Here is a 57,671-nt window from a genome sequence, read left to right as displayed (position 1 = left end):
GCTGCAGCTCAGCAGCGGGTTAACGAGTGAGATGATTGCAGCCGTGGCTAAGATCATGTCAAATCTCGATCTAATTCAGGCAGCATCAAAGATTGAGGTTATCACGCGTTGTCAAACAACAATCGGTCAAAAAGGTGTGCTGGCGTCACGGGCGCAGCCGAATCATCCATCCGATCATTTGCAAGGAATGCGCGCATCGCTCTATGAAGCATTAAGTTATGGCGTTGGTGACGCGGTCATTGGCATTAATCCGGTTATTGATACAACGAACAACATTTATTCGCTGCTGTGTGAAACAAAAGAGATAATCGATCAATTTGTGATTCCGACACAGAACTGCGTGTTATCACATGTGACGAGTCAAATGCGGGCCATTGAAAAAGGGGCTCCTGCTGATTTGATTTTCCAAAGTTTAGCCGGTACACAGGCGGGGAATGAATCGTTTGGTATTTCTGTCCCGCTGCTGGAGGAAGCAACGGCACTTATTCACGAAAAAGGAACAGCTCTCGGTCCGAACAGATGGTATTTTGAAACAGGGCAAGGGTCTGAGCTGTCGTCTGAAGCGCATTTTGACATCGATCAAGTGACGCTGGAGGCGAGATGCTATGGATTGGCAAGACGGTATCGCCCGTTCATGGTTAATACGGTCGTTGGGTTTATCGGTCCAGAGTATTTATATGATAGTAAGCAAGTAATACGGGCCGGCTTAGAAGACCACTTTATGGGGAAAATGCACGGTCTGCCAATGGGAGTGGATGTATGCTATACGAATCATATGAATGCTGATCAAAATGACATGGATAATTTGAGTATGTTGTTGACAGCAGCTGGCGTGAACTTCGTGATTGGTGTTCCGATGGCGGATGATTGTATGTTGAATTATCAATCCTTAAGCTACCACGATATTGCTACATTGCGTGATGTACTGCGTGTAAGCCCTGCCCCGCAATTTAAGAGCTGGCTGGAAAAGCAGGGGCTTATGGAAAATGGGAAACTTACTAAAGCGGCGGGAGATCCGACCTTGTTTATGAGAAGAGCATAATGTGAAGGAGGAAGAGTATATGGAAAAGCAAGATATATTGGCAAGACTGAAGCAGTTTACGCCGGCCCGCATCGGTGTCGGGCGTACAGGAACAAGACCGTTAACGAAAGAGTACTTGTCGTTTCGGATTGACCATGCAGCAGCAGTTGACGCTGTATACGGAGAAGTATCAAATGAATTGCTGCAGCAATTCAACTTATTTACAGTTGAAACGCGTTTTGAAACGAAGGAGCGGTATTTAAAGCGCCCGGATCAAGGGAGACTCCTGTCTAAAGAAGCGGAGGCGGACATTCAAAGGAAGTGCATCGCAGCTCCTCAAGTGCAAGTTGTCGTATCGGATGGATTGAGCGCGAGCGCGATTCAAGAAAATATAATGGACGTGTATCCGGCATTGCTTGACTCGCTTGCTGCTTACGGTTTGCAGACGGGGACTCCGTTTTTTGTAAAGGGCGGGAGAGTCGGGTGCATGGATGCGATTGGTGAAATCCTACAGCCAGAAGCGTTTGTTCTCTTAATTGGAGAGCGGCCGGGGCTCGTTTGTGCCCATTCTTTAAGTGCCTACATGTGCTATAAACCGCGTAAAGGGACGAAAGAATCCGACCGCATGGTAATATCCAATATTCATAGGGGAGGAACACCTCCGATTGAGGCAGCTGCTCATATCGGCACTATGCTTCATGAAATGATCAAGCAAAAAACTAGCGGAGTAAATCTTGTAATTTAAGAGGAGGAATGAATGATATGAAGGAGACACATGAATTAAAGAAGCATTTAAAGCCGATTCATTTATGGGCTATTGCAGTCGGGATGGTTATTTCCGGCCAATATTTCGGATGGAACTACGGATTTGAGCAAGGAGGAATTATTGGTCTTGCGATTGCAGCTGTTATTGTAACAGCCTTTTATACAGCATTTATTTTCAGTTATTCAGAGTTGGCAACTTCTATTCCGAATGCCGGGGGGCCTTCTGCTTATGCAAGGCGGGCACTAGGGCCTTTTGCTGGATTTATGACAGGGGTGGCGTGTTTGCTGGAGTTTGTGTTCGCACCCCCGGCCATTGCTGTTTCAACAGGCGCGTACATCAACTTTTTAATTCCAAGCGTTTCTCCTGTGTATGCGACAGTCGGTGTGTTTATCTTTTTCATTTTAATTAACTTAATTGGCGTAAAGGAAGCGGCGATTATTGAACTTATCGCAACAATTGTCGCATTGATTGGTCTGGCTGTTTACTATGCTGCGGGCTTGCCCCATATGACAACAGACAACATTATTAATGAATATTCGTTCGTAAATGGCTGGACAGGCGTATTGGCGGCTATTCCATTTGGGATTTGGTTTTACTTGGCGATTGAAGGCGGCGCAATGGCGGCGGAGGAAGTGGAAAATCCGCGCAAAGATATCCCGAAAGGATTTATAAGCGGCATCTTAACACTTGCAGCTGCGACATTGCTTACACTGCTTGTAACGGCCGGTCTTGGCGGGGGAAAAGGGGAGCTGGCAGATTATCCGCTGCCGCAAGCTTTATCATCTGTGTACGGTGAAGGAAGCGTGATTCCGACTATTGTAGCTGTCATTGGTTTATTTGGATTGATCGCAAGCTTACACGGCATTATCATGGGATATTCACGCCAAACATATGCATTGGCGAGAGAAGGCTATTTTCCACGGGCTTTAGCTAAAGTAAATAAAAAAGGAGTGCCGGTTTGGAGCCTTCTAGTGCCGGGAGCTGTCGCTGTCATTTGTGCAGGCTCTGCTACATTTGCAAATGCGCTAATTATTTTGTCTGTCTTTGGAGCTGTTGTTATGTATTGCATTAGCATGGTCTCTCTCTTTATCTTGCGGAGAAAGGAACCGAATCTCGAAAGACCATTTAAAGTGACGTATCCAATTGTACCAGGCATTGCGCTTATACTTGGCTTAGTATGTTTGTACAGCATTGTAAGGTACAGTGTTTTTACAACGGCGCTTTCCATTTTTGGCATGACGGTACCGTTAACGTATGTAATTAGTTTTATTTTCATAAGCGCCATCTTATATTATGTATTGCACGGCGCAAAGCAAGTACAGTCCATTGCACAAAAGCCAGATTCCTCTGTCAAACTGTCAGAGTCAGGACAGTCCACTGTATCTAATTAAGAAACGTCCTTCTGGTATAGCCCAAAAGGAGAAGAGATTAATATAGAGTTATAGATAAAACCGTTGTCGTAACACGACAACGGTTTTATGATGGTGCCATATTGCAAAAAGAGCCATTAGTCTTTCAAGCTTTTAATCAATTGTTTTGCAGCAGAATCTGCTATAATGTTTTGGTGTAATCAATAAAACTAAAGGAGTTAATATCTGTGGCAAATTCACAATCTTTATGGACCAAAACGTTTATTATTATTATGCTGGCAAACGCATTTGCTTTTTTCGCGTTCGATATCCTGTTACCGACTCTCCCGTTGTTTTTATCAAAGCATGGAGGACTCGATGTATCACAAATCGGAGTCATTATAGGGAGCTTTACGTTTTCGGCCATTATTATCCGCCCGTTTACTGAATTTTTTACAGATAGATTTGGAAAAAAGAACGTGTTAATTGCTTCTATCCTTATCTGTTTAGTCTCTACCTTGAGCTATTATGTTGCTACAAGCTTTATACTAGCACTTTCCGTCCGCATTCTGCACGGTTTTGGTTTTGGTCTTGCTGTTACAATTCTTTCCACGTTGGCAGCTGAGATTATTCCGAAAGAGAGAAGAGGAGAAGGAATGGGGATGATCGGTAACGGAACCACTGTTGCTTTAGCGTTATCGCCATTCGCTGGTTTATGGTTATTTAACTCATTCCATCCGTTTATCTTATTTGTGACAGCAGGAGTAAGCTTGCTTATATTCCTGTCTTGTATTTTGTTTATTTCATTTCCTGAAAAAATTACGAGTGCCGTTCCAAAAGAAACCTCACTCTTGAATTCCTTGATTGAACCTTCCGCTATTTTCCCTTCCTTTTTAATGCTGTTGTTTGGTATTTGTATTGGCGGTGTTATTAGTTTTATGGCACTTTACGCAAAAGAGCTGAACATTGAGGGAGTGGCCTGGTTTTATTTTGTGAATACGGTCAGCGGGTTCTTAATTCGTTTCATTTCAGGAAAAGTATTCGATCAAAAGGGGCATGCTTGGGTGTTAATTCCAAGTGCTGTTTTAATCATTGGCGGGTTTATTCTATTGTACCAAGCTGCAGCTTTGAGTGATTTGCTAATTGCTGCTTGGCTGTACGGAATGGGTACAGGAGCATTATTCCCTTCCCTTCAGGCTTGGGCGCTGAATAATACAACACCTGAACGATTCACTAAAGTAACAGCTATGTTCTTCAATTCTTTTGATTTAGGAATTGGGGGAGGTTCTGTTGTTCTCGGTTTGGTTGCTGCAAAAACAGGCTATGGCTCAATTTATCTAATTTCAAGTTTTGTTATGATGTTTTTTCTTATTGTTTATAGTGCCGTTTTGCTAAAAAATAAGCAAAATTATATGCAGCTGCACAAAAGAACATAGATTAGCAGGAATTGCGGATTTTGTATTAAAGTGAGATAAGCACATTTTTTCTTATTTATGATTGAATAGCATATTAATTCCAGCAAAAAGAAGACAAATTTGTCTTCTTTTTGTTTGGAAGGGATATTTGTCAACAGTACCTATTTAGGATTGCTAGTTGAAGTAAGATTCCATATAGAAAGTAACTAAATGTGTTATGTGATCGATTTAACTTAACTATCGCACCATTCTGCCAAGACAGAATCTAAATGACGAAACGCCTCTGAGGATTTCTTTTTCGCTGCCTTTAGCCAAGCTTGATGATTGCTGTGCTGATGAATTCGGACAGCAATCAGTCTTCTCACTTCGTCCGGATTTGGACCGCCAGGAAGTGAACGAACGTTCACAAAATAATCGGGATCAAGTGATTGCTGCAATTTGATCTCATCCATTAGTAATTGTTTACCTATGATCTCATAAGCAGCTTTATTGACGAGAGCGAGCGTGATTTCATGCGCAGCGATACCCTGAGATATTGCGTCCTTTACGACCTTGCTTGCAATATGATGTGCCTTACGGAAGGAGAGAGTGTCTGTTCTCACTAGCGTATCCGCCAGTTCCGTGATAGTAGCAAAGCTAGCTTTAGCCCGTTCGCGCAGTATTTTTTTATTCACTTCAGCAGTCCCAATTACGCAGCCCAGAAGCCTGCACAATTTATCCAATAGATCTAGGCTTCTCCAAGCATACGGCTGCATATCATCCTCTGTATCAACAATATCACCAAAAGGCGTGTTGTGAATCATCGTCAATACCGTCTGGGTATTGCCTGCACAACTAGATAATAAAGAGCGCAAATGCTCTAGGGATACTGGATTGCGTTTTTGAGGCATGATGGAGCTCGTTTGCACGTAAGGATCTGAAACCCGCAGCACTGCGTACTCTTGAGTACTCCACAACAACAAATCCTGAACGAAACGCCCGAGGGTGATTGCGGTTATTTGAGTGACAGTCATGGCCTCGGCAATATAATCAGCTCCCGCAATGGCATCATAGGAGTTTTCAATCAATCCATCAAAGCCAAGTAACTCCACCATTCGCTTCCTATCGATATTGAACCCGGAAGTCGTAAGAGCAGCTGCTCCCATCGGACTTTGATTACAATGCTGGTATGCCATCATAAATCGCTGTACATCACGATTTAATGAATCGACAACAGCCATAATATAATGAGCCAACGTGGTAGGTTGAGCCTGCTGTGTGTGGGTATACCCAATCATTAGCGTATCCACATGTTCACTGGCAAATTGCAGTAACTGCTCTTTCAAAAATAATACTGAAGATAATGCGGTCTGCATTTTATTGCGCAGTGTCAATCGGAACATAGCAATACTCATATCGTTGCGGCTCCGGGCCATGTGCAGATTGCCAGCGATATCACCTGCTTTACCGAGCAGCTCATGTTCAACCTGAAAAAACAGATCCTCAACTTGGCCGGAGTAGCGGGAGGTACGAAGGGCTTGTAAATCCAGGCTTCTGATGGCTTCAGCAATTTGTTTTCCCTCATTAAAGGGAATTAGGTGCTGTTCAGTCAGCATAATGAGGTGAGCTTTATTAATCGCCATCATCGGTTCCAGTAAATGCTGTTTTGCTTCGTTGTATGCTGGTGCAAGAACAACCTCCATGTAGGTTCTTCCAGGGAATACATGGCCTTCATTCTGAAAGATTTGATCTTGCTGGTTCATACTGCTATTCCTTTCCTCCTCATTTAATGTTCCCATCATTTCTTCCCCCTTGGACTGTATATATTATACTTTTACCGTAATCTTTCTAATGGTTGCGCGTTTCCATGGACTGGATGATTGCGATGCACAGGCTGGACACATTTCACCGCATTCACAATTACACGTTGAATGTCTTTATTACAAATAAGTTGGATATTTCTCATGTCCCGGCCTGAAGTAAAACATTTTACTGTTTCCACGCGTATATGTGCAGCCGCTTCGGAACACTTCGCTACCTAACTATATTTCTTCTTCATTTATTTGTACTCAGTATATGAACCCTGAGTTGGTAAGGATATTCCTGATTTCTCCTTAATTTAAATAATGTGGTTATTTTCCTATACTAAAATGAATGTTTCTGCATTTGACATGTGGAGTGCTATTCACTAAAAGGTAAATATGTAACAGTACGTAATGAGTCTTTTCGCCTAGGAATGCTCTTTTTTGTAGTTGAATTATCTCGGGAAAATTAGAACCCACTATACCGAATGTGACGTTGGTATAGTGGGTTTCTTCTATATAACTATATAATTCTTCTTCATCTTCCAATGAATAGAATAAAGTTTTGGGTGCAGTGGCAATAGTATAGTTGGCTTTCATAATTAATGGCGCAATTAGGATTAAATGGAATTGGAATGTATACACTATTTTTATGTAAAAGGCGTCAGCGCTAACATCATGATTTCAGTACTGATGGAGATAAATAAGTATATTATTGGCATTGGAACAGTTGTACATAGCTGGTGCTGCTTCATCATGGAATAGGCCTAATTTTTTTAGAAGGGATGTTGTCATGAAAAAGTCTAGGTATCCGAGCGCGCAAGGTTTATATCTGCCTGAACATGAACATGAAGCTTGCGGAATCGGAATGGTCGCTAATATAAATGGAAAAAAATCACACGACATTGTTGAACATGCTATAACGATTTTATGTAATTTAGAACACAGGGGTGGACAGTCAGCAGACACTAGTACCGGAGATGGCGCAGGTATTCTCACTCAAATTCCACATTCTTTTTTTGAGAAACAATGTGAAAAGGAAAATATTGAACTCCCTGAGGAAGGGAGATATGGAATTGGTATGGTCTTTTTACCGCAAGATCCAGAAATTAGGAAAAGGACCCAAAAACAAATTGAAAATGTCATTGAAGAGGAAGGACAGACCTTTCTAGGCTGGAGGACCGTTCCAGTTAATGATTCTTTTGTCGGTGACATGGCAAAGAAATCAAAGCCGTTTATTCGTCAAATGTTTATCGCTCCTTCTCTTGACCTCAGTGATCAAAGTGATTTTGAAAGAAAGTTGTATGTAATCAGAAAGCGGTTAGAAAATGAAGTAGCTCCCACTGATAGTGAACATCGAGATGGTATGTATATTTGTAGTTTATCATCAAGAACAATTGTGTATAAAGGGATGTTAATTCCAGAGCAGCTCGATTCCTTTTATATTGACCTCAATCATCGTGATTTTAAGTCAGCATTAGCTCTTGTTCATTCGCGATTTAGTACGAATACATTTCCAAGCTGGGAAAGATCTCATCCAAATCGGTTTACAATCCACAATGGAGAATTCAATACCATAAAAGGAAACGTGAAATGGATGCAGGCTAGAGAGGCTTTGTGTGAATCGGAGTTATTTCGTGATAAGGATTTTCAGCATCTATTTCCGGTCATTGATACGGATGGCAGTGACTCTTCGATGTTTGATAATTGTTTTGAATTTCTGCATCTTTCAGGACGTTCACTAGCTCATACAGCAATGATGATGATTCCCGAGCCATGGGTTAATGATGCAACAATGGATGACGAAAAAAAAGCATTCTATGAATTTCATAGCTGTTTAATGGAACCGTGGGATGGACCAGCAGCCGTTGTATTTACTAATGGGAGGCAAATAGGGGCGTGCCTTGACCGAAATGGGCTGCGGCCTGCCCGGTATTATGTAACAAAAGACGGCATGATCGTTTTGGGGTCTGAAGTAGGTGCTTTGGATATTTTTGCTGAGGATATTGAATATAAAGACAGACTCCATCCCGGAAAAATGCTCTTGGTTGATTTAGAAAAGGGAGAAATTATTCCAGATGAGGAAATTAAAAGGAAAATATCGTCTGAGCAGCCGTATAAAGATTGGTTAGCTGAGCATTTAGTTCATATAGATGACCTGCCTGAAACGGGCAGTCATAAACAGGTTTTTGCCAAAGATGAACGAGTGAAACAACAACTTGCATTTGGGTATACAAACGAGGAGCTCAATAAAATATTGAAGCCTATGGTAACAGATGGGAAAGACCCCATTGGCTCTATGGGGTATGATTCGCCCCTTGCTGTTTTATCTAAAAAACCACAATTGCTTTATAACTATTTTAAACAGCTTTTTGCGCAAGTAACGAATCCGCCAATTGATGCGATTCGGGAGAAAATCATTACTTCGGTTGTAACAACAATCGGGCCGGAAAAAAACCTAATTAAGCCTGAGCCTGAGAGCTGTAAACAAATTCAGCTCCAGACCCCCATTTTGACGAGTAGCCAGCTGGAAAAGCTTCATCATTCTAGCTTTAAGAGTGAAACGCTATCGATGCTATTTTCTGTTGAAACAAAACCGCCTAATTTTGAAAAGATTTTAGACGACTTATTTATGAAAGCTGATACTGCCATTGAGAATGGAGCTTCTTTACTCGTTTTATCTGATCGTGGGGTCAATGCTGAAAATGCAGCATTACCGGCTCTTCTGGCGGTATCTGGTTTGCATCATCACCTTATTCGAAATGGAACACGAGCGAAGGTAAGCATCATCATTGATTCTGCAGAACCTAGAGAGGTTCATCATTTCGCGGCATTACTTGGTTTCGGGGCAGAAGCGATTCATCCTTATTTAGCATTTGAGTCACTGCTAGGATTAATTGAGATTGATGATATACGCGAAACCCGGGTCGAGGATGCGATTGAAATATACAGAAGGGCAGCAACAGATGGCATCCTGAAAGTATTATCGAAAATGGGGATTTCAACCATCCAAAGTTATCGTGGTGCACAAATCTTTGAGGCGATCGGAATTGATAAGGACGTAATCGATACATACTTTACTGGGACAGCGTCACGAATAGGCGGTATAGGGTTAGATATAATTGCTGAGGAAGTTATGATGAGACATAAAAGGGCATTTGATCCGGCAAGAGGCGCAGAGAGAACATTAGAATCCGGTGATGATTTTCAGTGGCGCTATGATGGGGAAGATCATCAATACAACCCTCGGACAATTCATCTGTTACAACAAGCTTGCCGAACAAATAATTATAATCTTTTTAAAGAATATTCAACATTACTGACAGATGCTAATCACAATCTTCAATCCATTCGTGGCATGCTATCTTTTAAAAAACGAGAAGCGATACCGCTGGATGAAGTGGAACCTATTGAAGAAATTTGTAAAAGGTTTAAAACTGGAGCGATGTCTTACGGCTCAATAAGCGGCGAAGCCCACGAAGCACTTGCAATTGCAATGAACAAAATTGGTGCAAAAAGTAATTCTGGCGAAGGGGGAGAAGACCCTGGCCGATTTACGCCTGATCCAAATGGACAGTTACGGCGCAGTGCTATTAAACAAGTTGCTTCTGGCCGATTCGGAGTTACGAGTCATTATCTTGTAAACGCCGATGAAATCCAAATTAAAGTGGCCCAAGGGGCTAAACCAGGAGAAGGGGGACATCTTCCAGGAAAAAAAGTATATCCATGGATTGCAGAGGTAAGAGGATCAACACCAGGTGTGGGATTGATTTCACCACCGCCGCACCACGATATTTATTCCATTGAAGATTTAGCCGAATTAATTCATAACTTAAAAAATGCAAATCCCGATGCAAGGATTAGTGTCAAGCTAGTATCAGAAGTTGGCGTGGGAACAATTGCAGCTGGTGTCGCTAAAGGAAGAGCAGATCTTGTTCTTATCAGTGGATATGACGGAGGAACTGGAGCAGCACCAAGGACGAGCCTGAAGCATGCTGGATTACCGTGGGAAATAGGATTAGCAGAAACACATCAAACATTGCTTTTGAATCGGTTGCGTGACCGAATTGTCGTAGAGACTGATGGGAAATTGATGACAGGCCGGGATGTTGTGATTGCTGCTTTGCTTGGGGCGGAGGAATATGGTTTTTCAACTGCACCATTAGTTGTATTAGGGTGTATCTTAATGCGTGTTTGTCACCTTGATACGTGTCCGGTAGGTGTTGCAACACAAAACCCAGAGCTGCGGAAGAAATTTACTGGCGAACCTGGGCATGTTGTTAACTTTATGAGGTTTATTGCGATGGAAGTGAGAGAGCTCATGGCAGAACTCGGGTTCCGGACAATAAATGAAATGATAGGACGGACGGATGTTTTAGAGGCGAATAAAGCCATTAACCATTGGAAAACAAAAGGGATTGATTTATCAGCTCTTCTTTATCAGCCAAAAGTACCCGAAAATGTTAGTCGGTATGCAACAGTTGAACAGGTTCATGGACTTGATAAAACATTAGACAAACAAGAATTAATTCCTTTATGTAAAGAAGCGATTGAAAACCAACAACCAGTAGAGGCGACCTTATCGATTCGGAACATTAATCGAGTTGCGGGGACAATGCTAGGCAGTGAAATTACAAAACGGTATGGTGCAAAGGGGCTGCCTGAGGATACCATCCGGCTAACTTTTAAAGGTTCCGCAGGGCAAAGCTTTGGTGCATTTATTCCACCTGGTTTAACAATGACGCTTGTTGGAGATGCGAATGATTTTATCGGAAAGGGATTATCAGGCGGGAAAATTATCGTTCACCCTTCTCGAAAGAGCACGTTTATCCCGGAAAAAAATATCATTGTTGGAAATGTTTCATTTTACGGGGCAACTGCAGGAGAAGCTTATATTAATGGAATTGCAGGAGAACGTTTTTGTGTGAGGAACAGTGGTGCAAATGTTGTCGTAGAAGGTGTCGGGGATCACGGTTGTGAGTACATGACAGGTGGAATAGTCATTGTATTGGGATCGACAGGAAAAAATTTCGCAGCTGGTATGTCGGGTGGAGTTGCGTATGTATTGGACGCCACAAAGGATTTTCGAGTGAAATGTAATCAGGAACAAGTGTATCTAGATTCGATTCAAGATAGGGCAGAACTCCAAACAGTCTATCAATTGATTGACAATCATGTTCGTTATACGAATAGTCCGTATGGGAAGAGAGTACTGGATAACTGGGAAGAGATGAGCGGGAGTTTTATACGGGTTATTCCGAAAGATTATTTAGAGATGAAAGAGAGAATTAAATACCTGCAAGAAAGCGGGCTGAGTGAACACAAAGCAGCACTCCTCGCATTTGAAGAAAGCAAAAAAGCAGTGAATTCGATAAAAGATGGAGGGTGAACGATGGGAAAACCAACTGGTTTTATGGATTATGAACGTCAATCAAGGCCTGAACGTGACCCTGTAACACGAACGGATGATTGGGATGTTTATACGTTACCTCTTGAAGAAAATGAATTGAAACAACAAGGTGCTCGTTGCATGGATTGCGGGATTCCAACTTGTCATACAGGTACACTAATAAACGGGATGACTTCTGGTTGTCCCGTCCATCATTTAATACCGGAGTGGAATGATTTAGTTTTTCAAGGCCAATGGGAAGAAGCGCTGAAACGAGAACATAAAATGAATAACTTTCCTGAATTTACAGGGTTGGCTTGTCCAGCCCCGTGTGAAGGAGCTTGCGTACTTGGAATTAATGAGCCGCCGGTTGCAATCCGATCAATAGAGCTAGAAATTATTAATAAAGGATTTAAGGAAGGATGGGTGAAATCGGAACCTCCTAAAACCCGAACTGATAAAAAAGTGGCAGTTGTTGGTTCTGGTCCAGCAGGCTTGGCTTGTGCTGCACAGCTTAATAAAGCAGGACACCTTGTTACTGTTTTTGAACGCCATGATCGTGTTGGAGGTCTTTTAACGTATGGGATACCTGAAATGAAACTTCCTTATTCTGTTGTTGAGAGAAGAGTAAATTTACTTAAAGAAGAGGGAATTGCGTTTATCACAAATACAGAAGTGGGCAAGGATTATCCAATTTCTTCGCTGCAATCAGAATTCGATGCGATCGTTCTTTGCAGCGGTGCAACAAAGCCTCGTGATTTAGATGTAGAAGGGAGAGAGCTAAAGGGGATCCATTATGCTATGGACTTTCTTCATGCAAACACAAAAAGTTTATTGGATTCTAATCTGGAGGACGGTCATTATATATCGGCAAAGGATAAAGATGTGATTGTTATCGGCGGTGGGGATACAGGTGTAGATTGTTTGGCTACTTCTATCAGACATAAATGCAAAAGCTTAACACAGTTTGATATTTATGAAAAAAAGGGTGAAGTTCGGGCTGATGATAATCCATGGCCGCAATGGCCGGTAATTCATCGGGTTGAATATGGTCAAAAGGAAGCGGCAGCTGTCTTCGGAGAAGATCCTCGAGCCTATGCTGTGATGACGAAAAAATTTGTAGGCGATGAAAGCGGTCATGTTAAAGAGGTTCATACCATTAATGTTGAAACCATAACTGATGAAAATGGCCAACAGATTCGAAAAGAGATTCCAGGTACAGAAAAAATCTGGCCCGCTCAGTTAGTGTTACTTGCGATCGGATTTAGTGGTCCAGAACAAGACCTCCTTCAAAAAATTAATGTTGAAACAGATGAACGTTCAAATGTAAAGGCTGAGTATGGAGAATATAAAACAAATATTGAAGGGGTTTTTGCTGCCGGTGATATACGTCGAGGTCAAAGTCTGATTGTCTGGGCTATAAATGAAGGTAGAGAGGCTGCAAGAGAATGTGATAGATATTTAATGGGTGAAACAAATTTACCTTAGAATAATACATGAAATAAGGAAAACTTCAATTTATAGTTCTTTTGGCTTTGCGTGCTTCTTGCTCAAAGCAGGAAGCGTGTAGAGCTGTACTCTCCTAAAACAGGTTTGTGCCTCTGAGACGCCTTATGTTAGAGCCAACGATTCTGCCTGGTAAATGGAGCAAGGCTCTTTATTAATCGAAAGGCACGCGGGTGGGCAATCTGCAGCCCGATAGTATAGGCATCATGTTCAATTCGCTGCCGATGAATGTTCCGCTGTTCTTCATCAGGAGCGTCAAGTAACAGCTCGGTATTGTACCACACATTGGTTCTACAGTGGGTTAGAATAAACTGAGAGAATGATTCGTCCCTGCGTCCCATTATATGGTCAATGGCGCGGATGAAGCGGGCATGATGAAACGCCAGTTCGTCTTGAACCAAATCCATCAGATTAGCCAGTATGGTGTTGATTTTTTCATGATCTTGGCGGCGATACAGCATAATCCGAGCATCAGGCCATGCATTGTCCTCATCAAGAATCGTATACAGAACCATTGGCAGATCGTTGTTGATATGAGCGTTAATGCCGAGTAATGCATCTTGCAAGACAAAACCTTGTTTTGTAACAGCCAGACGAAAGGCCAGATCCCACGCCGGCGGACAAGATTGCCCTGCTTCATACGCGTCTATAGCATTAAAATAGTATCGAGCGAAACGAACCAGAACTCGCTCCATCCAAGCTGGATCCCGAAAAAAGCCAGATGTAAGGCGCCGTTGCATCTCCTGTGTCATTAGGAGGTAGACACGTTGAAATACGGCTCTGTGATCCCCGCACTCCTGGAGAACATGGAGCCGTTGCGTCATTGCATTAATTACGTGGTTCAGGGTTTGTACTTGCTCTTCCTGTTTGTCTGCAAATTCCATAGTATTGCCTCCTCATAGCTTGAACGCTGCAAATAAAAATAATGGTACTGTACTATTGATATGCTGGAAATGAATATTTATTGCGCCAAACAGGAAATTACTAGATACGGTGCCTTGCGTTTCTATCAGATTTGCCCGAAAGAGTTAACTTGGTTGAAGGAAGTTGACTCACATTCCTTACAATCCTCTTTGAAGAACCTTGCAGATTCATTTGACCGTTTTTTTAAGAAGCAAAACGATGCTCCATGATTTAAAAGCAAGCGGAATACAGCGCAATCTTACACGACAAATCAAAAAAGACAACTTTCTACAACATGTAGCGGTTGTCTTTTTTTCTGTATATGTACTTTGAAAGGTGCTGTTTAGTTTGTCAACAGCTCAAGGAGATTATTAAAGTCAAAAAGCTTTAAGTACATATAATAGCTGTCCAATCAGATAAGGAGCTTGTACATAAATTAATAAGAGAAAGATATGGCTATTAGTATTTCATCACAAAATTAATAACTTACGAGGTGAACTATGGATACACAACAATTTATAGATAAAATTGCTCCGTATGCAGTAGCTGGTATGCAATCTATGAAAATTCTGGCATCTTTAACTATCGCGCAAGCTATTTTAGAGAGCGGTTGGGGAAAATCAGAGCTTGCTGCGAAAGGAAATAATTTGTTTGGCATAAAAGGGACAGGACCAGCGGGGAGTATTACTCTGGAAACAACAGAGCATGATCAAAATGGAAATCCCTATAGAACAACCGCTGTGTTCCGAAAGTATCATTCCTGGGAGGAAAGCTTAGAAGATCATACACAATTTCTCGTTCAGTCCAAACGATATCAAAACTTAATTGGGGAAACTGATTATAAACGTGCATGCCAAAAAATACAAGATGACGGTTATACAAATGATCCAAGCTATAGAGATCTTCTTATTCAACTAATTGAGCGTTATCGTCTATATGAATATGATAACAAACAGCCTGCTCCTACTGTTACAGGAGTTGTTACTGTTATAACAGAAGCATTAAATTTACGAAAAGGGCCAGGTATGTCCTATCCTGTATTGCGTCAGCTTCCAAAAGGCTCCCAATGGAAGGTATACGGAAGCGAAGTAAATGGCTGGTATAACCTTGGCGGTGACCAATGGTGCTCTGCCAATCCAGCATACGTGTCCTTACAAGTCATGAAAAAGGTAACTGGAGAAATTAAATTGCTTGTTGATTTGAATTTGCGCAGTGGTCCTGGTATGCAGTACAGTATTATCCGTGTGATGCGCAAAAACGAGGCTTATAAGGTATATGCTGAAGTAAATGGCTGGTATAATCTTGGCGGCGACCAATGGTGTTCCGCCAATCCGGCATATGTATCCTTGACTCCATCTTCACAAGTTATTGGAGAAATTAAATTACTTGTTGATTTGAATTTGCGCAGTGGTCCTGGTATGCAGTACAGTATTATCCGTGTGATGCACAAAAGCGAGACTTATAAGGTATATGCTGAAACAAAAGGCTGGTATAACCTTGGGGGCAATCAGTGGTGCTCTGCCAATCCGGCATATGTAGAGTTTAGATCGTATTAACACAGTAGCCTTAACTATATTTCGTGTTAGTGGCAGAAAAAGCCAAAAAAAGGTTCTCTGATGGAAAGGATATGGAAGTGGTATATTTCTAAAACATTATCTTTGTACTAGAACTGTTTTTCTGGCTTTTTCTACACTTTTTCTAATTGCGTTCATTTCTCTTTTTGTTTATAGAAGGTATACAGATTTTTTGCATCGTCTTCTGACAATGAAATCCAATTAATATACTTGATCTCTATTCCAAATTCATGATAAATGCGTTGTATATACCATTCCACCCGCAGCTTTTCTTTCTGCAGAACCTTTTTTTTCAACTCTCTCTTTTGCACCCTATATAAAAGTTTCATCTGCTATTGCTCTCCTCTTGTTCTATGTATTTTTACTGATCCTAGAAAACATTAATAAGGATTACCGATTTGCATAGAAATATACCTAGGGAATTGATTTATCTATCCGCTTATTTGTAATTACGAGGGTACTTCAATAAGGTGTACAGGAAGAGATTTGAAAATAATCAATAAGTATCCAGTATGATACTATGAGATGAGATAGGATAAATATTGCATGCAGAAAGGGAGATTCGTTTGAAAGAGTATAAGATAATCTTATTTGATTTGGATGGGACACTGTCTGATCCTAAGATAGGGATAACCAAATCAGTTCAATTTGCACTTGAGAAGATGGGTATTCTAGAGCCTAGCCTTAATAAACTTAATTGTTTCATTGGACCGCCATTACAAGAATCATTTGCTATGTATTGCGGCTTCAATACGAAAGAGGTAAAACAAGCAGTTGTTTTTTACAGAGAAAGGTTTAAAAAAGAAGGGATGTTCGAGAATCAATTATATGCTGATATTCCTTCACTCTTAGATACCTTGAAAAAGCAGGGATATATCTTAGTCGTAGCAACTTCTAAGCCTACTGTGTTCTCAGAAAAGATATTAGAATACTTTAACATAGACCGTTATTTTGACCTTGTGGTGGGGAGTAATCTTGATGGAACCAGGAGCTCAAAAACCGAAATCATTCAGTACATACTTGATAAATATCACGAATATAAACATAGCGACTTCGTTATGATTGGTGATCGTAAGCACGATGTAATTGGTGCAAACAATACGGGTATTGATTCTATTGCAGTTACATATGGCTATGGTTCATTAGAAGAATTAAAGCAGTCCAATCCTACATGTATTGCTGATAGTGTTAAAGGTATAGAAAATATTTTGTTAACTCGTACAGCAATTTAACTCCCGCTTCCGAATGTTACGTTAACCTGATTGGAAAAGCGTACAAAACAACAGTAAGCGACCTCAATCATCCTCTTAGGCATCACAAGGTCGCTTACACTATTTCCTCATTCATTACTTCCGAAGTCCTTTCAATTTATAGTCTTTTATCAAATAAATGGTATCAATTATATATGATTATGAATATATTGTGTATAAATAAAACAAATCTATCAAAAAAGAAATACTTAAACTATCTTAGAAACGAGGATATTTCATGAAAAAACAAGTTCCTGTTATCGAGTTATTTTTAACTATTATTACAGGATGGTGGGCAATAGCTCTTCTCTTAAATGACAAATTGTTTGAAGATCGACCCGAACTATTTTATACCTTTCAAAAGGTTGCAGATGAAGGGCCTTGGGGAAGCATTTTTATTTTAATCTCTATTTCTTTAGTATTAGGTCTTATTGAAGGACAAATATGGCTTCGTAGATTCTCATTACTAGCCTCAACTTTTTTATATGGTCTAATGACAGCAGGTTTTATTTTATCTAAACAACCTCTCAGCACAGGGATAGGTGTCTATTTTGCTATTGCAGTTCTTTCGTTATGGAGATTAAGAGAAGTGAAACAAGATGAGTAATCTTGATATTTTAGAAGAAAAAATAAAGAACTTAGAACAAAACATGGACGAGAAAAATAAGGAAATTAATGCTCTTATGGTACAAAAAGAAACTACACTGTATAAACTAGATATGATTCAAAAACAATTAGATGAAATAGAAGCTTCAGTAAAAAAAAACATGGGATGGAATGGATTCTTTGTAGATTTTATCAAAGTTGCTGCACAAATTGCTGCTTTAGTTGCAGCAGGAAAATTCATCTTTTAGTAAATTGTTAAATATTTATATATATTGTATGAATAGGATGAATTATGTTGATTGCTATATCAACTTCCGCTTCCGAATTTTATATCAGCCAGCTCCAAAATCGGGGTTGGTTTTTCGTTATTTTCGCAACCCAAAAAGTTGCTAGTTAAAAGGGGACTTTTACACTAAAGAAGTAATAGAATTGATAATAAATTTAACAGTGGATAATAACAATAGTAGAAAAACCAAACTTACAAAACCATCGTCTTTAGGTAATTCATAGCGGTTTTTAAGGAGAGCTTTTGAGGAAGGCTTGCCAATATGAGAAGAATATGACATTATATAAGGAATTATCGATAGATCTTTGATAAATTTCAAGTTATTAATGGCTATTCTTAAGAAGCTATAAAAAGAAAATTGAAAACAATTGTTACATAATTACAATTGACAGGAATAAATGGAGGAAATGGAATTATGTCTAATTTGCCAAATTGCCCAAAATGTAATTCAGAATACACTTATGAGGATGGGAGCTTTTTGGTTTGCCCGGAATGTGCTCATGAGTGGACTTTAGAACTAGAGGCTGAAAACAGTGAGGATAAAAAGATTATCAAAGATGCAAATGGAAATGTCTTAAACGATGGCGATTCTGTAACAGTAATCAAAGACCTTAAAGTAAAAGGAACTTCATCAGTTATAAAAATAGGTACAAAAGTGAAAAATATACGCTTGGTTGATGGAGACCATGATATTGATTGCAAAATTGATGGTTTTGGCGCTATGAAATTAAAATCTGAATTTGTTAAAAAGATATAAAAATAAAACAGACCGAAATAGATATCCGCTCTAGCAGATATTGAGCGTGTAAATTCAAATGACATTCGAGAAATTGAAAGCGAGATTGAAAAATAAAATTAGGGGCGTACCAAAACAATGGTTTCGCCCCTAATATCCTTTTATTTAGTATAATTAGTTTAATTTATAATATATAAAGACCGTATCAGAGACAAGTTATTTTTGCTAACCACAATTGTATGGAAGTAATCATGAAAATTTGTTTAAAAAAGCCAGGTGAATCGGATTATTAATTGATTACTACTGTTGCAAGGACCGTGGTTTTGTTTTTAAGGGGATTTTGATAGTAGTTTGTAATTCTACGAAAAAAAATACCATATATAAATAAGTGAGTTCAAGCGCACATAAGGCATTCTTCTTGAAGGCATTTATCAAAAGTCTCATGTTAGTTGGCTCCTTTCGTCGTGCATGATTTATGAATTCATCATACTACTAATCTTGCATAATGTATCATTGTTTGTCAGGATTTCTCACATGTTTCTTCCCTTTAGTCATTGTACAGAAGATAAGGCAGTCCTGCTTTATTCCCATAAGCTGCACAAATGATGAATTACTGTAGTTATTCACATAGAGGAAACTTGTATTTTATAGGTTGCTTTTTACCTGTTCCTCAAACAGGTGTTTTTATGTTGAAAGGGTAACTAAAAGCAGGGGGACTTACATGATTCATTGTGTAATGTTGATTCCCGATGAGGAAGAGGACCAGGTGTTTCTGTCGTGAAAAATATTAGCTGTTTTCTCACATATTGTTGCTTTTGCCTTTTGCCCAGCAGCACGTACACAGTACTGCGGGAAGAGATGGGAAGTCAGAAATGAGAGATCGGCTGCAAGAGGCGGATAGCCTCTTGCTTGTATCGAAACACGTTCTTTTATTCCTACAGCAACAATTGTTTAGAAAAGGGCCAAAATATTTTAGTTAAGACGAGTATGCCGTCTATTTTAGAAAGGAACAGGGGAAAATAGATTAATTATTATGAAGTGATTTGGGAGGAGATAGTATTGAATATAGCTTATGTGAACGCTACTTTTTTTACCATGGATAAGGAAAATCAAATCTTTGAAAATGGCATGATGATTGTGGAGGATCAATTCATCACTTACATAGGCTCGCATTCTAAAGAGTTGCTGATAGAGGCAGACAAGGTTGTTGATCTTGGCGGAAAATGGGTCCTGCCAGGAATGGTAAATGCCCATTCACATATAGTAATGACTCTTTTGCGCGGCATCGGAGATGATATGCTATTGAAGCCTTGGCTAGAAACTAAAATATGGCCGATTGAAGCCCAGTTTACAACGGAAATTGCTTCTGTAAGTACCCAGCTTGGTATTTTAGAGATGTTAAAATCCGGAACAACTACATTCTCAGATATGTTTAATCCCAATGGCATAGATCCTGATGCTGTAATACAGACGATTGGGGAAACCGGGATTCGTGGAGCCTTTTCTTATACGATTTTCAGCTTAGGTACGGAACAAGAACAGAAAGCAAACCTCATGGGCGCTGAGCGTTTTGCTAAAAATTATAAAATGGCTGCAGATGGCCGTCTAACAACGATGGTAGCACCTCACAGCCCGTATGCTTGCACGCCGGAAGCTCTTGTTGAAAGTGCACGGATTGCTAAAGAGAATGATTTAATGGTGCACATTCATGTTTCAGAAACGGATTTTGAAGTTTTAGATATTGAAAAACGTTATGGGGTTCGTCCCGTCGAACACCTTCGTCGTTTAGGGCTTTTTAATCAGCCGGCCGTAATAGCCCATGGTGTGGTGCTCAATGATGAAGAGCGGGAGATATTGAAGCAGTATGATGTACGAGTTGCCCATAATCCAACTAGCAACTTAAAGCTGGGATCCGGAATCGCTGATATTGTTCGTCTTCTAGATGCCGGGATAAAAGTAGGAGTTGCAACAGACGGAGTAGCCTCTAATAATAACTTTGATATGTTTGAGGAAGTGAGAACCGCTGCACTGCTGCAAAAAGGTATCTATAAAGATGCAACTAAGCTTCCTGCCCGAACGGCATTATCCTTAGCTACGAGAGTAGGAGCCGAAGCTATTGGCATGGGCTATACAGGCTCTCTGGAGGCAGCTAAAAAGGCTGATTTTATTACAATTTATCCGTATGACAAAGAGCATCTACAACCGCTTAGCGAGGCGTATTCACATTTGCTTTATGCAGCATGCGGACGTGATGTATGCGATGTGTACATTGATGGCAGGATGGTTGTAAAAGACCGCTGCTGTTTAACGATAGATGAAGAGAAAGTGATTGCTGAAGTGAATCGCCTGCAGGCTAACCTTTCAAGATAAGCTCAAGCATATGCAGGTATGTTGGCGGCAAAATGCATCATATTGCCGCCGAATTTCTTTGTTTGAATCTGAATCAGCTAAAACTGCAGCTTATTATACCAAGTTTTTTCTATGCTTAAACTGCTTTAGGCTGAATTGATATAATTTGTTTACTTTTGATTAACTAAATTTTTGGAAAATAGATTGACACCCTTAAACGAATCATGATATAAGAAATTTTAGTACATAAAAGCATAGAAGTTAAAAAATAATAGTACTAAAAAAGCAGGATAAACAGGGGGAAGTTACTATCATGGAACATCGTAGCAAAATTTTAGACTGTACCATTCGTGATGGAGGATTGGTGAACAATTGGAATTTCAGTGTCGAATTTGTTCAAGACTTATATAATGGCCTAAGTGAAGCTGGTGTTGAATATATGGAGATCGGCTACAAAAATTCCGCTAAGCTTCTTAAAGCGAATGAGCCTAATCCATGGAGATTTCTTGATGATAACTTCCTGAAAGAAATTATCCCTGAAAAAAAATTCACGAAGCTATCTGCTCTAGTAGATATTGGGCGTGTAGATCCAAATGACATTCTGCCGCGCGAGCAAAGTGTTTTAGATATGATTCGAGTAGCGTGCTATATCCGCGAAGTGGATAAAGGCTTAGAGCTTGTACAAATGTTTCATGATTTGGGCTATGAGACTTCACTTAATATTATGGCTTTATCTAGTGTACCTGAACATCAGCTTATTGAAGCATTTGAAATGGTAAAGAAAAGTCCTGTAGATGTCGTATACATCGTTGACTCCTTTGGGAGTTTAGATCCTGCGGATATTGAACATCAAGTAAAAAAATTCCAAGCGATGATCCCTAATAAACAGCTTGGAATCCATACGCACAACAATATGCAGTTGGCTTTCGCCAATACATTAACTGCGATGCGAAATGGGGTTACATTCCTTGATTCGTCTGTTTACGGCATGGGTCGTGCGGCTGGTAACTGTAACACAGAGCTCCTCGTTAGCTATATACAAAAACCAAGCTATGAGGTTAAGCCAGTTCTTGGCGTAATTGAAAAGCACATGCTGGAAATGCGTCAAAAGTGGGAGTGGGGCTATATCATTCCTTACATGATTTCTGGTGTGCTTAATGAACATCCACGTGTTGCCATGGCTTACCGTGATAGCGCCGACCGTGACAAATTTGTCGATTTTTATGAAAAGGTAACATCACCTGAAGTTGCTCTAACTTCAGTGTCGAAATAGGTCAGAATGTTAAAAGTACCTCTATATGATAGGGGTACTTTTCTTTATCATTTTCCGACAGAAGACTCCCACCTCAAGGAGCGTTAGCGAGTAGGTGGGGTGTAGTTCAATAGAGCACCTACGGAACCATTTTAGTCGATTTGGCTCTCTCTGCTGTTTGCTGGATCCGTTTGTTTAGAGGCCTTTTTAATACAAGTGCTATAACAAAACAAATCACCACAAAAACACTAAGAGCTAAGGCATCTTTTATAACGACTTCACTGATTATGCCGCCGACTGCCTCGCGCAGCATGCTCACCGCATACGTATACGGCATGAAAGGACTCAACCTTTGAAAGAAAGGAGATGTCATGCTGACTGGAAACGTTGCGCCAGAGCTGGACATTTGAAATACCATAAAAATAATCGCTAACCCCTTTCCTATATTGCCGAACACTGAGCATAACGTGTATGTGATGATGACAAATACCATACTGATGAAAATGCTAAACAAAACAAACCAGAGCTTGTTCACGGCATATGTATGGAGAAAAAATAAATTTCCGAGTGTAACAATAGCTGCTTGAAAGACACCGATGGTAAGAAACGTCAATAGTCTCCCGAAATAGATGTGGTAACTTCTATACAGGTGTTCCTGATTCTCGATGTCTACACGCAGAGAGGATATGAGAAGAGTTGCTCCCACCCACAATGCCAACATGGTATAAAACGGTGTCATGGCAGAGCCGTAATTTGGAATAGGGAAGATCCGCTTTATGTCTAATAAGACAGGCTTTGCTAAAAAGCTGCTTTCTTGTTGTGGGTCATGTTTTAGAAATTCAATCAATTCGTTCAAGTTTACAGCGTTCTGAAATCTGCGGATTTTATCGGCAGCATTTCTTACTTTCTCTTCAAAACTCGGTAAATCGTTTCGAGCTAAATCTGCTGCTTTATGGACAGCATTTTCGAATTCAGGAAGCTTTGTTTGAACAAGGTCTGCTGTTCTTCGAATATCTTCTTCAAGCTTTGGCAAATCGTTACGTACAAAATCTGCGGCCGTATGGGTCTTTTGTTCCACGGTAGGTAAATCATTTTTCACAAAATTTGCTGCCGCGTTAATTCCCTTTACCACTTCGTCTACTTTCTGCTGAAGAACAGCGCGGGTTGCTTGTATATTGCTGTGAATGTTCACTAGTTCTTCATGAAGACGAGTTAATTGCTCCTGATTTACCGTAGTGTCAGTCTGTGCACCTGCTGCTGCCAACAAAACCACAGCGGGGACATTAAAGATGTTGTTCCAATCCGTTTTGTAAATCTGCCAAATCTTTCTCAATGCATACCCCTCCTTATAATGAAATAACGGCTCCTGTTCTTTTAGAAAAAGTGTATGTATTATACTTTTTAGCATTTTAGTGAATTTTAAAGAATTGTTTTATAGACATAAAGCGAGGAATAAGGAAATGGGAGAGGTGCTAAAAGAGAGTGAGAGCATCGAATAGGGAGTCTTGTAAATCCTGGGCATCAACTAGAAAAAAATTGTATTGTCCCTTTTAGAAATATTCATCATATGAAATAAATGAAAGGAAAAACTCCCGCATGAAAATGCAGGAGTCTTTATGGGCAAACGCCCATAGGGTATTGCTTAGTTAGCAGGCTTCGCTGCTGTGATGACCAAAGCTGCAAGTACCGATAATAATTAATAGGATAAACAGCACTACTATAAGTGCAAAGAAGTGACTATAACCGTGGCAGCCGTATCCATCATAGCAACCAGCTAAATGTCCGTAACCATAAACCGGCATACCAAAATGACCATGATGAATATGGGGAACATTTTCCATGTGGGGAACGTTGCTGCCATACGGAGCGTTATTTCCGTAAGTATGTGTATCTGGGTCTCTATACATAATAATACCGCCTCACTTTTGTTTTTTGTAAGAAAGAGTACTCTGGACGAATACCATATATCATACGCCTACAAAAGAAATATGAGCGCGTCTATTCCTTCTTTGGGCAAAAAGTCTTTAGACAATTTTTTTATGTCGAAAAGTGATCTTGTTTTTGCAGTGGAATAGGTGAATCCGACTGCCCGAATCACCTGTTTCTGCACCATCAGACTATCATCGGATGTTACCCTTACGCTAACTCATGCTGAGTCATATGTTTATTTGCAAGTTTCACATTATCTAGCGGATTTGTGTTGGTTGATTTTGAAAGATTTTGATTGTTTTTGAAAGAAATTGTTGTTTTTTATAGTTTTTCGCGATAAAATTACCTCTAAATGACATTGTTTCCATTGCAATGCAAGTATAGGATTTTATTTATGCGAGCAAGCAGTTTGGAGTAGAAATGATTGAAATATCTAGTTTCCTACAGCAATTAAAAGAATGAGTATTGAGAATGATGAGGCTTTTTAAAGGATGGATTGTTAAGGAGAATTTGCAATGATTCTTCAATACTACAATTACGAATCCTCCAAAAACGTTCAAAGAGTGATTGCTCAATAGTTAACAAAAATAGTAGGAAAAGTCACTGCATGTACTTCAGTACCGGAATGACAGTATCCAAAACCCTTTCTCTACTAAACAGGAAGCTTGATATACTAAGCCGTTATGAGAGAGTAAGCATGGTAGGGATAAGCGGAAGCTATATTAAAAATTAAAGTAAAGGTTGTGAAATGATGATTTATACTTGCACATTAAATCCGTCCGTTGATTACATCGTACACGTAAATGACTTTCAGCTTGGCGATTTAAATCGGATCTCATTTGAGGACAAGTATCCTGGAGGGAAAGGCATTAATGTTTCCCGTGTATTAAAGCGTGCGGGAGTTGAAAGTCAGGCACTCGGGTTTGTTGGCGGTTTTACAGGTACATATGTAGAGGATTTTCTAAAAAAAGAAGGGATTTCTACAAACTTTATTCGTGTAAATAGCGATTCCCGCATCAATATTAAATTGAAAACAGAATCAGAGACAGAGCTTAACGGCCAAGGACCTAAGATTACAGAGGAACAATTCAGCGAGCTTGCTTCACAAGTTGAAGGTTTGCAGGATGGAGATATTCTTGTATTGGCTGGAAGTATTCCAAGTTCATTACCAAACGATTTGTATGCAACATTTTTGAAGTTGGTAAAAAGGAAAGGAGTCAAGGTAGTTGTTGATATGAGCGGCAAAGCTCTCCTTGATGTTGTGAAACAAGAACCGTTTTTCATTAAGCCGAACCATCATGAATTAGGTGAGATGTTTGACGTTACAATCGAGACGCCAGAAGAGGCGATTCCTTACGGCCAAAAGCTGCTTGAACTTGGTGCTGAGCATGTAGCCATTTCAATGGCAGGAAAAGGTGCACTTCTTATTACGAAGGATGGAGTATATCAAGCTTCCGTACCGAAAGGCATCGTAAAAAATTCAGTAGGCGCGGGGGATTCGCTTGTTGCTGGATTTCTGAGTGCGTATGTAAAGGGCTGTGACATAGTTGAGGCATTTCGAGTAGGAGTTGCTTCTGGAAGTGCGACGGCATTCTCGCTGGAGCTGTGCACACAAGAGGAAGTGGAACGTCTCATGCCAGAAGTGGAAATAAAAAAAGTAGGATAGGAGGACATCGACGTGAAGATTACTGAATTATTGAAGAAGGATACAATTATTCTAGATTTGCAAAGTTCATCAAAAGCAGATGTGATTGATGAGCTTGTGACAAAATTGAATGAAGCAGGGCGCCTAGAAAGCCGCGAAGGTTTTAAAGAAGCAATCTTAAAGCGTGAATCGCAAAGTACGACAGGGATTGGTGAAGGAATTGCGATTCCGCATGCGAAAACAAGCGCTGTTAAAACACCAGCTATTGCATTTGGTCGTTCTATCAGCGGAATTGACTATGAATCTCTTGATGGCCAGCCAGCACACTTGTTTTTTATGATCGCAGCAAGTGAAGGCGCGAATAATGCTCATTTAGAAACACTTTCTCGTTTATCGATGCTTCTAATGGATACAGATTTCCGTAAGACGCTTCTTGCGGCAGAAACTATTGATGATATCGTCAAGGTCATTGATGCGAAAGAAAGCGAAGGTGAGGAGGCGGAAGAGGAAGCAATTGAGGAAGGGAACGATGAGTTCATCCTTGCTGTTACAGCTTGTCCGACTGGAATTGCACATACGTATATGGCAGCTGATAGCTTAAAAGCAAAAGCAAAAGAAATGAACGTTAATTTGAAGGTGGAAACCAACGGTTCAAGCGGTGTGAAAAACAAGCTGACAGCTGACGAAATTGAGCGGGCAACGGCCATTATCGTTGCAGCCGATAAGCAAGTAGAAATGGCTCGTTTCAAAGGAAAGCATGTGATTCAAGTACCGGTTGCGCAAGGCATTCGCCGTCCGCAGGAACTTATTGAACAAGCCTTGAAGCAGGATGCGCCTGTTTATCAAGGGTATTCGAATTCACAAGCGAACCAATCGACGGAAGGAGGTACAAAAGAAAGACGCGGCTTTTATAAGCATTTAATGAGCGGTGTATCCAATATGCTCCCTTTTGTTGTAGGGGGCGGGATTTTAATTGCTATCTCCTTTCTTTTTGGCATTCATGCATCAGATCCGAAAGATCCTTCGTATAACCCAATTGCAGAAGCGTTTATGACAATTGGCAGCAAGAATGCATTCGCATTAATGGTTCCGGTGTTAGCTGGATTTATCGCAATGAGTATTGCAGATCGTCCTGGTTTTGTCGCAGGTATGGTTGGCGGTCTTATGGCTTCTACAGGCGGGGCAGGATTCCTGGGAGGATTAATTGCCGGTTTCCTTGGCGGCTATATTGTGCTTGGGCTGAAGAAAGTTTTCCGTAGTCTTCCGCAATCATTAGACGGAATTAAGCCGGTACTCCTATACCCGTTATTTGGTGTGCTGCTTACAGGCCTTATTATGATGTATGTCGTTATTGGACCGGTGAAATTTATAAATGATGCATTAACAGCTTGGCTGGCAGACCTAGGAACAGGAAATATGCTGCTGCTCGGTATCATCCTTGGCGGTATGATGTCAATTGATATGGGCGGTCCTATTAATAAAGCTGCACTTACATTTGGGATTGCTATGATTGATGCAGGGAACTACGCCCCTCATGCGGCTATTATGGCCGGCGGTATGGTGCCGCCGCTTGGAGTTGCCCTTGCTACTACATTCTTCCGAAGCAAATTTACAAAGGACGAGCGTGATTCAGGCAAAACATGCTACATTATGGGAGCATCATTTATTACAGAAGGTGCCATTCCGTTTGCTGCAGCAGATCCAACTCGCGTTATTCCAGCATGTGTAATTGGTTCAGCGACAGCGGGAGCATTATCAATGGTCTTTAAAATCGCATTGCCTGCCCCGCACGGTGGAATGTTTGTACTCCCAGTTGTTATTGGAAATCCATTGCTGTATTTAGTAGCAATCTTATCTGGTGCCATCGTCACAGCAGCTATCATTGGATTCTCAAAACCAAAAAAACAACTAATTGACAATGATCAACAGTATCAGCAGGCGAAGTCTGCTTAATGAATATAGGAAGTTTTTAAAGATGTTAGTTGAATAGACTGCTGAGGGACGTTTGCTAGTGATAGTGAACGTCCTTTTTCTTTAACGAAATTACGAAAGAAATTCTTCCTTCGGTTCTTGTGGTGAGGCGTGCAACAGGAGAAGCCTAGTCAGGCCCGTATGTGTTTGAAGTGAGGAATAAAGAGTATTACGGATTAATTCATGATCTTTAGATAATAAAGAATACGATTGGATTGCAAATCGTTAGCTATATTACATTTTGATAAGAAGAACGTTAAAGCCGTTGTTGCATAAGTGTTTAGTTTTTATACTTAATGTAGGGGCTCTCCAATAATTTCCATTACATCGCAAAGAGAATAGTTGATTAGAACATAACGTACGTCTATTGCAAATTGTCCTTGAAATATAAGTAGAGGAGGAATGGTATGCTAAAGCATCAAACTATCGCTTTTTTAGGAGCAGGTTCCATGGCAGAGGCCATGATTTCAGGGATTGTGAATACTGGAAAAATCCCCTGTAATCAAATAATTGTTACCAACAGAAGCAATCAAGAGCGATTACGGGAGTTTCAAGTAAGATATGGCGTCAAGGGCATTGGGAGAGATGATCTAGACTTTCAGCATATCGATATTTTAATTTTAGCCATGAAACCAAAAGATGTGCATGAAGCTTTACAATTCATAAGAGAAAAATTAAAACCTCATCAACTTGTTCTTTCTGTTTTAGCAGGAATTTCAACTCCCTGTATCGAGAAAAATCTTCAGAAAGGTCAGCAGGTTGTCCGAGTCATGCCCAATACGTCCAGCATGATTGGAGAATCGGCAACAGCCATCTGCCCAGGGAAACATACGAGTACAGATGCAGTAGCGATAGCTAAAGAATTGTTAAGCTGTATAGGAGCGGTTTACCAGATTGATGAAGATAAAATGGATATCTTTACAGGTATTGCCGGTAGTGGTCCTGCCTATTTTTATTACTTCATGGAACACATTGAAAAGGCGGGAAAAGATGGGGGGCTGGATATCGAGACAGTGAGGCAAATCTGTGCACAAACAATTCTTGGTGCAGCCAAGATGATTATGCAGCAGGATGAATCTCCGGCTGAACTAAGAGAAAAAGTAACATCTCCTAATGGCACGACAGCAGCTGGATTGGAGGCACTAGAAAGGTATGGCGGCGGGGAAGCTATTTTTCAAGCAGTAGCAGGAGCAGCAAAACGCTCAAAAGAGATTAGCGAGAAGACTTTGGATGTGTAAGTAAAATAGGAGGGATTAGATGAATTTCAATCTCCAGAAGCGAGTTGTGATTAAAATTGGCAGCAGCTCACTTACAAGCCTTCGCGGTGAGATTAGTCATAGGAAATTAGAAAGATTAGTTGATGAAATTATTCAGTTAAAAGATGAAGGATATGAAGTTCTTCTCGTTTCATCCGGGGCTGTTGCAGCTGGATATCGAAAGCTTGGCTTTCTCGAACGCCCAAGCGCATTATCAGAAAAACAAGCTGCTGCCTCAATCGGCCAAAGTCTTTTGATGAAGGTTTACTCAGAGCTTTTCCTATCCCACGGCTATGTTGCCTCTCAAATCCTAATTACTCGAGATGACTTTTCCGATGAAAATCGTTATAACAATGCAAGAAATACCATGAACGTCCTGCTTGAACGCGGAATTGTCCCTATCATCAATGAAAACGATACGGTAACAGTAAATCGTTTGAAGTTTGGAGATAACGATACCCTTTCTGCTAAGGTAGCTGCGCTTGTAGAGGCAGATATGTTAATTATTTTATCAGATATTGATGGTCTTTATAATGCAGATCCCCGGAAAAAGAAGCATGCCGAGCGATTAGAACGTGTTCATGAAATCACCCCGAAAATAGAAGCGGCCGCTGGAGGCTCTGGAAGCTCTGTTGGAACGGGGGGAATGAAATCAAAAATTGATGCATTCAAAATTGCTATGGCAGCCGGTATTCCAGCTTTTCTGGGGAAAGCAGGCACCCCTAATATTTTACGCGATGCTGTGCACCAAAAAGCAAAAGGGACTTATTTTGAAGCGAATGATAGAAGAATCAATCTGAATCCAAAAAAACAGTGGATTGCTTTCAATTCAGGTCCTCGGGGAGAGATTGTTGTAGATGAGGGAGGAAAGATTTCAATTGTTGAAAAGAGGGGAAGCTTACTCCTGGCAAATATTCATCATATCAAGGGGCGTTTCGACAAAGGAGAGGTTGTGAAAATTATCCATCTTGATGGGGAGAAAATCGGACTCGGGGTTGTGAATTATTCCTCTGAGCAATTACTGCAATTGAAAAACATGCCGAGCATACAAGCTGAATATAACCAAAAGCCTGCTGTAGACAGCAATGACCTTGTTTGTAATCTAGAAGTTTCTATTCCTATTAACCTATAGGTATTAGTTAAATAAAACAATCGAAAGAGGCTGCTTCCAAAGTATGTGTTTTATACTTTGGAAGCAGCCTCTTACAATATTAGCCGTATTATTTTTTTGCTAGCTTGCTCTTTCTTTTACCGTAGAATAAATAAATTACAAATCCTCCAATCATCCAAATTCCAAAACGAATCCATGTAATTGCAGGTAAACTTATAATAAGATAGATAGAAAAACCAACTCCAATGAGAGGGATGAGCGGAACAAATGGTGTTTTAAACCTTCTTTCGAGATTAGGCTGCTTTTTGCGCAGCACTATGATGGACGAACAAATCAGGATGAATGCGGCCAGAGTTCCAATGTTAACCAACTCAGCTACTTCATGAATAGGAGTAAAGCCTGAGACTAGTGCGGTAATTACCCCGATGATTAAAGTTGGACGATACGGTGTTTGATACGAAGAATGCAATTTTGCAAACCATTTTGGCAGCAAGCCATCTCGGCTCATAGAGAACCAGATGCGCGAACCGGCTAGCATAAAGGAAAATAACACAGATAGAATCCCTGCAATAGCGGCACCTGAAACAATTAAAGCAATCCATTTCAATCCAACATGGGTAAAAGCCTTTGCTACTGGTGCTGCATTGTTGAGTGTTTGATAAGGAGCCATCCCTGTAATGACAAGAGACATACCAATATAAAGACATAGAGCAATGGTTAATGATAGGAGAACAGCTCTAGGCAAATCGCGTTGCGGATTTTTGGCTTCCTCTGCTGCTGTAGTTAAGGTATCATAACCAAAAACAGCGAAAAATACTAGGGCAGCTCCGCTCATTACGCCTTGAAAACCAAAAGGCATAAAAGGGTGCCAGTTTGCTGAATGAACATGAAAACTCCCTGCTGCAATTACGACTAGAATAATACTTAGTTTAATAATAACCATCAGATTATTGAATTTAGCTCCCCATTTTATGCCGAATGTAAGCAATCCAGCAATGGATAGACTGACTATTAGCGCAATGAGATCTACTTTGTGGCCGGCGCCTGTTCCTGGAGCACCTTGCGCCCATACCGGGAGATAAATTCCAATTTGTTGCAGAATTTCCTGCATGTAGCCCGACCATCCAATGGCTACCACTGCAACGACCAATGTGTACTCTAGTAATAAATCCCAGCCAATCAACCAAGCAGCAGCTTCTCCTAATACAGCATAACTGTAGGTGTACGCACTGCCTGCCACGGGTATTAAACCGGCAAATTCCGCATAGCATAATGCGGCTGCCGCACTAGCAATCCCTGCAATAATAAACGATAAGAGAACTGCCGGCCCTGCATGTTCAGCAGCTGCGACCCCTGTTAGCACGAAAATACCTACACCAATAATACCGCCTAAACCGATAGCCGTAAGATGCCATAATCCCAAGACTCGCTGAAGCCCCGTGTTTGTAATGCTTTCTTGCTGCAATTGCTCAATGGACTTTTTTCTTAAAAAAGGATTCATTGTTTTCCTCCTTATTCTTTTTTGGAAAAATCTATTTATCAGAAAAAGGTATAGATTAGTATCCAAAACTATGTTGCTTCAAAAAAACATATGCAGCATCAACTAAACGCTAACCGTATTGTAAAAATTATGTAAACTGACAATCATTTTCTTTATCAACAAGTAATTCATAATTATAGAAAACACCGCTCAAATTTTGAACGGTGTTTTAATCTATATACAATTTTCTGGAGGGTTTATATGGAGCTTGCAGAGAACTTGATAAAGCTCTTCCAATTTCATATCTCTTTTCTATAATGAATTTAGAAATGAGGAGGGGAATGGTTACTCCTGCAATGGTATATATTACATTCCCATAGTCTGTAAATTGAAGGAGGATTTTGTTAACCCCTATGTGCATATACATAATAGCTAACCCTCTATGGTTAATAAAGGAAAGGAGGGATAAGATTTTTGCGGATTTAATTAGCTGGAATATACCGCAATATGAAACTATCATAATAAAGGGAATTAATAAATCAAGAGTATGATAATCATAGGTTAGATACTTCATACTGAGATGATAGTCTAATAAATCAAACTCTTGAAGTGTAATACATCCAGCTGTTAGCAGAACACAAACACCCGTAAGCAAGACAGGAATTTGCTTTAGGTACGTTTTAGTATAGTATCCTATACTGTAATAACAGAGGGCTAACAGAGATGCATCTATGTTCCAAGGGATATGTACATGCAAGGAGGGCTCTGAACCTTCCAATGTACTTACATACCACCCTTCGATATGAGAAATTACATAGAGAAATAAAATGCATAACAAACGAGTCTTTGTTTTTTTTAGAATCAGGAACATGATTTGAAATAAAACTTGTGTGAAAAAGAGACAGGTTATAAACCAAAACACTCCATAGTAACTCGTAATAAATCTTCCGCCAAACAGTAAATCTCCTATGTCTTTCATATACCAATGCCAAGAAAGATTGCCGTGCATGATTTCTCCTAGATAGCGAATCATTGTGAATAGTCCTAAATATGCTGCATACGGGACGAGGAGACTATGCACTCGTTTTTTCAAATAGGATCCTATTTGTGACCACTGTTCTACTGGCTTTGATACATAGCCGCTAAATAGAAAGAAGGCAGGCATATGGAACCAATAAATGTAGGTTATTAAATTATTATGATTATAAGCATGGCCTGCAACAACGAGGATCATCCCAAATCCTTTTGCCGCATCAAGCCACACTTCGCGCTTTGCGCTTAACATGTTTTCACCCCTTATTTATTATACTGGTATCTATTTTATAGGGAAATCAACCGGATGTTTTAGTGTTATAAGCTTTTAACTATTTAGTAAGGAGAAAGACACATTTTTTAATATACTTTAATTTTTTTGAAAATGCAAAAGTGAATAATGGTTTATCTTACCGGTTTTTAAGTTTCTTATAAGGTGTGATATCGAAATATATGGAAAATATTCAGTGAATAACCTAAATATGTAAAACGAATAATATGTTATATAAAAATGATGAGCGGGAGTATTCAAATGGTATGAAATTTTTGCGGAATAAAAATAAACAATCAAAGGCAGAGCAAAAAAATGAACCAATATCTCATACAGAAGGGCACTCACTCGATCCCAATTTAGAAATTATGTTTCATAAAATTAAACAGGAAATTGGTGATAGCCCTGATCTTGTTATTCGTTCGTTTCAGATTGGGAGCACTCCAAGCATTCCAGTTGGAGCTGTTTATATAAACGGATTAACGGATGAGCAATCTGTTAACGAATATGTGATACGATCGTTAATGGTAGATACGGCAGAAAGTAAATTAGAAATGGATTCGAATCGTGTATTCGATCGTATCTTAAATAATGCTTTAACAATTGGTAATGTAAACATTCTAACAGATTGGAACGAACTCATTTTCTCGATTTTGTCAGGCGATACAATCATTTTGGTAGATGGCTATGCTGAAGCTATAGCGGGCAGTACAAGAGGCGGTCAGTGGAGAGCGATTACAGAATCGACTTCGCAAGTTAATATCCGAGGACCTAAGGACAGCTTTAATGAATCCATTGCAACCAATATCGCTCTTATCCGCAGACACCTTAAAAGTCCGCAGCTGCGATTAGAAACGATGAGGATTGGAAATGTTTCACAGACCAATGTAGCAATTATGTATATAAAAGGAATTGCTAGTGACGAGCTTGTACAAGAGGTTCGACGGAGGCTGACAGATATCCAGATTGATGCTGTTCTTGAATCCGGATACCTTGAAGAATTTATTCAAGATCGAACCTTTACTCCCTTTCCAACCATATATAATACAGAACGGCCCGATGTCGTTTCTGCTAACTTATTGGAAGGGAGAATAGCTGTATTGGTGGACGGCACTCCGTTTATTCTCATCTTACCCACTATTTTTTCGCAGTTCTTTCAAGCGTCGGAAGATTATTATCATCGATATGATATTGCCTTACTAATGAGATTAATTAGATATACAAGCTTTTTTATTTTATTGCTGGGACCATCCTTTTACATTGCAGTTACTACCTATCATCCGGAAATGCTCCCAACCGCTCTTCTCATTAATATTATGGCTCAGCGTGAAGGAGTTCCTTTCCCTGCCTTGATTGAGGCTGTGATTATGGAAGCTACATTTGAAGTATTACGCGAGGCTGGCATTCGTATGCCTCGGGCAATCGGCCAAGCTGTTTCTATTGTGGGAGCGATTGTATTAGGACAGGCTGCTGTGGAAGCAGGAATTGTCACAGGATTAATGGTAATCGTCGTAGCGATAACAGGAATTGCGAGTTTCGCGATACCTGCATACAATTTGACCATTGCTGTAAGAATGATTCGTTTTCCTTTAATGATCATATCAGCGCTGCTTGGTTTTTACGGAATGACATTAGCGATGATTTTATTAGTCGCTCATATGAATAGTTTGCGTTCCTTCGGTATCCCATATCTAGCCCCTTTCACGCCTTTTTCTTTGAAAGGCCAAAAGGATACTGTCATTCGTGCTCCTTTCAAGTCTTACATAACACACTCTCGTTCGACTAGTCAAACAAACGCAGGGAATACACAAACTGATGAACTCAAATCGCCGACTAGTGGATCAAAGAAATAAAGCAAAGGGGAATGCAGATGAAATATAGGGTTTTCAGTCTTTTCTGCTTGCTATGTATATGTACAGCATTCCTTACGGGCTGTTGGGACCAGCGTGAGTTAAATAGAATCGCTCTTGTAATAGCCATAGGGTTAGATAAAACAAAAGGGAAAGAAGAATATCGTGTCTCGTATGAAGTTGTGAATCCAACAGAAATTTCGGGAAAAACAGGAACTGGAAGAACAACACCTGTTACAGTTTACAGCAGTTCTGGTTCTACAATATTCGAAGCACTCCGCAATGCGGCGGATGTATCACCTCGACAGTTAATGATTTCCCACACAAACGTTATTATAGTCGGGGAAGAGCTGGCAAAAGAAGGTATACACGGTATTCTAGATTTTTTTGAAAGAGATGATGAAGGGCGTTTAACGTCAAATTTGCTGATAGCTAAAGATGCCAAAGCGGAAGAAGTCCTCAAAACACTTACACCTATAGAGAAAGTCCCGGCACTTGCAATAAAAGGGAAGCTCGAAACAATGGTCAAAAAATTGTCTAAAGGCTACAGTGTTGAACTGGATGAGGTGATACGGGGAGTGTTAAGAAAAGGGGGCGGACCTGTCATTAGTGGAGTTCAGCTGATTGAGAGCGCTAAATCAGGAGCAAAGGAATCAGCTATAAAAGCAGCGACACCGGCCACAATTATAAAAATTAGCGGTCTAGGTATACTTAAAGGCGGCAAGCTGGTTGGATGGCTGAATGATGAAGCAGCACGAGGTGCTACAGTGATTAATAATAAGTTGAGAGGGTCTGCTGTCAGTATCGATTGTAAACAGAACAAAAAGGGACTTAGTATTGAAGTCCGGCGTTCAAAAACGAAAATTAAGACCAGCATTGGTAATCATATTCCTACTATTCAGCTAGTTGTCAAACAGGAGGGAAGTATAGGACAAATATTTTGTGCCATTGACCTCAAAAAATCTAAAGAAATTAGAAAGTTAGAAAAAAAATGGGCGCAAGAAACGAGAAAAGAAGTACAGAAAGCAATAGTACAAGCACAAAGAAATCACACGGATGTTTTTGGCTTTGGAGAAGCATTAGAACGAACAAACAAACAGAAATGGAAAGAAATCGAAAAAGACTGGGGAGACATATTTGCAGAATCCAAAGTAGAAATTCATGTCGAAACGAGAATTAGACGTCCGGGGATGAGATCTATCCCATATCTTTTCAGTGAAACGGAATAGATAAAAGTGAAATGGAGATATGTAAACGATGGAAAAAGCAAAAATTAGTGCCGGCCAGTTTTTTTCTCTTATTGTTTTGTTTAACTTTGGTACGGCCCTTGTCGTCAGTTTAGGGCTGCAGGCTAAGAAGGATGCTTGGCTGGCCATTCTTTTTGGGGCAGCAGGCGGGTTGATCTTTTTTTTAATATATCGTTCTCTTTTTCGCATATATCCACAGCAGCCGCTTATCAGCTATATGCAAACTATTTTAGGGAAATATATAGGATGGCCGTTAGGTTTACTGTATATCCTTTTTTTTATCTATGGTGCAGCTAGGGATGTAAGAGATGGAGGGGAAATTCTTACAAGTGCCATATTAGATCAAACACCATTGCTGATTATTAACCTCTCGATAATTGTCACAATCGCGTATATTCTTTATCAGGGAATTGAAGTATTAGTCAGAACAGCTCAAATCTATTTGGTACTGGTTATAGGTTTAGGACTGATAAGCAACCTTCTTCTTATATATTCTGGAGTTATTAATATAAATAACTTATTACCCATACTTCGCGATGGATGGAAACCTGTTTTCACAACATTTTATAGTCAAACATTATCTTTCCCCTTTGGAGAAATGGTTTGCTTTGCGATGCTATTTCCATTGTTACAGAATCACAAGCCAGGTGTGAAAATGGGGTTTTGGGCAGTGATTTGCAGCGGTCTGATATTAAGCTATACAATCGCCCTTGATATAGCTGTACTCGGTGCTGACATTGCAGGCCGGGCATCATTTCCGTTGTTAACAATGATTAGTAAAATAAATATTGGGGAGTTTATCCAGCATCTAGATTTAATTGTTATTTTAACCTTAATTATTTGCAACTTTTTTAAAATCGCTGTTTTTTATTATGCAGCCGTTATAGGGGCAACAGTTTTACTTAACTTTCAAGATTATAGGAAAATGGTAGCCCCCATCGGAATCATCATTCTCTATTCCTCTAGTATGATCGCATTTGATTTTTCAGGACATCTCGAGGAGGGAAATTTCTCACTCAAAACCATATTTCCTCTTTTTGGAGGAATCATACCCGGATTCCTTCTGCTTATAGCTGTGATTCGAAAAAAGTTTAGTCAACGATCACGGGAAACTTAATGAATTTTCTTTTTCACAAACATAATCATAGGCTTTAAAAACCATAGTGAAATTATAATTAAAGCGGTGGATAATTCCGTTTGATCCATTAACCAAAACGGGTTATTTAAGTTCTGCAAGCATTGGAAAATTGTTTGGCCTAAAAACAAATCCATAGCAAGAGCAAAACCTATACTTAGTATAAGAAGAAAAACAAATACGAAGAATGATTTCATGAGAATGAAGCCTCCTGTTTGTCACAAGCTTTCTCATTAGTATAACTTACTGAGAGTATTTTCATTATTGTTATTGGCAGGAACGATATGTAAAAGCCATCATACTCGATCTATAGGAGGAGGATCGCCATTTTAGAGAGCGGGGTTGTAAAGCTTTCTGCATAAAAGATAATCGATCCCCCTGAATGAAAAAGAAATGATAAGAAATTATGATAGTACTGTTAGAAAGTATATTTACCTCACTTCCTTTGCGATCTCGATAAAGGCTTTGACCAAAGGAGACTGATCGTTTTGGCGCCAAGAGATACCCATGGAAGCAATGGGCAATTGATCATTAAGATCCAAGTAGACAACATCCTGGGTATGCAAATTCATAGCTGATTGGGGAACGACCGCAATTCCCAAACCGGCAGCAACTAAACCGATTACGGTTTGGAACTCAAGTGCCTCCTGCTGGATGATAGGGTTACATAGCGCTAGAATTTCGTTATAGAGACCCGCCCATGTTTTTCGGGATAACATAACAAAGGGATAAAGGCTAAGGTCGGAAAGAGAGAGATTTTCTCTTTCTAATAATGGATGATGTTTTGGGACTGCCAATACACAAGGGGTAGTGGAGACAACTTCCGTACATAATGCATCGCTAGGCACCGGCGGTCTCAAAACTCCTATATCGATTTCCTCCTCTCGTAATGCTTGAATTTGCATAGGTGTGGACATTTCAAAAAGATGCACTTGGACATCTGGGTACAAGCTGCGAAATTCCCGTAGAACAGAAGGAAGAATGTCGTAGGTGGCTGACCCGACAAAACCAACTTTAAGTGTTCCGAGTTCACCGTGATGAGTACGCTGAGCATTCTCGATAGCACGATGAAGATGATCGAATATTTTACGTACTTCATCAAAAAACAATTTTCCTGCATCCGTTAATTCGACATGTCGGTTATTCCGATAAAAAAGTGGAATGCCTAATTCTCTCTCTAAGTTTTGAATTTGTAAGCTTAAGGGAGGCTGTGTAATTCGCAGACGTTCTGCCGCACGGCTGAAATTTAATTCTTCAGCTACGGCAAGAAAATATTGCAGTTGTCGAAGCTCCATATTTATCACCTGTCATTCAGTTATCAGTTATATGTAAAATATATCATAGTGATATAAATTATATATTTCACAACAGCTTTCTATCAAGTTAAGATAGTATCATTAAGGTGATAGGAGGAGTACACATGTCTAACAATGTACAATCAGGACAATTATTTGTGGGGGCTGTAAATGAAAATTGGACTGGGGATGCCCGTTTCTATGAATACACTACCGCAGCGGATCCGATTGGAAGCGGTATCATCAGCCCGATCCCAGCTAAAGAGTTTGGAGCAGAGTTATATAACTCAGGAGAAACTCGTATTGTAACGTTAGATCTTTCCAATGAGCTGAGAACGGATTATCCAGCAACAAGTCCATCGCTTCTTGCCCAATTCATCCGGATTAATAAGGGCGATTCCATTCATACACAACCAAACGCAACAAGCGAATTATATTATATTATCTCCGGTGCGGGCAGCACGGAGGTAAATGGAGAAACGATTAATTGGAAGAAGGGCGATTTCTTAACTCTCCCATCTGGATCGGTTAGCCGTCACATTGCGATGGAGGATACAACAATCTACTATATTCTAGATACTCCGCTTCTGAACTATCTAGGAGTTCAAGCGACAGAAGCACGCTTCAAGCCGACCCTTTTTACGGCTGAACAAGCAAAGGCCAAATTGGATGAGGTAGCTAATGCACCGGATGCCCATTTGAAGAATCGTATCTCTATTCTATTAAACAATCAAAAATTCGATCAAACGTTAACGATTACGCATGTACTCTGGGCGATGTTTGGTATCGTTCCTGTAGGATCTAATCAAGCTCCTCATAGTCATAAATCAGTAGCTCTTGATTTTGTTGCCTATGCGGCGCCTGGTACGTATACGCTAGTTGGAGATAAAATAGATCCGGCCACACAGCAAATCATTGATCCTATTCGCATTGATTGGGTAACTGGAAAAGCTTTTGTTACACCTCCGGGATTGTGGCACTCTCATCATAATGAGTCTGGAGAGCCGGCATTTATTATTCCAATCCAAGATGCGGGTCTTCAAACGTATCTTCGTACATTAGATATTCAATTTACGCATTACAATCAAGAATAAAGATGGCAGGCACAAGGGAGAAGATCGTACTTTCTTTGGGCTGAAATAGGAAAATGGGCCATTCACGAAACCAAGATACAAGAAAAGGTTTCTGTGCTGGTCCATTTTACATCTTTTATCAAGAAAGGAAAAGGCGAATGAGAGCGGCTAAGTTTTGTGAGCGAAACATTGAATTCACTGAGGCTGATAAAGCTATAGACATTCTTCGGCAGAATTATAAAGAGGATGTTACCGTTAGTGTTGTCGATTGCTTCAGGCGCTGTTTGAAATGCAGGGTGCAGCCGTTTTGTCGGATTCAGCTTACAACAATTGAAGCGAATGATGCGGAAACCTTGGTAAAGCAAATACTTCAGACCGTTCAAAGGGAAAATTCATAAAAAATCAGTATAAAAATGAAAAATTCGTTCCAGCTAAAAGCAGTTTCAATATGAGCAGGAAGCTGAGTGCTTTTTAAGAAAAGCCTTGGCTTTTTTGCATGTCTTCCAATCTTATCTGATTTTGAGTAATACCGAAATGCTGTATATAATCAAAGAAAAACTACAGGGAGGATATTTGCTTGTTATTATCCATTTCTCTTGCAAAAAAAATTATTAATGAAGTAAACAAGCTATTTGATGAAGAGCTTATCATGGTTGGGATAGATGGAATTATTATGACTAGTACAGATGTTAAGCGGGTTGGTACCTACCATGAGGGTGCTGCAATCAGTATAAAAGAAAAACGAAGAGTGATCATTACCAAAGAGGATGAACAGTATTTACAAGGAGTGAAGGCTGGAATAAACGTACCCGTTTTTTTCTTAAATAATGTAATTGGCGTCATCGGAATTACTGGAGAACCAGAGCGTGTTTTGCCGTATGTAGAATTGCTGCGGAAAATGACCGAGCTTCTTGTTCAAGAAAGCTATTACTCTGAGCAAATGCAGTGGCAATCAAGAATGCTAGAGGCATTCGTTTTTGATTGGCTGCAAGCAAGGGAGTGGTCCTCAGCATTTGTAGAGCGAGCTAAAATCCTTAACATTGATTTGCAAGCGAAACGACAGCTTATATTAGTTCAAGTAACAGAACAACAAGATTTTTTCTTTAAGGATATTTGGCAATTGAAGCATGTGTGGAACGATCCCCATGATCAGGATGTTTTAATTCATTGGGGCAATGATCGTCTCCTTATTATTCGCTATGTTCATCAAGAACGGGAAAGGGAGACGATCGCACAAAAAGTGAAGCAGCTCAAAGCTTTTATTGAGGAAACATGGCAAACGCCAGTTATTGCTGGGATTGGACAAGCTGTTGAAAGCAGTGAGCTAACAAAAGGCTATGAACAAGCAGAACGAGCTTTGTCCGTTGCATTGAAAAAAACTAGTATTGTCTTCGAAGAGGACCTGCGTCTAGATATATGCTTGGAGGAGATTAGCATTCCTACCCGTAAGGAGTTTACACAGCGTGTTCTCCAAACAGTTTTAACAAATGAAGAGCTGCTTGAAACGTTTTACACTTTTTTTGAGCAAAATATGTCGCTAAAATTAACAGCCTCACTGCTGCACATCCATATTAATACATTGCATTACCGAATAAAAAAGCTGGAAGAGTTAACAGGATTAAATTTAAAATACTTTCCTGACGTCGTCAGCTTGTATTTAGCTCTTTATTTTTTGGATTATCAACCAAAAAATGATGATAAAAAAGCGTGAATTTTAGATGTATATCCATAGAAAGGGCTTACTTAATCCTTTATGATGATAGAAAGAGAGGAACGAAGAAAGATACATATCCAAGTTCGTCTCTCCTTATACAACATGTGAATAAAGGTGTGAACAGAAATGATTACAGCCCATGTAAAAGCGAAATTGATCGAAATCGTCGGCGTGGAAAACTACGATGATTCAGAGGCCGGTCGGCTTGTTTACTCATATGATGCGACTCCTCAGTTCCAATCGATTCCAGATGGGGTGATTTCTCCTCGTAACACAAAACAAGTTTCTGACATTGTAAAAGTTTGCAATGAGCATAACATCCCAATCGTACCTCGCGGTTCTGGTACAAATCTTTGTGCAGGTACTTGCCCAACTGAAGGTGGACTTGTTTTGCTGTTTCGGCATATGAACCGCATTTTGGAAATTGACGAGGAAAATTTGACGGTTACCGTTCAGCCTGGTGTGATTACACTCGATATGATCAACAAAGTCGAAGCAAAAGGCTTGTTTTATCCTCCAGATCCAAGTTCCATGAAAATTTCGACGATTGGCGGGAATATTAACGAAAATTCCGGCGGTCTGCGCGGCTTAAAATACGGCGTTACCCGTGATTATGTGATTGCGCTTGAAATCGTTCTAGCTAACGGTGACATCATCCGTACAGGTGGTAAGCTAGCGAAGGATGTGGCTGGTTATGATTTAACACGATTATTTGTCGGCTCTGAAGGGACCTTGGGAATCATCACAGAAGCGACACTGAAATTGATCCCTATGCCTGAAACAAAGAAAACAATGCTGGCGTTATATCAGGACATTGATGCAGCGGCCCGTTCGGTTTCAAACATTATTGCGAATAAAATTATCCCAACGACGCTTGAATTTTTAGACCAACCTACACTTCAAGTTGTAGAAGACTTCGCCAAGATCGGACTGCCAACAAATGTACAAGCTGTTCTTTTAATTGAACAAGATGGTCCTGAGCAAGTGGTCGAGCGTGATATGCAAGGGATTGCTGAACTTTGCATGTCGGAACATGCCGTATCTGTTGAAGTAGCGCAATCTGAAGAACATGCAATGGCTCTTCGCACAGCACGCCGCTCAGCTTTGTCAGCGCTTGCACGATTGAAACCAACAACAATTTTGGAGGATGCAACTGTTCCTCGTTCTGAAATTGCGAAGATGGTACGCTCCATAAATGAAATCGCTAAAAAATACGATGTTAATATTTGTACATTCGGTCATGCAGGGGATGGAAATCTTCATCCAACATGTCCAACAGATTCACGTAACCACGATGAAATTGAACGTGTGGAAAAGGCATTCGCTGAAATATTTGAAAAAGCCGTTGAGCTTGGCGGTACGATTACAGGTGAACACGGCGTCGGTGTAATGAAAGCCCCTTATCTTGAACTAAAGCTTGGAGAACAGGGAATTGCAGCAATGAGAGCTATAAAAGCTGCGTTTGATCCGAATAACATTATGAATCCCGGTAAAGTATTTGCTAAAGAATCTCGTAAACGGGTGGTGGTAACAAGATGACAACCTTGAAGGAACGTGACATTATCCAACAGCAGTTCAAGGAACGGATGGACGAAGACGAGCTTCTAAACTGTATGCGCTGCGGCTTTTGCTTACCGTCTTGCCCAACGTATATCGAGTCAGGCTTCAAAGAGTCTCACTCTCCCCGCGGCCGTATTGCTCTTATGAAGGCGGTCGTAGATGGGTTAATTGGACCGAATGAAGATGTAGAACGTACGTTGGAACTTTGTCTGGGCTGCCGTGCTTGTGAGCCTGTTTGTCCATCGGGTGTAAAATATGGACATTTATTAGAAGAAGCACGCGATATTATCAATCAAAGCAAGAAGCATTCACTGCCTGTACGTGTAATACGCAAAGCTGTATTTCAAGAGCTTTTTCCCCATCAAAACCGTATGCGTATGGTAACAGGTCTTCTCGGTGTATACCAACGCTCAGGCTTACAAACCGTTGCTCGTAAAACAGGTTTATTACAGCTCTTGCCTGATAACTTGGCTACAATGGAAAAAGTACTTCCGAAGGTGCCAACGATGAAAGAAATGAACAACCGCCCTACGCATTTAGGGGCGAAGGGAACATTGAAAAAACGAGTTGCGTTTTTCTCGGGATGTTTAATGGACACGATGTTCCTAGAAACAAATAACGCGACAATGAAGCTGTTGCAAATGGCGGGCTGTGAGGTTGTCATCCCTCAAAATCAAACCTGCTGCGGGGCTTTGCATGGTCATAGCGGCGAAAAGGATGGCGCGAAGGAATTAGCTAAACGAAATATTAAAGCGTTTGAGGAATTGCATGTAGACTACATCATCACAAATGCGGGCGGCTGCGGAGCATTTCTAATTGACTATGATCATCTGCTAAAAGATGAGCCTGAATGGAAAGACCGTGCAAAAGCATTTGTGAATAAATTGAAAGATATTTCAACTGTGCTTGTGGAACTTAAATTCTATCAATCTCCACTTCGTCTGCCAGCACAAGTACTTACATATCAAGATTCTTGTCATTTACGCAATGTAATGGGGGTATCTGGTGATCCGCGATCCCTTCTTAAAGCGATTGAAGGTGTGGAGTTCCGTGAAATGCAAGATTCAGACCGTTGCTGCGGCTCAGCTGGTATTTATAATATTGTAGAATCAGAGATGTCGATGCAAATTCTGGATCACAAGATGGAGAATGTAAAATCAAGCCATGCAACTACGATTGTTACTGCGAACCCAGGCTGCTTATTGCAAATGAAGCTCGGTATTGAGCGTGAAGGCTTATCTGATAAGGTGCGTGCCGTACATATTGTAGATTTGCTGTTAGAAGCTGCAGAATACGCTCAAAAGATATAATCTATCTCTCTGCTCTCTTTTTTTGAAGTATATTGAAAGCGATTTCTTGTAGTTAATCAATGATTAAAATTCATTGTTTAGTAGTTTACAAAATAAAAAAGAGGTGTTGTATATGACATGGCAACAAAATTTTACACCTATCGGGGATAGTCTGATACTATCCTCGCTAGTAGCTTTAATCCCTATTTTATACTTCTTCTGGGCATTGGCAATTAAACGTATGAAAGGGTATGTGGCTGGAATTACAACGCTGCTTGTTGCGCTGGGTGTTGCAATATTTGCATATAAAATGCCGGCGGGTACCGCTATTATGTCAGCGAGCCAGGGAGCAGTTTATGGACTCTTGCCAATTGGCTGGATTATTATCACTTCTGTATTTCTTTATAAATTAACAGTAAAAACAGGACAATTTGATATTATTCGTAACTCTGTGTTATCTATTACAGAAGACCGCCGCTTACAAGCGCTTTTAGTGGCCTTTTCGTTCGGAGCGTTCCTTGAAGGGGCAGCAGGCTTCGGTGCGCCGGTTGCGATTTCGGCGGCACTGCTCGTAGGTCTTGGATTCAACCCTTTATATGCAGCAGGCCTTTGCCTATTAGCTAATACAGCTCCGGTAGCTTTTGGTGCAATCGGTATTCCGATTACAGCTATGGAAGGCCCGACTGGTATTCCGGCAATGGAAATTTCAAAAATGGTTGGCCGGCAATTACCGTTTTTATCTGTATTTATTCCTTTATATCTAATCGTTATCATGGCTGGCTTTAAGAAAGCACTTGAGGTAATGCCTGCTATTTTAGTTTCTGGTATCTCATTTGCGTTTACACAATATGTAAGCTCCAATTTTTTGGGACCTGAGCTTCCGGATATTTTATCTGCTTTAGTATCCCTATTCGCTTTAGCAATCTTCCTGAAATTCTGGAAACCAAAAACGATTTTCCGTTTCAAATCAGAAGCTGAGGCTGAAGTTGCTGCTACAACGGCTCATGTTCACACAGTACATACAGCGGGTGAAGTGTTTAGAGCTTGGTCTCCATTTTTAATCTTAACAGCATTTATTTCTCTATGGGGTATTCCGCAAGTAAAAGCAGCTTTAACAGGTCATTATGAAGGAACAGCAAGTGTTTTGAAAGCGGTTAACTCTATCGGAAGCAGTTTAACATTCATGCCTGCCGTTCCTAGTTTAAATAATCTGATTTTAAACGGAAAGGGCGATCCAATCGCTGCTGTTTATAAGCTGGAAGTGTTGGGAGCTGCGGGTACCGCGATTCTCCTAGCAGCGTTTGTAACAAAGTTTATCGTGAAAATTTCCTGGAGGGAATGGGCAGCAACATTTGCGGAAACATGCAACGAGCTAAAACTCCCAATCTTAACAATTATGTCAGTAGTAGGTTTTGCCTATGTAACAAACTCTTCAGGGATGAGTACGACATTAGGAATGCTGTTAGCGAAGACAGGGTCATTATTCCCGTTCTTCTCTCCTGTATTAGGCTGGTTAGGAGTATTCATTACAGGTTCTGACACGTCAGCGAACCTATTGTTTGGAAACCTGCAAAAAATCACAGCAGCGTCTGTGGGTATGGATCCGCTTCTTGCTCTTGCGGCGAACTCTTCAGGCGGTGTAACAGGAAAAATGATTTCACCTCAATCGATCGCTGTTGCATGTGCAGCTGTAGGGTTAGCAGGTAAGGAATCTGACTTATTCCGTTTTACGATCAAACATAGTCTGTTCCTCATACTGATTATTTGTATTCTAACATTCTTGCAATCTAATGTATTGTCATGGATGATTCCATAAAGATTCATTACCTTATTTTTGAATTTTTGTATAAAGATATAAGTTGAAATATTTTTCTTCTACGCAGCCGCGATGTATAGTTTAGTTAGGCTAACAGGGATGTTGAGTTCAAAATCGGGAGTTGCCTTGGCGGCTCCCTTTTATACTTTAAGAATTATAAGTTTCCAGTTAGGAAGCCATTTGACGTAGTGAGAAATTGTAAGAGGAAAGTATCAGTGCAACCACGTCTCTGACTTTGCCTAAAGGCTCGCAAATCAGCGAGTTTTCTTTAACGAAATGACGAAAGAATTTCCCTCCTTCAATGTGAAGGAAGCACCCTTGCGGTGAAATGTGTAACAGGTGAATCCTAGCGCAGGTGGGGGAGATTCATAGGGAGGAAGGCTAGATGAGCAAGTCTAAGCTAGTTGTTGTTGGCAGCTTGAATATGGATATTGTGATTGAAACAGAGCGCTATCCGCTAGTAGGTGAAACGCTGCTAGGCGATAAGGTAAGCTTTATTCCCGGCGGTAAAGGGGCCAATCAGGCTATTGCCGGAGCGCGTTTAGGAGCGAAAACAGCAATAATAGGAGCAGTTGGCGATGATACATTTGGCAGACAATTGCTCGACAACCTGCATGAGAACGGGGTAGATGTGTCAGGTGTGAAACAGGCCGCCGGTACGTCAACCGGCATTGCCTCCATTTATGTTTCTGAAGGCGATAACAGCATAGTCGTTGTACCGGGGGCGAATTACAAAATGGAGCCAGCCGATATTGATCGTCATGAGGACAAGCTAAGGCAGGCAGATATTGTGCTGCTGCAGCTGGAAATTCCAGTTGAGACGGTTCTTTACGCAGCTCGGAAAGCGAAGTCGCTTGGTAAAACAGTAGTGCTTAATCCAGCGCCTGCGCAGCCGTTATCGGGAGAACTGTTTGAGTACATTGATTATTTGACACCGAACCGAACGGAGCTTTCCCGTTATACTGGTATGGACACCGATGGCCAAGCACTAGAAAAGGCTATGCGGTGTATGAGAAAAATGGGTGCGGCTCACGTCGTTACAACGTTAGGTGCGGAAGGTTCAGCTTATTTGACAGAGGATGGGGAAATACGGCTAAAACGGGGGTATAAGGTACCGGTTGTAGATACGACGGGAGCCGGAGATTGTTATAATGCTGGATTGGCGCACGCACTTGCAGATGGAAGCAGCCTGGATGAAGCGATTGAATTTGCCTCGCTTGCTTCCGCCCTTGCCGTCACGAAATTTGGGGCGCAGGCAGGAATGCCAACAGAAGAGGAAGTCATAAGATTCAAGGCTGAACAAGAAGGCAACAAACCGGAATTGTAAAGACCGAACTGTCAAAGGGGATTCATAATGACTCACTGCAGTCGACTGGTAAGAGATTTTCACTGTCATTTATCCTTTTAAGCTATGTAGAGAATACAGATTTTATCTTATTCTGTAAGAAAATGTGATTGCACGGTTAGTTACATAATACTGATTCTATCGAATGGAGCAGTGATCTCTATTTTGTTTTTGATGTTTTACGAAGAAAGAAAAAGTGTCATGTTTTAAGGAAAGGGATTGAATGAAATGAAAGCACAAATAATTCGTTCTTTTGGTACACCATCTGTATTTCAATTAGAAGAGATTTCAAAACCGAAAATATTACCCGGATATGTATTAATTCAGGTGAAAGCAACGAGTGTGAATCCGATTGACCTGAAAATTCGCAGCGGAGCAGTTTCAGGAGTTGCCCCTGCTTTCCCGGCTGTATTGCACGGGGACGTGGCAGGTATTGTTGAAGAAATAGGAGAGGGAGTTGCTGAATTTAAACCTGGTGATGAAGTATTTGGCTGTGCAGGAGGCTTTAAAGGAACAGGAGGTGCACTTGCAGAGTATATGCTTGCGGATGCAAGATTGATTGCTCATAAACCAAAAAACATAACGATGGAAGAGGCTGCTGCTTTGCCTCTTGTTGCAATCACAGCCTGGGAAGCGTTATTTGATCGGGGACAAATCAAGTCTGGACAAAATATTCTCATTCATGCGGCTGCTGGCGGCGTAGGACATGCAGCTATCCAACTTGCTAAATGGGCAGGCGCCAAAGTTTTTACGACAGCTTCCTCGCAGGAGAAGCTGGAAATCGCCAATTGTTTAGGAGCTGATGTAGGAATAAATTATCGGGAAGAAACTGTTCAAGATTACGTCCAAAAATATACAAATGGAAAAGGGTTTGAAGTTGTGTTTGATACAGTGGGCGGTGAAAATCTGGATCGCTCTTTTGAAGCTGCTGCAATGAACGGAACAGTGCTTGCTGTTGCTGCGCGTTCGACTCATGATTTGTCTCCCTTGCATGCAAAAGGGCTTTCTCTGCATGTTATCTTTATGTTGTTGAAGATTATAAACGAAGAACATCGTAAACATCACGGAGCGATTTTAAAAAAGCTCGCTCAGATTGTAGAAGAGGGGAAGCTTCGTCCGCTTATTGACCCTAACCGATTTACATTTGATGATGTTGGCAAAGCTCATCAATTTTTGGAGTCTAAGAAGGCGGTAGGAAAAGTTGTATTACAAAACGCTTGGTAATTTTATAGATCTCTTGTGAGATTAATGGAGGTTTTTCGTTTGAAATTCGGGGTTGCTTTGGCGACTCCTTTTTATTTTGCAAACGGGATTTTTTCTGGGGAAAATAGTTCAAATAAGATGACATTTTACCAAGTTAAGCGTATCGTTGAAGTAGAGGTACAGGTCGTTATGGATGGAGGGGAGCTATGGGATTTTTTAAAAAATATAGAAAAAAGTACGGGAAAATGTTTAGTCTTGCTATCGTCTTTTTAACATTTGAGGCGCTTTGCGATTTGATGCAGCCAACGATTATGGCAAGGATTATTGATGTGGGTGTCGCAAATCGGGATTTCGGGTATGTGCTCCAGCAAGGCGGGCTCATGCTGTTAATTACGTTGCTTGGGGCATTGTCAGCTTCTACACGCAACGTGATTTCAAGCATCGTTTCACAAAACTTCGGAACGGAGCTGCGGTCTGATTTGTTTCGTCGTATTCAAGGCTTGTCGTTTACGAATGTTAATCGCTTTGATCGGGCATCGCTTGTTACGCGGCTGACAAATGATGTGACGCAGGTACAGGTATTTGCAAATGGGCTTATGCGTATTTTTGTGAAGGCACCATTGTTATGCATTGGCGGCTTAATTATGGCAACACGGCTTAATCCATCACTAGCAGTTGTTTTAGCTGTTGTTGTACCGATTGTGGCTATGTTAATTGTGCTGAATCTAAAGCTCGGCTTTTCCTTTTTTACGAAGGTGCAGCATGCGCTTGACCGTGTGAATCGGGTCATGCGAGAGTATTTGTCCGGTGTGCGCGTTGTGAAAGCGTTTCACCGATTTGGTTATGAAGTGGATAAATTTGAAGAAGCAAACGAAGAGCTGCAGGCAGCCTCTATTTCCGCAGGGCGGCTTATGGCAGTATTTAGTCCGGGTATCATGCTTGTAGTAAATATCGGTATTGTCGCTGTGCTTTGGTTTGGCGGTATGCAGGTGAGCAGAGGGGAAACACAAGCAGGGGAAGTCCTCGCCTTTACTAACTATATGACGCAAATTGCCTTCTCACTTATGATGATTTCCCTTGTGTTTAATATGTTTGTACGAGCGAAGGCCTCTATTTTGCGTATTGGTGAAGTATTTAAACAGGATGATGCAATGAAGTGGAGCGAGCAGACGCTTTCTCCTTCTATAAGGGGAAGAATTGATTTCGAGCATGTTTTCTTTGCTTACGAAGGAGCTGCTCCGGTGCTGCATGATATTACGTTTACATGCATGCCCGGCGAAATGGTTGGGATTATCGGCTCAACAGGATCAGGTAAAAGCAGTCTTGTCGGACTTATTCCTCGCTTTTACGATGCGGATGCCGGTGCTGTGAAGGTCGGCGGCGTGGATGTGCGAGAGCTGAACCCGCAGAAGCTGCGGGAGACAATTGCTATTGTGCCGCAAAAAACGATGCTATTTACCGGAACAGTACTCGAAAACATTCGCTGGGGCAAGGAGAATGCGACGATGGAGGAGGTGGAGCGAGCGGCAAAGGCAGCACAGGCACATGACTTTATCGCAGCTTCACCTGAAGGCTATGAAACGCGCATCGGTCAGGGAGGTGTTAATTTTTCGGGGGGACAAAAGCAACGCCTCTCAATTGCACGTGCACTTGTAAAAGAGCCGGATATTTTAATTTTAGATGATAGCACAAGCGCTGTTGATGCAGCAACAGAGACATATATGAGGGAATCTCTTAAGAGATATGCAGCCGGTTTAACATGTCTGCTCATTACGCAGCGCATTTCGTCTGTTATGGATGCCGATAAAATTATTGTTTTAGATGAAGGAAGGATGACTGGCATCGGCACGCATGAAGAGCTGCTGGCATCGTGCGTTGTATATCAAGAAATATTCCGTTCGCAGACTGGAAAGGAGGAAGAGCAGTATGGCGCAGCTAGATGAGCAAGTAAAGCGTCCTCCTGTTATGATGGGCGGTCCGGGTCATCATGGGAGAAGACCGGTTGTGAAGCCGAAAAACTTTGCTAAAACGATGAAGCGGCTTTGGTCATACTTTGGTCGGGAGCGCAGGCTGCTGTTTGTTATTTTCTTATTTGTACTCGTTGATTCGGCGCTCATGCTGTTTGCGCCGTTTTTGCTTGGAAAATCAATTGATGCGATGGGCATGAGTACGGTAGACTTTCGATTATTGAAGATTACTGTGCTGGTGCTTTTTACGGCCTATGCTGCAGACGGCGTGTTAACATTTCTGCAAGGTTGGCTTATGGCCGGTGTATCGCAGCGCATTGTAAAGCAGCTGCGCAAGGGTTTGTTTGAAAAGCTGCAAAAGCTCCCTGTTTCTTTTTTCGATGCACGGACACACGGCGAGCTCATGAGCCGTTTGACGAATGATATTGATAATGTCAGCAATACGATTTCGCAATCAACGACTCAGCTCATGTCAGGTGCGATTGTAATTAGCGGTGCATTTGTTATGATGCTTGTGTTAAGTCCTATTTTAACGTTAGCTAGTCTTATAACGGTACCGCTCGTGTTTTTGCTGACGCGGACGATTGCGAAAAAAACAAGTGCCTTATTTAAAAAGCAGCAAATGGAGCTGGGCAAGCTAAACGGCCATGTAGAGGAAACCATTTCTGGTCTTGAGGTGGTAAAGGCCTTTAATCATGAGGAAAAGGCGATTGAGGAATTTGAGGCTGTCAATGAACGATTGCGGCAGGTTGGAACGAAGGCGCAAATTTGGTCTGGCTTTTTAATGCCGATTATGAACGTCATTAACAATCTCGGCTTTGCAGCTGTTGCAATTGTTGGCGGGATTTTGGCAGTGAAAAGCATGATTACGGTTGGCGTCATTGCGAGTTTTATCAGCTATTCACGACAGTTCGTCCGGCCGCTGAATGACCTGGCAAATATTTTTAATATGCTGCAGTCTGGTGTGGCTGGGGCAGAGCGTGTTTTCGAGGTGCTGGATGAGCATGAGGAAACAGCCGATTCTCCGCAAGCCATCCCGCTAGATCAACCGAAGGGCCATGTTGTGTTTGAAAATGTTAGCTTCGGCTACCGGGCGGATGTACCGATTGTAAAACATATCAGCTTTGACGCGAAGCCGGGCAGCAGCATTGCGTTTGTTGGTCCGACAGGGGCAGGTAAGACGACAATTGTGAACCTGCTGACACGCTTTTACGATGTGACGGATGGCTGTATTCTTATTGACGGCATAGATATACGCAATTATACGAGAGACAGCTTGCGCCAATGCTTTGGTATCGTACTGCAGGATACGTATTTATTTTCCGGAACGATTCGGGATAATATTAAATACGGCAAACCAGATGCAACGGACGAAGAAGTAGCAGACGCTGCAGCATTAGCTAATGCGGATGCATTTATTAAGAGGCTTCCGCACGGCTATAATACCGTACTTACCGAAAATGGAGGCAATCTTAGTCAAGGCCAACGTCAGCTTCTTGCGATTGCACGGATTATTCTTGCGAAGCCATCGCTCCTGATTTTAGATGAAGCAACGAGCAGCATTGATACACGTACCGAACTGCATATTCAGGATGCGCTGCTGCATGTGATGAAGGGCAGAACGAGCTTCATCATTGCTCATAGACTGAACACTATCCGTCACGCTGACAGGATTATGGTTATCGATAGAGGCGAAATTGCGGAGACGGGTAGTCATGATGAGTTGATGAAGAAGAAGGGAACGTATTATCAGATGTTCTCAAGGCAATTTCAGTACGAAAAGGAAGCAAAGGTGCAGAACTCATAAGTGATACGATGTCTGCTATACAAAAGCCCGACCGAATCAGGTCGGGTTTTACGCGGTTCATCATGATTTGGAAGAGGGGAAGAATCAGGTAATTAATTTGCTACTTCCTCGCCTGTTAATGCAATATGTTTTTCTCCCCAACTGCACATGGCATCCAGGATGGGACGAAGGCTCCAGCCATACTCTGTTAAAGAGTATACGACCTTTGGCGGTACTTGGTCATAAACTGTTCGGTTCACAACGCCATCCGCTTCCAGCTCTCGCAATTGCTGGGTGAGCATTTTCTGTGTGATGCCAGGCATAAGCCTTTTTAATTCACTTGTTCTTTTTTCTCCTTTAATCAAATGACACATAATGACGACCTTCCACTTTCCTCCGATGACATCAAGCGTCGCTTCTACAGGAATATTATAAGCCATTTCTTGGGTTCCTCCTTCCTTAATTTATAGGTACTTTAATATATCTATGCTGTTTTAGAGCAGGTACATTTCAATTCGTGCTATGAATTCAATAATAACATACACAAGTAGAACGTAAAAGGTTGAAAATGACTATAGGCACTTTAAAGTACCTACGTTACTTTAAAGTACGTACTTTTCTCGCCGCCTTGTATATTTCATAATAACGTTCATAGGAACAGCTGATAAAAAATTTGAAAGGCGCGCCAAGTCATGCTGTCCATGAATTACACAGCTTAAGATTACAAGGAGGATTCTTTTATGAGTTCAGCTGCTACAAATATTCAAGAGAGAAAAGGGGGCACTCCCGCATTAATGGCACTTGCTATTAGTGCATTTGGCATTGGTACGACTGAATTCGTTCCTGTGGGCTTGCTTTCTTCATTAGCCAATGATTTAAATATTTCAATTACTTTAGCTGGTCTATTAATCTCCGGTTATGCAATGGGTGTTGCTGTTGGAGCACCAATTCTTACTGCTGCAACGAATAAAATGAGCAGAAAATCATTATTAATGCTGTTGATGTTTGTCTTCATTCTTGGCAATTCAGTGGCTGCATTATCGGCGAGTTTTGCTGTATTGTTAGTAGCAAGATTCATTACCGCATTCTCCCATGGGGTATTTTTCTCTATCGGATCAACGATTGCAGCAGACGTAGTACCTGAAAACAAACGGGCCAGCGCTATTGCATTTATGTTTACGGGGTTAACGGTTGCAACTGTAACAGGTGTTCCGCTTGGTACATTTATTGGTCAAGCATTTGGATGGAGAGCAACGTTCTGGGGTGTTGCCTTTCTAGGTATAATAGCTATTATCGCAAGTGCTGTTTTAGTTCCTGGAAATCTTAAACAGGCACCACCGTCCAAATTTAGCGATAACTTTAAAATCTTAACAAACGGTCCATTGCTTCTAGCATTTGCAATTACAGCATTAGGATATGGGGGTACATTTGTAGCATTTACTTATCTTGCACCAATCCTGGAGGATATTACCGGCTTTGAGCCAAGTGCTGTGAGCATTATCCTGCTTGTATATGGTGTTGCTGTCGCGTTTGGTAATACAATTGGAGGCAAGGCGGCCAATAAAGCACCATTAAAAGCCTTATTATGGATGTTCCTCATTCAGGCAATTGTACTCGTTGTTTTAACATTTACTGCACCATTTAAAATGCTGGGAATTATTACGATATTCTTCTTAGGTTTACTGGCATTCATGAACGTACCGGGCTTACAAATTTATGTCGTTCAGTTAGCTGAAAAATATGTACCTTCAGCAGTTAACGTTGCATCCGCCTTAAATATTGCTGCATTTAATGTCGGGATTGCAATTGGAGCTTTTGTTGGGGGACTGATCGTGGATTCAATCGGAATCATTCATACCCCTTGGATTGGAGGTGTAATGGTACTTGGAGCTGTTCTTCTCACATTTTGGAGCATTGCTGTGGAAAAGAAAGGTACGGCATGAGCAAAGGGGAAATAAGAACAAGACCACAAAACTGTGGTCTTGTTCTTTATGTATTGGTTATTATCTGTATATTTTAGATATATAGGAAGTTACAAAGTTTTGAGTTCTCTTTATCTAGGTGATTCGCATCTAGCTTTTGCTGCGGAATCTATCAAATTATAGAAAACAATAATCTATCATGCTAAAATGTATGATATTAACAGTGAAAGTTAAGTAGATTGGAGAATAAAGGAATGAAACTACACCTACTAAGAGCAGGATTATTAACGTGTTTCATATTTCTAGGTTGGTCTTATAAAGAAGCTTTCGCCGAGTTCACGCAGCCAGCCCAATGTGCATCGTATGGTGAAATTAAGCCAAATCAAAACCCCTCGCTTCAGCAGATCAACTGCTTACTAACGAATGCGGCTTTGGATGCAAATATCCCGCCTGAAGTTGTAAAAGCTGTAGCTACAAAGGAAAGCGGGGCTAGGGAAAATATTCGTATTTGGAGCCAATTTAATGAGAAGGGAGAGCCTATAATCTCCGAAGATGGCGGAATTGGTCTCATGCAGGTTACAAATCAACCAAGCTACGATCAAGAGAAATTGAAATACGATATCTACTATAATATACAGGCAGGCGTTGAAATTCTTAGTAGTATGTATCGTCGTACAGATCTTCCCAAAATAAGAGAGGCAGGATCAGAGGTAATTGAAAATTGGTACTTCCCTGTTATGGCATACAACGGCACAAAGCCTGTGAACAGCCCTCTTTATAAGTCCAGCGGGGAAAAAAATACAAATGCTTATCAAGAAGGGGTCTTTTCTCTTATTGTGCAACATAGTTTCCTAAATGATACTACATTAGGGCAGTACCCTTTTAGCACAGCCGACTTTGAATATGACTCCAACAGCGACCAAAATATTGTATTTAAAAAGATGGAATATATACTAACTGACCAGATGCATGCTTCTTCATACCTGTTTCAAGCAGGAGACAAGGTGTTGGTAACAAGGGACAATGTCAATTTAAGGGCACAGCCTAGTACGTCTTCAGCTGGAAATGTACTAACTAAAAATACTACCTTGATTATTGAAGGGCATTTTGTATATGACCAATCTTTAAATAGTGAAAACCAATTTGTATGGTACCCTGTTAAAACTGCAGATCAGAGGTTAGCAGGCTATATTTCCTCTGCTTATATTATGAAAAAGCTAGACAAGCCTGTGGTCAATCCTGTGGATGATAATGATGTATCTCTTTCAGGTAAAGCTCCTGCAGGTGTTACGATACAAATCTTAAACGGTACAAAGCTGATTGGCAGTGCAGCAGCTGATGCAAATGGGAACTTTAAGGCTGAAATCCCCGCTCAAAAGGCAGGGACGCAACTGAATGTAAAGTTTAAGAATAAACTAAATATGCTTAGCCCTTCTACAACAATAACGGTAACAGACAAGACGGCTCCGCTTGCGCCGAAAGTAAACGCGATGACAGATCAGGATACAGCGGTAACAGGAACGGCAGAAGCAGGTACCAGCGTGTATGTAAAAGCAGGTCCAATGACGATCAGTAAAGGAAAAGCCGATGCAGAAGGGAAGTTTTCCGTCCCTGTTCCTGCGCAAAAAGCAGGAACGAAAATCAGCGTAATCGTAAAAGACGGAGGAGGGAATACCAGCCCGTACACTACGGTAATCGTACAAGATAAGACAGCGCCATTGGCACCGAAAGTAAACGCGATGACAGATGAGGATACAGCGGTAACAGGAACGGCAGAAGCAGGTACCAGCGTGTATGTAAAAGCAGGTCCAATGACGATCAGTAAAGGAAAAGCCGATGCAGAAGGGAAGTTTTCCGTCCCTGTTCCTGCGCAAAAAGCAGGAACGAAAATCAGCGTAATCGTAAAAGACGGAGGAGGGAATACCAGCCCGTACACCACGGTAATCGTACAAGATAAGACAGCGCCATTGGCACCGAAAGTAAACGCGATGACAGATGAGGATACAGCGGTAACAGGAACGGCAGAAGCAGGTACCAGCGTGTATGTAAAGGCAGGTCCAATGACGATCAGTAAAGGAAAAGCCGATGCAGAAGGAAAGTTTTCCGTCCCTGTTCCTGCGCAAAAAGCAGGAACGAAAATCAGTGTAATCGTAAAAGACGGAGGAGGAAATACCAGCCCGTATACAATAATAATTGTAAGTCAATGAATCGTACAAAACCAATTATTCAAGTCAAGTATGTGCGTTAATGAAAAAGCAATGTCCCGCTGGGAAATTAAGGCTAAGCATCCTTTCTGTCATTTATTATGATGCACCCAATATGTAGTCATAGAGCTATATTTACTTCAGTGGAATCATGCACTCCCTTTTGCTTATGAAAGGGAGTGCTATTTTGTTTTATCATTTTCTGGCAGAAGCCCCCCCTTTTTAAGCATGTTACTTTTACGGAGGCGGCGGGGAGTTCAATTCATAAAAGTCAAAAGAATACATATAAACACTTGTAAATCTTATGGAAAATCTAACCTGCATATAGAATAGAGAGCAACTTTATATCACATTCTAAGTAAAAAAAGTATTGCCTTGTAAAGGGCATTAGTACTGATTATGAGATGAGATATGAAGGGAATTGGTTGAAAGTAATGTGGAGAAATTGGGAAGACAATCAAAAAATTGCATTACGCATCGTTCTTATCTATATTGCAGGCAGTATTTCATGGGTTTTGTTATCCGATTGGCTGCTAAAAAAACATGTGCATACATTAGAATGGCTAGATACTGTAAAGGGCTGGCTCTTTATATTTTTAAGTGGTTTCCTGTTTTATAGATTAATTCAAAAAGGAATTAAGACTACTGTGGAAGCAGAAGCGAAATATCGCCTGATTGTTGAAAATGTATCTGATTTAATTGCTTTATTAGATAAGGATGGAAAGATAAAGTACGCTTCTCCTTCCCATCAAAAAATTATTGGCTATTCACCTGAAGAATGCGAAGGAAAAGCAGTTTTTGATTTTGCTCATACAAATGCTGTTTCTAAGATACAAAGGGCATTATATAATAATACGGATCAAAAAAAGTTAGATCCGGTTGAAATACATTTGAAACATAAAGATGGTCATTTAGTTTTAATCGAGGGGAAAGGTATGCCTGTTATTGGAGAATCTGGAGAAATTGAATATATAGTGTTCTTAGGCCATGATATTACAGAGCAAAAAAATGCTGTAAGAGAGCTGATGGAAAGCGAAGAACGATATCGAAAGCTTGTAGAATTTTCTCCTGAAACGATATTTGTTCATATAGATGGCGAAATTGTCTATGTCAATAATACAGGGGTAAAGTTGGCAGGAGCATATAATAGGAATGAAATTATTGGTAAACATATATTTGATTTTATTTCTCCAGATGAAATAGAGTATACAAAAAATCGTATGAGAGAAGTTCGAAGCAATGGAAAAGTAGACTTTGCTGAACAAAAAATTGTTCGAATAGATGGTACACATCTTTTTGTTGAAACATTGGCATTTCAAACTATGTATCGAGGAAAAAAAGCAGTACAAGTTATTGTGAGGGACATTACAGAACGAAAAAAAGCAGA

Annotated in this window: 44 protein-coding genes and 2 pseudogenes (2 of these 46 running past the window's edge); 35 read left to right on the top strand and 11 right to left on the bottom strand. The window is 40.7% G+C overall.

All coding sequences use genetic code 11. The annotated features are described in order from the left end of the window. The 4 genes from AC6HZ4_RS16130 to AC6HZ4_RS16115 form a co-directional block, all read left to right on the top strand. Positions 1-1,042, top strand: partial view of an ethanolamine ammonia-lyase subunit EutB gene (locus AC6HZ4_RS16130; protein WP_497490634.1) — the 3' portion only. Its footprint begins 329 nt before the window's first position; the window shows 1,042 of its 1,371 coding nt (coding positions 330-1,371); the start codon falls outside the window, past its left edge; the stop codon is at positions 1,040-1,042. Positions 1,043-1,061: 19 nt separating this feature from the next. Beyond that, positions 1,062-1,766 (top strand): ethanolamine ammonia-lyase subunit EutC, encoded by a 705-nt coding sequence (eutC, locus tag AC6HZ4_RS16125; RefSeq protein ID WP_497490633.1) that lies wholly within the window; start codon positions 1,062-1,064, stop codon positions 1,764-1,766. Between the two features lie 17 nt (positions 1,767-1,783). Beyond that, a complete protein-coding gene (eat, locus tag AC6HZ4_RS16120; RefSeq protein ID WP_497490632.1) occupies positions 1,784-3,178 on the top strand; it encodes an ethanolamine permease in 1,395 nt (464 codons plus the stop codon). Between the two features lie 206 nt (positions 3,179-3,384). Next, entirely contained in the window at positions 3,385-4,572 is a 1,188-nt protein-coding gene (locus tag AC6HZ4_RS16115; RefSeq protein ID WP_497490631.1) for an MFS transporter, read from the top strand. A gap of 212 nt (positions 4,573-4,784) precedes the next feature. Here the strand turns inward: AC6HZ4_RS16115 and argH are convergent, their stop codons facing one another. Beyond that, positions 4,785-6,293: an argininosuccinate lyase gene (gene argH, locus AC6HZ4_RS16110; RefSeq protein WP_497495738.1), complete on the bottom strand. Its 1,509-nt coding sequence runs from the start codon at positions 6,291-6,293 to the stop codon at positions 4,785-4,787. A 71-nt stretch (positions 6,294-6,364) separates the two neighbouring features. After that, a pseudogene (locus AC6HZ4_RS16105) lies at positions 6,365-6,569 on the bottom strand (ThuA domain-containing protein); the annotation flags it as partial. Positions 6,570-7,125: 556 nt separating this feature from the next. Here AC6HZ4_RS16105 and gltB point away from each other — a divergent pair. Then, the gene (gene gltB, locus AC6HZ4_RS16100) at positions 7,126-11,721 is read left to right on the top strand and encodes a glutamate synthase large subunit (RefSeq protein ID WP_497490630.1); all 4,596 of its coding nucleotides are present in this window, start codon (positions 7,126-7,128) and stop codon (positions 11,719-11,721) included. Between the two features lie 3 nt (positions 11,722-11,724). Continuing rightward, positions 11,725-13,209, top strand: a complete 1,485-nt coding sequence (locus AC6HZ4_RS16095; RefSeq protein WP_497490629.1) for a glutamate synthase subunit beta — start codon at positions 11,725-11,727, stop codon at positions 13,207-13,209. A 128-nt stretch (positions 13,210-13,337) separates the two neighbouring features. Here the strand turns inward: AC6HZ4_RS16095 and AC6HZ4_RS16090 are convergent, their stop codons facing one another. After that, complete coding sequence (locus AC6HZ4_RS16090) at positions 13,338-14,111, bottom strand: DUF5995 family protein (protein ID WP_497490627.1); 774 nt, start codon at positions 14,109-14,111, stop codon at positions 13,338-13,340. Between the two features lie 138 nt (positions 14,112-14,249). Here AC6HZ4_RS16090 and AC6HZ4_RS16085 point away from each other — a divergent pair. Together AC6HZ4_RS16085 and AC6HZ4_RS16080 are read left to right on the top strand one after the other, a co-directional pair. Further along, positions 14,250-14,357, top strand: a pseudogene (locus AC6HZ4_RS16085) (helix-turn-helix domain-containing protein); the annotation flags it as partial. Positions 14,358-14,630: 273 nt separating this feature from the next. After that, positions 14,631-15,686: a glucosaminidase domain-containing protein gene (locus tag AC6HZ4_RS16080; RefSeq protein WP_497490626.1), complete on the top strand. Its 1,056-nt coding sequence runs from the start codon at positions 14,631-14,633 to the stop codon at positions 15,684-15,686. Between the two features lie 152 nt (positions 15,687-15,838). On the opposite strand, the gene AC6HZ4_RS16075 is transcribed toward AC6HZ4_RS16080, so the two are convergent. Beyond that, positions 15,839-16,033 carry a hypothetical protein gene (locus AC6HZ4_RS16075; RefSeq protein ID WP_497490624.1) on the bottom strand — a complete coding sequence of 65 codons (195 nt, stop codon included), beginning with the start codon at positions 16,031-16,033 and terminating at the stop codon, positions 15,839-15,841. Between the two features lie 237 nt (positions 16,034-16,270). Between AC6HZ4_RS16075 and AC6HZ4_RS16070 the strand changes: the two genes are divergently transcribed. From AC6HZ4_RS16070 to AC6HZ4_RS16045, 6 genes are all read left to right on the top strand, one after another. Then, positions 16,271-16,936: an HAD family hydrolase gene (locus AC6HZ4_RS16070; RefSeq protein WP_497490622.1), complete on the top strand. Its 666-nt coding sequence runs from the start codon at positions 16,271-16,273 to the stop codon at positions 16,934-16,936. 256 nt (positions 16,937-17,192) lie between these two features. Beyond that, positions 17,193-17,561 carry a hypothetical protein gene (locus AC6HZ4_RS16065; protein WP_497490621.1) on the top strand — a complete coding sequence of 123 codons (369 nt, stop codon included), beginning with the start codon at positions 17,193-17,195 and terminating at the stop codon, positions 17,559-17,561. Then, a complete protein-coding gene (locus AC6HZ4_RS16060; protein ID WP_497490620.1) occupies positions 17,554-17,808 on the top strand; it encodes a hypothetical protein in 255 nt (84 codons plus the stop codon). Before AC6HZ4_RS16065 ends, AC6HZ4_RS16060 begins: the two co-directional genes overlap by 8 nt. A 453-nt stretch (positions 17,809-18,261) precedes the next feature. Continuing rightward, positions 18,262-18,603 (top strand): zinc ribbon domain-containing protein YjdM, encoded by a 342-nt coding sequence (locus tag AC6HZ4_RS16055; RefSeq protein WP_497490619.1) that lies wholly within the window; start codon positions 18,262-18,264, stop codon positions 18,601-18,603. Between the two features lie 1,074 nt (positions 18,604-19,677). Beyond that, a complete protein-coding gene (locus tag AC6HZ4_RS16050) occupies positions 19,678-20,952 on the top strand; it encodes an amidohydrolase family protein (RefSeq protein WP_497495737.1) in 1,275 nt (424 codons plus the stop codon). A gap of 292 nt (positions 20,953-21,244) precedes the next feature. Beyond that, entirely contained in the window at positions 21,245-22,204 is a 960-nt protein-coding gene (locus tag AC6HZ4_RS16045; RefSeq protein WP_497490617.1) for an aldolase catalytic domain-containing protein, read from the top strand. A gap of 118 nt (positions 22,205-22,322) precedes the next feature. On the opposite strand, the gene AC6HZ4_RS16040 is transcribed toward AC6HZ4_RS16045, so the two are convergent. Together AC6HZ4_RS16040 and AC6HZ4_RS16035 are read right to left on the bottom strand one after the other, a co-directional pair. Next, positions 22,323-23,516, bottom strand: coding sequence for a YhgE/Pip family protein (locus AC6HZ4_RS16040; RefSeq protein WP_497490616.1), 1,194 nt, complete (start codon positions 23,514-23,516; stop codon positions 22,323-22,325). Positions 23,517-23,829: 313 nt separating this feature from the next. Then, positions 23,830-23,985 (bottom strand): YjcZ family sporulation protein, encoded by a 156-nt coding sequence (locus AC6HZ4_RS16035; RefSeq protein ID WP_497495736.1) that lies wholly within the window; start codon positions 23,983-23,985, stop codon positions 23,830-23,832. An 878-nt stretch (positions 23,986-24,863) separates the two neighbouring features. Between AC6HZ4_RS16035 and pfkB the strand changes: the two genes are divergently transcribed. The 4 genes from pfkB to proB all read left to right on the top strand — a co-directional run bounded on the left by pfkB (position 24,864) and on the right by proB (position 30,116). Continuing rightward, entirely contained in the window at positions 24,864-25,778 is a 915-nt protein-coding gene (gene pfkB, locus AC6HZ4_RS16030; protein WP_497495735.1) for a 1-phosphofructokinase, read from the top strand. 12 nt (positions 25,779-25,790) lie between these two features. Next, positions 25,791-27,710 (top strand): PTS fructose transporter subunit IIABC, encoded by a 1,920-nt coding sequence (locus AC6HZ4_RS16025; protein WP_497490615.1) that lies wholly within the window; start codon positions 25,791-25,793, stop codon positions 27,708-27,710. A gap of 425 nt (positions 27,711-28,135) precedes the next feature. Beyond that, a complete protein-coding gene (gene proC, locus AC6HZ4_RS16020) occupies positions 28,136-28,966 on the top strand; it encodes a pyrroline-5-carboxylate reductase (RefSeq protein WP_497490614.1) in 831 nt (276 codons plus the stop codon). Positions 28,967-28,985: 19 nt separating this feature from the next. Continuing rightward, a complete protein-coding gene (gene proB / locus AC6HZ4_RS16015) occupies positions 28,986-30,116 on the top strand; it encodes a glutamate 5-kinase (RefSeq protein ID WP_497490613.1) in 1,131 nt (376 codons plus the stop codon). 88 nt (positions 30,117-30,204) lie between these two features. Here proB and AC6HZ4_RS16010 read toward each other — a convergent pair whose 3' ends face one another. Beyond that, a complete protein-coding gene (locus tag AC6HZ4_RS16010; protein ID WP_497490612.1) occupies positions 30,205-31,596 on the bottom strand; it encodes an amino acid permease in 1,392 nt (463 codons plus the stop codon). A 208-nt stretch (positions 31,597-31,804) separates the two neighbouring features. After that, positions 31,805-32,860: an acyltransferase family protein gene (locus tag AC6HZ4_RS16005; RefSeq protein WP_497490611.1), complete on the bottom strand. Its 1,056-nt coding sequence runs from the start codon at positions 32,858-32,860 to the stop codon at positions 31,805-31,807. 284 nt (positions 32,861-33,144) lie between these two features. Here AC6HZ4_RS16005 and AC6HZ4_RS16000 point away from each other — a divergent pair, with 284 nt between their 5' ends. The 3 genes from AC6HZ4_RS16000 to AC6HZ4_RS15990 are packed head-to-tail and all read left to right on the top strand — an operon-like array spanning position 33,145 to position 37,092. After that, positions 33,145-34,731, top strand: a complete 1,587-nt coding sequence (locus AC6HZ4_RS16000) for a spore germination protein (protein WP_497490610.1) — start codon at positions 33,145-33,147, stop codon at positions 34,729-34,731. A gap of 11 nt (positions 34,732-34,742) precedes the next feature. Beyond that, positions 34,743-35,957, top strand: coding sequence for a Ger(x)C family spore germination protein (locus AC6HZ4_RS15995; protein ID WP_497490609.1), 1,215 nt, complete (start codon positions 34,743-34,745; stop codon positions 35,955-35,957). Positions 35,958-35,985: 28 nt separating this feature from the next. Next, positions 35,986-37,092 carry a GerAB/ArcD/ProY family transporter gene (locus AC6HZ4_RS15990; RefSeq protein WP_497490608.1) on the top strand — a complete coding sequence of 369 codons (1,107 nt, stop codon included), beginning with the start codon at positions 35,986-35,988 and terminating at the stop codon, positions 37,090-37,092. Here AC6HZ4_RS15990 and AC6HZ4_RS15985 read toward each other — a convergent pair. After that, positions 37,089-37,307, bottom strand: coding sequence for a YczF family membrane protein (locus AC6HZ4_RS15985; protein ID WP_497490607.1), 219 nt, complete (start codon positions 37,305-37,307; stop codon positions 37,089-37,091). The genes AC6HZ4_RS15990 and AC6HZ4_RS15985 overlap by 4 nt on opposite strands. Before the next feature lie 234 nt (positions 37,308-37,541). Next, complete coding sequence (locus tag AC6HZ4_RS15980) at positions 37,542-38,405, bottom strand: LysR family transcriptional regulator (RefSeq protein WP_497490605.1); 864 nt, start codon at positions 38,403-38,405, stop codon at positions 37,542-37,544. A 125-nt stretch (positions 38,406-38,530) separates the two neighbouring features. Here AC6HZ4_RS15980 and AC6HZ4_RS15975 point away from each other — a divergent pair, with 125 nt between their 5' ends. The 11 genes from AC6HZ4_RS15975 (at position 38,531) to AC6HZ4_RS15925 (ending at position 52,179) form a co-directional block, all read left to right on the top strand. Then, positions 38,531-39,499, top strand: coding sequence for a cupin domain-containing protein (locus tag AC6HZ4_RS15975; RefSeq protein ID WP_497490604.1), 969 nt, complete (start codon positions 38,531-38,533; stop codon positions 39,497-39,499). Between the two features lie 53 nt (positions 39,500-39,552). Continuing rightward, positions 39,553-39,876, top strand: coding sequence for a DUF1450 domain-containing protein (locus tag AC6HZ4_RS15970; RefSeq protein WP_497490602.1), 324 nt, complete (start codon positions 39,553-39,555; stop codon positions 39,874-39,876). Between the two features lie 179 nt (positions 39,877-40,055). Next, positions 40,056-41,189 carry a CdaR family transcriptional regulator gene (locus tag AC6HZ4_RS15965; RefSeq protein WP_497490601.1) on the top strand — a complete coding sequence of 378 codons (1,134 nt, stop codon included), beginning with the start codon at positions 40,056-40,058 and terminating at the stop codon, positions 41,187-41,189. Between the two features lie 129 nt (positions 41,190-41,318). Beyond that, positions 41,319-42,731 (top strand): glycolate oxidase subunit GlcD, encoded by a 1,413-nt coding sequence (glcD, locus tag AC6HZ4_RS15960; protein ID WP_497490599.1) that lies wholly within the window; start codon positions 41,319-41,321, stop codon positions 42,729-42,731. After that, positions 42,728-44,062, top strand: coding sequence for a (Fe-S)-binding protein (locus tag AC6HZ4_RS15955; RefSeq protein ID WP_497490598.1), 1,335 nt, complete (start codon positions 42,728-42,730; stop codon positions 44,060-44,062). Before glcD ends, AC6HZ4_RS15955 begins: the two co-directional genes overlap by 4 nt. A 112-nt stretch (positions 44,063-44,174) precedes the next feature. Beyond that, positions 44,175-45,857, top strand: coding sequence for an L-lactate permease (locus AC6HZ4_RS15950; protein WP_497490597.1), 1,683 nt, complete (start codon positions 44,175-44,177; stop codon positions 45,855-45,857). A 385-nt stretch (positions 45,858-46,242) separates the two neighbouring features. Continuing rightward, positions 46,243-47,184 carry a ribokinase gene (rbsK, locus tag AC6HZ4_RS15945; protein WP_497490596.1) on the top strand — a complete coding sequence of 314 codons (942 nt, stop codon included), beginning with the start codon at positions 46,243-46,245 and terminating at the stop codon, positions 47,182-47,184. Positions 47,185-47,430: 246 nt separating this feature from the next. Then, complete coding sequence (locus tag AC6HZ4_RS15940; RefSeq protein ID WP_497490595.1) at positions 47,431-48,426, top strand: zinc-dependent alcohol dehydrogenase family protein; 996 nt, start codon at positions 47,431-47,433, stop codon at positions 48,424-48,426. A gap of 39 nt (positions 48,427-48,465) precedes the next feature. Beyond that, complete coding sequence (locus AC6HZ4_RS15935; RefSeq protein ID WP_497490594.1) at positions 48,466-48,678, top strand: hypothetical protein; 213 nt, start codon at positions 48,466-48,468, stop codon at positions 48,676-48,678. Further along, entirely contained in the window at positions 48,612-50,348 is a 1,737-nt protein-coding gene (locus AC6HZ4_RS15930) for an ABC transporter ATP-binding protein (protein ID WP_497490593.1), read from the top strand. The genes AC6HZ4_RS15935 and AC6HZ4_RS15930 overlap by 67 nt, the downstream gene beginning before the upstream one ends. Continuing rightward, entirely contained in the window at positions 50,332-52,179 is a 1,848-nt protein-coding gene (locus AC6HZ4_RS15925) for an ABC transporter ATP-binding protein (RefSeq protein ID WP_497490591.1), read from the top strand. The genes AC6HZ4_RS15930 and AC6HZ4_RS15925 overlap by 17 nt, the downstream gene beginning before the upstream one ends. Before the next feature lie 92 nt (positions 52,180-52,271). On the opposite strand, the gene AC6HZ4_RS15920 is transcribed toward AC6HZ4_RS15925, so the two are convergent. Next, positions 52,272-52,598: a winged helix-turn-helix transcriptional regulator gene (locus tag AC6HZ4_RS15920; RefSeq protein ID WP_497490590.1), complete on the bottom strand. Its 327-nt coding sequence runs from the start codon at positions 52,596-52,598 to the stop codon at positions 52,272-52,274. Between the two features lie 300 nt (positions 52,599-52,898). On the opposite strand from AC6HZ4_RS15920, the gene AC6HZ4_RS15915 reads away from it, so the two are divergent. From AC6HZ4_RS15915 to AC6HZ4_RS15905, 3 genes are all read left to right on the top strand, one after another. Further along, on the top strand, positions 52,899-54,101 hold the full coding sequence (locus AC6HZ4_RS15915; protein ID WP_497490588.1) for an MFS transporter: 1,203 nt from the start codon (positions 52,899-52,901) through the stop codon (positions 54,099-54,101). Between the two features lie 233 nt (positions 54,102-54,334). Next, complete coding sequence (locus AC6HZ4_RS15910) at positions 54,335-56,287, top strand: Ig-like domain-containing protein (protein WP_497490586.1); 1,953 nt, start codon at positions 54,335-54,337, stop codon at positions 56,285-56,287. 644 nt (positions 56,288-56,931) lie between these two features. Further along, positions 56,932-57,671: the 5' end (the start) of a sensor domain-containing protein gene (locus AC6HZ4_RS15905; RefSeq protein WP_497490584.1), read on the top strand. It continues 1,294 nt past the right edge of the window; 740 of the gene's 2,034 nt are visible here — the first part of the coding sequence; its start codon is at positions 56,932-56,934; the stop codon falls past the right edge of the window.

The organism is Ectobacillus sp. OTK (assembly GCF_059698935.1).
The sequence above is the reverse complement of the archived record's forward strand: the minus strand, read 5'-3'. Positions and strand labels throughout refer to the sequence as shown.

Bases quoted from the DNA above. Each gene is read 5' to 3' on its own strand.
- AC6HZ4_RS15925 (WP_497490591.1), top strand. From the start codon at position 50,332: ATGGCGCAGCTAGATGAGCAAGTAAAGCGTCCTCCTGTTATGATGGGC.
- AC6HZ4_RS16065 (WP_497490621.1), top strand. From the start codon at position 17,193: ATGAAAAAACAAGTTCCTGTTATCGAGTTATTTTTAACTATTATTACA.
- eat (WP_497490632.1), top strand. From the start codon at position 1,784: ATGAAGGAGACACATGAATTAAAGAAGCATTTAAAGCCGATTCATTTA.
- AC6HZ4_RS15920 (WP_497490590.1), bottom strand. From the start codon at position 52,598: ATGGCTTATAATATTCCTGTAGAAGCGACGCTTGATGTCATCGGAGGA.
- AC6HZ4_RS15980 (WP_497490605.1), bottom strand. From the start codon at position 38,405: ATGGAGCTTCGACAACTGCAATATTTTCTTGCCGTAGCTGAAGAATTA.
- rbsK (WP_497490596.1), top strand. From the start codon at position 46,243: ATGAGCAAGTCTAAGCTAGTTGTTGTTGGCAGCTTGAATATGGATATT.
- AC6HZ4_RS15995 (WP_497490609.1), top strand. From the start codon at position 34,743: ATGCAGATGAAATATAGGGTTTTCAGTCTTTTCTGCTTGCTATGTATA.
- AC6HZ4_RS16045 (WP_497490617.1), top strand. From the start codon at position 21,245: ATGGAACATCGTAGCAAAATTTTAGACTGTACCATTCGTGATGGAGGA.
- AC6HZ4_RS15990 (WP_497490608.1), top strand. From the start codon at position 35,986: ATGGAAAAAGCAAAAATTAGTGCCGGCCAGTTTTTTTCTCTTATTGTT.
- proB (WP_497490613.1), top strand. From the start codon at position 28,986: ATGAATTTCAATCTCCAGAAGCGAGTTGTGATTAAAATTGGCAGCAGC.
- AC6HZ4_RS16010 (WP_497490612.1), bottom strand. From the start codon at position 31,596: ATGAATCCTTTTTTAAGAAAAAAGTCCATTGAGCAATTGCAGCAAGAA.
- AC6HZ4_RS15940 (WP_497490595.1), top strand. From the start codon at position 47,431: ATGAAAGCACAAATAATTCGTTCTTTTGGTACACCATCTGTATTTCAA.
- argH (WP_497495738.1), bottom strand. From the start codon at position 6,293: ATGAACCAGCAAGATCAAATCTTTCAGAATGAAGGCCATGTATTCCCT.
- AC6HZ4_RS16095 (WP_497490629.1), top strand. From the start codon at position 11,725: ATGGGAAAACCAACTGGTTTTATGGATTATGAACGTCAATCAAGGCCT.
- pfkB (WP_497495735.1), top strand. From the start codon at position 24,864: ATGATTTATACTTGCACATTAAATCCGTCCGTTGATTACATCGTACAC.
- AC6HZ4_RS16075 (WP_497490624.1), bottom strand. From the start codon at position 16,033: ATGAAACTTTTATATAGGGTGCAAAAGAGAGAGTTGAAAAAAAAGGTT.
- proC (WP_497490614.1), top strand. From the start codon at position 28,136: ATGCTAAAGCATCAAACTATCGCTTTTTTAGGAGCAGGTTCCATGGCA.
- AC6HZ4_RS15970 (WP_497490602.1), top strand. From the start codon at position 39,553: ATGGGCCATTCACGAAACCAAGATACAAGAAAAGGTTTCTGTGCTGGT.
- gltB (WP_497490630.1), top strand. From the start codon at position 7,126: ATGAAAAAGTCTAGGTATCCGAGCGCGCAAGGTTTATATCTGCCTGAA.
- AC6HZ4_RS15975 (WP_497490604.1), top strand. From the start codon at position 38,531: ATGTCTAACAATGTACAATCAGGACAATTATTTGTGGGGGCTGTAAAT.
- AC6HZ4_RS15915 (WP_497490588.1), top strand. From the start codon at position 52,899: ATGAGTTCAGCTGCTACAAATATTCAAGAGAGAAAAGGGGGCACTCCC.
- AC6HZ4_RS15910 (WP_497490586.1), top strand. From the start codon at position 54,335: ATGAAACTACACCTACTAAGAGCAGGATTATTAACGTGTTTCATATTT.
- AC6HZ4_RS16000 (WP_497490610.1), top strand. From the start codon at position 33,145: ATGAAATTTTTGCGGAATAAAAATAAACAATCAAAGGCAGAGCAAAAA.
- AC6HZ4_RS16060 (WP_497490620.1), top strand. From the start codon at position 17,554: ATGAGTAATCTTGATATTTTAGAAGAAAAAATAAAGAACTTAGAACAA.
- eutC (WP_497490633.1), top strand. From the start codon at position 1,062: ATGGAAAAGCAAGATATATTGGCAAGACTGAAGCAGTTTACGCCGGCC.
- AC6HZ4_RS15930 (WP_497490593.1), top strand. From the start codon at position 48,612: ATGGGATTTTTTAAAAAATATAGAAAAAAGTACGGGAAAATGTTTAGT.
- AC6HZ4_RS16090 (WP_497490627.1), bottom strand. From the start codon at position 14,111: ATGGAATTTGCAGACAAACAGGAAGAGCAAGTACAAACCCTGAACCAC.
- glcD (WP_497490599.1), top strand. From the start codon at position 41,319: ATGATTACAGCCCATGTAAAAGCGAAATTGATCGAAATCGTCGGCGTG.
- AC6HZ4_RS16055 (WP_497490619.1), top strand. From the start codon at position 18,262: ATGTCTAATTTGCCAAATTGCCCAAAATGTAATTCAGAATACACTTAT.
- AC6HZ4_RS15955 (WP_497490598.1), top strand. From the start codon at position 42,728: ATGACAACCTTGAAGGAACGTGACATTATCCAACAGCAGTTCAAGGAA.
- AC6HZ4_RS16035 (WP_497495736.1), bottom strand. From the start codon at position 23,985: ATGCCGGTTTATGGTTACGGACATTTAGCTGGTTGCTATGATGGATAC.
- AC6HZ4_RS15950 (WP_497490597.1), top strand. From the start codon at position 44,175: ATGACATGGCAACAAAATTTTACACCTATCGGGGATAGTCTGATACTA.
- AC6HZ4_RS16050 (WP_497495737.1), top strand. From the start codon at position 19,678: ATGGATAAGGAAAATCAAATCTTTGAAAATGGCATGATGATTGTGGAG.
- AC6HZ4_RS15985 (WP_497490607.1), bottom strand. From the start codon at position 37,307: ATGAAATCATTCTTCGTATTTGTTTTTCTTCTTATACTAAGTATAGGT.
- AC6HZ4_RS16005 (WP_497490611.1), bottom strand. From the start codon at position 32,860: ATGTTAAGCGCAAAGCGCGAAGTGTGGCTTGATGCGGCAAAAGGATTT.
- AC6HZ4_RS16080 (WP_497490626.1), top strand. From the start codon at position 14,631: ATGGATACACAACAATTTATAGATAAAATTGCTCCGTATGCAGTAGCT.